This is a genomic window from Aromatoleum toluclasticum ATCC 700605, assembly GCF_000378245.1.
GTDB classification, from domain to species: domain Bacteria; phylum Pseudomonadota; class Gammaproteobacteria; order Burkholderiales; family Rhodocyclaceae; genus Aromatoleum; species Aromatoleum toluclasticum.
Map to the genome: position 1 here is coordinate 1 of NZ_KB899502.1, position 57,671 is coordinate 57,671.

Consider the following 57,671-nt stretch of genomic DNA (forward strand, 5'->3'; position numbering starts at 1 on the left):
CCCGGACCTCTTCAACAACGACTGCTCGGTGATGCCGGTGATCGCCTACCTCTCCGACCACCGCGCCGAGACGCTCGACCGCGTGGTGGCGGCGGCGGCGGGCTTCGCCCAGGCGCACAGTTCGCCCGAACGCCAGTTCCTGCTCGCGGCGGGCAGCGCCGGCATCGAGGCGGCGACCAACATCGTCGTGAAGGAAGCCAACCGCACGATGCTCTTCTACGTGTATGCGGCGGTGATCGTGCTGTGCTTCATCACCTTCCGCAACTGGCGCGCGGTGGTGGTGGCGGTGGTGCCGCTCGCGGTGACCTCGATCCTGTGCGAGGCGCTGATGGTGGTGCTGGGGATCGGCGTGAAGGTGGGCACCTTGCCGGTGATCGCGCTGGGGGTGGGGATCGGCGTCGACTACGCGCTGTACCTGCTCTCCATCCAGCTTGCGCAACAGCGGGCCGATGCGACCCTTGCCGAGGCGCACCGCTGTGCACTGCAATTCACGGGCAAGGTGGTGGCGCTGGTAGGCGTGACGCTCGCGGCGGGGGTGGTGACGTGGATCTGGTCGCCGATCAAGTTCCAGGCCGACATGGGGATCCTCCTGACCTTCATGTTCGTGTGGAACATGGTCGGGGCGCTGATCCTGATCCCGGCCCTGTCGCACTTTCTCCTGAAGGACACGGTTCGCGCCCAGCGCTTCGGCACGGTACCGGAACTGAGTCTGGCCGCATGAGCAGGAACGAATCGATGACCATTCAGGCGCGAGCAATAAGCATGCTGAACTTTCCGACCGTCACGCAGCTCTGGCCGGGCGTGCTGACGGCGATCACGATCGCGCTGGCGGCGAGCTTCGTATCGGAACACCAGGGCGGACCGCAGCTGCTCTACGCGCTGTTCTTCGGCATGGCGTTCAACTTCGCCGCGGAAGGCGAGAAGATCCGCCGCGGCATCGAGTTCGCCTCACGCCAGGTGCTGCGCTTCGGCGTCGCGCTGCTCGGGGCGCGCATCACCGCGGAGCAGTTGGCGGGCCTCGGAGCGCAGTCGATCGCGATGGTCGCGGGCGGCGTGGTCGCGACGATTCTGTTCGGCGCGCTCATCGGCCGCCTGCTTGGCCGCCCCGGCACGGAGGGGGTGCTCACCGGCGGCGCGGTGGCGATCTGCGGGGCGTCGGCCGCGCTGGCGATCTCGGCGGTGCTGCCGAAGAACGAAGCGAACCAGCGCTTCACGCTCTTCACGGTGGTGGGGGTGACGGCGCTGTCGACGGTGGCGATGATCGTCTATCCGGCGGTCGTGAAGGCCTTCGGGCTGGATGCCAACGCGGCGGCGGTCTTCATCGGCGGCACGATCCACGACGTCGCGCAGGTCGTCGCGGCGGGCTACATCATCTCGCCCGAGGTCGGCGACGGCGCGGTCTTCGTCAAGCTCTTCCGCGTGGCGATGCTGCTGCCGGTGGTGGCGGTGGTGTCGGTGCTCTTTCGCGACGGCACGGCGACCGGCAAGAAGCCGCCGGTGCTGCCCGGCTTCCTCGTCGGCTTCGCGGTGCTGGTCGTCGTGAACAGCCTCGGCTTCATCCCCAAGCCGGTGACCGACGCGGCGTCCCATCTGTCGCGCTGGTGCCTGGTGGTGGCGATCGCGGCGCTGGGGGTGAAGACCTCCTTCCAGCAGCTCGCTGCGCTGGGCTGGCGCCCGGTCGTGATGCTCACGGCGAACACGGTCTTCCTGGCCGCGCTGATCCTGGGCGGGCTGCTGTTGATGCGGTGATCTTGATGTGGCCTGTAGGGGATTGGAAAGGGAATTCACGCAAACGACAACGTCGAAGCCGCCGAAGCGCGCGCCCGTGGCTATTACACCACGGGCCCCTTCTTCGCCATGAACTACCTGATCACCGTGACCTGTGCGAGTGGGGCACGGATTTCACGCAAAGGGTCTGGTGGAAGCAGACGCTCGAGTCTGGCAGTGACCTGGCTTCCGGTGAATGCGATAACGGCGAGAAGATGAAGATTGTCCAGAGACCTTCTGGTCCGTCGTCGACATCGTCCGCGCGGTGATCCCCTGCAGGAACGGGCCGTTCATCATGCAATCGAGCCACGGTAGCGGTCGGCTTGCTGGCAGTAGCGGCGGCGGATGTCTCGCTCATGGACTGTCCGCCAACCCGCGCGGTTATGTGCTCAAGGGCGTCGCCGAAAACGCCCGCTTCGACGCCGGCCTGACGGTACAAGTGACCTGAGGGCCGTACGCTACGCCGGCGATCTGCCGGATCATCGAGCGGTTTGTCCATAAGATGAATCAAAAATGTTGCTTTTGATGGGGCGGGCCAATAACATCTATTGGCACAAAAATAATTCGCAAAAATATTTTGACCCCACAGAGGTGACTGTTCGTCATGGACATCCCATTGCTGTTGCTTTCGTCGTTCATCATTGCCGTAACAGGTTTGTTCTTTTTCATCTGGTCCTTGCGCAAGGGCCTTCTCGACCCGGATGCGGCCGGCGCCAAGGTCATCTTTTCACTCGGTGAGATCGGCCGGATCGAGGAGCCGGCCGCGACGGGCGCGGGGCAACGCGAGTTGCAGCGGGCGATGACGGCTTCGCACGGCGAACCGGACGCCACTGAGCTGCAGGCGCGCCTGGCGGCGGATGCTTCGTCGGCACGCCCGGCCTTCGTGCTGCTGGGTTTCGCGGTCTTCTGGCTGCTGGTCGCTTCGCTTGCGGGCCTCACGAGCTCCATCAAGCTCCATGAGCCCGACTGGCTGACGCAATATGCCTGGCTGAGCTTTGGGCGTATCCGCACGATCCATCTGAACGCGGTCGCCTACGGATGGGCACCGATGGCAGCGCTCGGCGTCGCCTTGTGGATGCTGCCGCGGCTGCTGAAGACGACTCTGGAAGGCGCGCGCTTCGCGGTATGGGGTGCCATTCTGTGGAACATCGGCCTCGCGATCGGCGTCGGCTGCATCGCGGTGGGCATCAACGACGGCATGGAGTGGCTGGAAATCCCGGGGCAGGTCGGCGTGCTGTTCGCCGTGGGCGGCGCGATGATCGGCCTGCCGCTGGTCTTCACGCTGCGTCGGCGCAAGGTCGAGCACCTTTACGTGTCCGTCTGGTACATGGGCGCGGCGCTCTTCTGGTTCCCCGTCCTCTACATCGTCGCGAAACTGCCCAACCTGCATTTCGGCGTCGAACAGGCGACGATGAACTGGTGGTTCGGCCACAACGTGCTGGGGCTCTTCTACACGCCGCTGTCGCTCGCCGCCGTCTATTACTTCCTGCCCAAGGTCATCGGCCGGCCGATCCAGTCCTACAACCTGTCGCTGATCGGTTTCTGGTGCCTCGCGTTCTTCTACGGGCAGGTCGGCGGTCATCATCTGGTCGGCGGCCCTGTGCCGGAATGGTTGGTCACGCTGTCGATCGTGCAGAGCATCATGATGATCGTGCCCGTCGTCGCGTTCTCGTTGAATCAGCACCTGACGATGCGGGGGCATTTCGCCGCCCTGAAGCATTCGCCGACGCTGCGCTTCGTCGTGCTGGGCGGGATGATGTACACGCTGAGCTCGATCCAGGGCTCGTTCGAAGCGCTGCGCAGCGTCAACACGATCACCCACTTCACGCATTTCACCGTCGCGCACGCTCATCTCGGCCTGTACGGCTTCGTCACGCTGGTGATGTTCGGCGCGATCTACTTCGCGATGCCGCGCATCGTGTCGCGCGAATGGCCTTATCCGAAGCTCATCGCCGCGCACTTCTGGCTGGTTGCGATCGGCTTTGCGATCTACTTCGTGTCACTGACGACGGCCGGACTGTTGCAGGGCTACGCGATGGTCGATGCGAGCAAGCCCTTCATGGAGTCGGTGCGCGTCACGCTTCCCTGGCTGGAGGGGCGCTCGATCGGAGGCGCGTTGATGACGCTCGGTCATCTCGTGTTCGCCACCCACTTCGTGCTGATGGCGCTGGCCCGTGGGCCCAAGCGCAGCGGCGCCGCCATTCTCCGTCCTCTTGCCCGGACCGCCTGAACCATGGAAAACGAGATCAAACTGATTTCCGGCGCGATGGTGACGCTCGCCATCGCCACCGCCTCGCTGGTCGTGCTGCCCTACCTGCAGCTTCGCCATGAACCGCCCACGCCGGGCCTCAAGCCCTATACCGAAGTGCAGTTGCGCGGACGGCAGGAGTACATCCGCCAGGGCTGCGTCTACTGTCATTCGCAGCAGCCGCGCGATCCCTCGCAGGCGCCCGATGACAAGCGTGGCTGGGGCCGGCCTTCGGTCGCGGGCGACTACTACTACGACCGCCCGCATCTGCTCGGCACAATGCGCACCGGGCCGGACCTGCTCAACATTGGGGCGCGCCAGCCGAGCGCGGACTGGCAGCTCGGCCACCTCTACCAGCCGCGCGCCTACACGCCGGGCAGCATCATGCCGGCCTATCCCTTCCTGTTCGAGGTCAAGAAGGAGGCCGCGCCGGGCGACAAGGTCGTCGCACTGCCGCCGCAATTCGCCCCGGCCGGCGGGGTCGTCGTCGCCACGCAGGAGGCGCAGGACCTTGTGGCCTATCTCCTCTCGCTCGACCGGACCTTCCCCGCGCTGGCGCCGCTCGCCGACGCGAGCCCGGCCTCCAAATGATCCGCAGGCACGTACCCGATATGCAAGCCCAGACCCGCAACGACGATCCCCAGCGGCGCGAAAACCTCGATCCGCATGAATCTCTCAACCCCGTCCCGCGCCTGATGCTGGGCCTGATCGGCCTGCTGCTGGTGTGGGCCGTCTACTACATCTACACAGCGCATCCCAATACGCGTCCTGCCCTTGGAGACCGCCGCAACGTGGAGGTCCTCGCAGCCGTGCCCAGCAAGGCCGTCGACGGCGCGCAGATCTTCGGCGCCAATTGCGCGGCTTGCCATCAAGCGGCAGGCACGGGCATTCCTCAGGTCTTTCCGCCGCTGGCGGGTTCCGCCTGGGTCAATGGCGGCGATCAAGTCCTGATCCAGATCCTGCTGCACGGCATCAACGGCAGCATCGAAGTCGCCGGCAACACCTACAACGGCGTGATGCCCGCGTTCGGCGACAAGCTCGGCGACGCGGAGATCGCGGCGGTCGCGAGCTACATCCGAAGCCAGTGGAGCAATCAGGGGGCGCCGGTGACGCCCGAATCGGTCGCGGAGCAGCGCAAGCGAACTGCCGACCGCAGCGCCCCGTGGAACGGTGGCGCCGAACTCGCGACGCTGAAATAGGCCCCGCCGCCAGAAGCCATGCGTACTGCCGTCACCTGCGCGCTGATCATGCTGCTGGGCCTCGCAGCGTTCTCGGAGGTCAGCGCCGGCTTCCGGGTCGTCACGAGCGAGGCCGCACGCCGCCTCGACGTGCGCGAACATGCACCGGAAATACCCGATGCGATGCTTGTTGGCGCCGGCGCGCCCGCCTACTCGCTACGCGGCGATCTGGCGCGGGACGGACGCATCGCGCTCGTGGACTTCATCTACACCCGCTGCGAATCGGTGTGCAGTGTGCTCGGCACGGAATTCCAGCAACTGCAGCAGGAGATCCGGAAGCAGGGGCTGCAGGACCGCGTACGCCTTATCAGCATCAGCTTCGATCCCGCGGACGACGGTGACACATTGGCGCGCTACGCAGACCGCATGCACGCGGATGGCTCCGTCTGGCGCTTCGCGAGCGTCGCCGACTCCCAGGCCCTACGCCCGCTTCTCGACGCCTTCGGCATCGTCGTCGTGCCCGACGGCATCGGCGGTTTCGTGCATAACGCCGCGATCCACACCGTCGGACCAGGCGGCCGACTGACCCGCATCGACGACCTCGGCGAGGCCCGTATCGCGTTGCGTTCCGCGCTGGCCCGAGCAGAGGTCGCGTCACGATGAGCCCGCGCCGCTTTGCCCTCCTTGGCGCGGCGCTCGTGGCGATTGGCACTGCGCCGTCGCTGCGCACCTGGCTCGAGGCCGACATGGCGCGTCACATGCTCGCGCAGTTTCCGCTGCTGATCCTCGCTGGCGCCGCATTCGCTTCAGCGTTGCCGTCACGCACACGCGGCGCTGTCGCGGCCTTCAACGCGCACGGCCTTGCGGGCCTGCTGTTCTGCCTGCTGGTCTCGGCCTTCTGGATGATCCCGCGCGCGCTCGATCAGGCCTTGCTGTCGTTCCCGGTGGAGCTCGCGAAGATCGCGACGCTGCTCGCGGCCGGTGGCGCGCTGCAACTGTCGTGGCGCCCAGCCGGGCTCGTCGTCCAGACCTTCTTCATCGGAAACTGGGCCTGGATGACGGCCGTCGTCGGACTCCTCTACCAGGACGTGAGCACTCGCCTGTGCAACGGCTATCTGCTCGATCAACAGGTCGTCGCCGGACAGGGACTCGTCGCCCTGGCGATCGTCCTGCCGACGGCATTGATCGCGCTTCTCGCAAAGCGGGGAGTGCTCGCAGGCGACGCGTCCGAAACGACTCAGGGCCGCCCAACGGGAAGCACTGCGCAGTAGAGGAATTCAGTCGCCAGGATTGTTGATCGCTTCGCCCACCGCCCGCGCGAACTCTTCGGCAAGCGTGCAAATTGCGGCACGATCACTTCTTCATAGTCCGCATTGACGATGATGTTCCCGCGCCCGCTGGCCATCATCCGGGACGATGACGGTGCCCCTGGGGTCGGTATGCCCCTTGTCCGGAAGGCACCGCGAACGACCCTTCGGGAGGTGCTGGCGTGGCGGGCAATGTGCAGGGTGACAATCAGTTCGATGTGATCGTGGTCGGGTCCGGTGCGGGGGCGCTCACCTCCGCGGTGGTGGCGGCGGACAACGGTTTGGCGGTGCTGGTCGTGGAGAAGAGCGACAAGTATGGCGGGACGTCGTCGATTTCCGGCGGCGGAATCTGGATTCCGAACAATCATCACTTTGCGGCCAAGGGTGGCAAGGACAGTTACGAGAAGGCGCTGCAGTACTTGAAGGCGGCGACCGGCGGGGTGGTGCCGGAGACGCGGCTGCGGGCCTATCTCGACAACGCGCCGAAGATGATCAGGCACCTCGAGGCGAAGAGCCGCGTGCGCTATGCGGTGGCGGAGAAGTATCCGGACTACTACCAGCATCTGCCGGGCTCCCTGCAGGGGGGGCGGACGCTGGATCCGGAGCTGTTCGATACGAGCGTGCTGGCCGAGGAGCTGCCCAATCTGCGTCAGGGCGCGCCGTCGAACTTGTTGATGGGGCGGATCGCATGGACGGCGCGGCAGGCGCACAAGGCGATGGCGCGCGAGTTCGGCTGGCGCTTCATGGTGCTGGGCCTGATGCTGCGCTTCAAGCTCGATCTGGCGTGGCGCCGCAAATCGAAGTTCGATCGTCGTGCGGCACTCGGTACGGCGCTGATCGCGTCGCTGCGGCGCTCGCTGCAGGACCGCGAGGTGCCGTTGTGGCTGAAGACCGATTTCCGCGAACTGATGACCGAAGGCGGGCAGGTGTGCGGCGTGCGCGTGGTGCGCGAGGGGCACGAGATGCAGATTCGTGCGCGGCGCGGCGTGATCTTCGCGTCCGGCGGCTTCGAGCAGAACCAGGCCCTGCGCGATCGCTACCTGCCGAAGCCGACCACGGCCGGCTGGAGCGCGACGCCGCCGGGGAACAACACGGGGGCGGCGCTGGAGGCGGGCATCGCGGCCGGTGCGGCCACGGCGCTGCTGGACAAGGTCTGGTGGGCGCCGACGATCCGGGTGCCGAAGGAGGAGAAGCCGCGCGGGGTGTTCGCCGAACGGGCGTTTCCGGGGGCCATCGTCGTGAACGGGCAGGGCCGACGCTTCGTCAATGAGGCGGCGCCGTACCTCGAATTCGTCGACGCGATGTACCAGGACCAGCAGAAGAGCGGGGACAAGTCGATTCCGGCCTGGGCGATCTTCGATGCGAATTTCCGCTTCAATTATGCAATGGGGCCCTTGATGCCGTCGCAGATCATGCCCGATAGCCGCTTGCGGAAGGAGTGGTTGGGGACGGTGTATTGGAAGGGCGAGACGCTCGCGGATCTCGCGCGCCAGATCGGCGTCGACATTGGCGGGCTCGAGGCCACGGTGCGCAAGGTGAATGAGTATGCGAAGACCGGCGTGGACGTGGAGTTCGGACGTGGCGGCAACGCGTTTGATCGGTATTACGGCGACAGCAACGTCAAGCCCAACCCCTGCCTCGCGCCGGTCGCGAAGGGGCCGTTCTATGCGATGCGGCTCGATGCGGGCGACATCGGCACGAAGGGTGGGCTGCTGACCAACGAGCATGCGCAGGTGCTACGTGAGGACGGTTCGCCGATCCCCGGCTTGTACGCGATCGGCAACTGCTCGGCCGCCGTGATGGGGACGGGCTATCCGGGTGCCGGTGCGACGCTCGGACCGGCGATGACCTTCGGCTACGTGGCGGCGAATCACCTCGCTGCCGCGCAGTGAGGTTGCAGCGATGATGGCAATCCGCGCAACGACGATTCCGGAAACGCTGTTCGAGGCCGCCCGGCGGCATGGCGGGCGCACGGCGATCGAGGACGGGGACGTCCGCATCGACTATGCCGAGCTGCCGACGCGGGCGCTGGCGGTGACGCGCGCGCTGATGGCGCACGGTGTCGCGGCGGGCGACCGTGTCGCGATCTGGGCGCCGAACCGCTACGAGTGGGTGCTCGCGGCGCTCGGCGTGCAGTGCGCCGGCGCCGTGATGGTGCCGATCAACACGCGCATGAAGGGCGCCGAGGCGGCGGACGTGATCGGGCGCAGCGGTGCGCGGGTGGTGTTCGTGGTCGGCGACTTCCTGGGTGTGGACTACCCGGCGATGCTTGAGCCGCTGCGCCCGGCAACGCTCGAACAGATCGTGGTGCTGTCGGGCGAGCGGGCGCTGCGGGCGGGCGAGTTGGGTTGGGACGCCTTCCTCGATTGCGGCGGCAGCGTCGCAGAGGTCGAGGCGCGAGCCCGCGCCGAAGCTGTGGGACCGGACGACCTGTCGGACCTGATGTTCACGTCCGGTACCACCGGCAAGCCCAAGGGCGTGATGAGCGCGCACGGCGCATGTGTCCGCGCGTTCAGCGAGTATGCGCGCGTGATCGGGTTGAAAGTGGGCGACCGCTACCTGATCGTGAATCCCTTCTTCCATGCCTTCGGCTACAAGGCGGGATGGCTGACCTGCCTGATCGCGGGCGCGACGATCCTGCCGCATCCGGTGTTCGACGCGGAGGCGGTGTTCCGGCGCATCGAGGCCGATCGCATCACGGTGCTGCCCGGACCGCCGACGCTGTACCTGTCGATGCTCGCCCACCCGCGGCTGGCCGAGACCGATCTCTCGAGCCTGCGCATCGCGGTCACCGGCGCGGCGACGATCCCCCCGGTGCTGATACAGCGCATGCGCTGCGAGCTGGGCTTCTCCGTCGTCACGACCGCCTACGGCCTGACCGAATGCGGCGGGCTCGCGACGATCTGTGATCCTTCGGACGACGCCGAGACGGTGGCCGGAACGAGCGGTCGCGCGATTCCCGGCACCGAGGTCCGCATCGTCGATGCCGATAACCGGCCGCTGCCCGCGGGCGAGGCGGGGGAAATCTGCCTGCACGGCTTCCACGTCATGAAGGGCTATTTCGGCGACGCGCAGGCCACGGCCGAGGCCATCGACCGCGAGGGCTGGCTGCACACCGGCGACGTCGGCACGCTGGATGCGCGTGGTTACCTGCGCATCACCGACCGTCTCAAGGACATGTTCATCGTCGGCGGCTTCAACTGCTATCCGGCCGAGATCGAGGCCGCGCTGACCGAGCATCCTGCGATCGCCCAGGTCGCAGTGATCGGATTGCCCGACGAGCGTATGGGTGAGGTCGGCTGCGCCTGCGTCGTGCTGCGTCCGGGTCATCAGCTCGACGAACCGACGCTGATCGCATGGTCGCGCGAGCGCATGGCCAACTACAAGGTGCCGCGCTTCGTGCGCTTCCTGCCCGCGCTGCCGGTGAATGCGTCGAACAAGGTGATGAAGAACGAGCTAAGGGCGCTCGCGGCCGTTTGAGGGCGGCGTGTTGTCGCGGGACGTGAATCCCGCGAGCGTTCCGCCGGTGACCGGGCTACGCAACACGGTCGCCGGGTTCAGCGGACGCCCCTACCGGTGACCCAGCCTGCCTTGTGCTTAGCGCCCCTCGAAGCGAGGAGGCCGCTTTTCGATGAAGGCCTGCATGCCTTCCTTCTGGTCGCGTGACGCGAACAGTACCGCGTTGGCGCGGCGCTCCAACGCGAGCGCGGTCTCCAGGGGCGCGTCCATGCCCAGCAGGATGCATTCCTTGATCTGTTCGGCGGCGAGTGGCGGCATTGCAGCAACGGCGCGAGCGAGGTCGAGCGCCGTGCCGATGACCTGATCGTCGGGCACGAGGTCGCTGACGAGGCCCGCCGTCCAGGCTTCGTGTGCGGTGATCGGCTTCCCGGTGAGCGCCATGCGCATCGCCTTGACCTTGCCAACCGCCCGCACGAGGCGCTGCGTGCCGCCAATGCCCGGCATGATGCCGATGCGGATCTCGGGCTGGCAGAAGCGCGCGCCTTCGCCGGCGACGATGATGTCGGCGAGCATCGCCAACTCGCAACCGCCGCCATAGGCATAGCCGCACACCGCGGCGATGACCGGCTTGGGGCAGTGCTGGATCGGCCCCCACACGCGCTCGGTGTGGCGCTTCGTGATCTCGATCGGCCCGACGCCGGCCATGCTCGTGATGTCGCCGCCTGCCGCGAAGACCTTGTCGCCGCCCGTAAGGATGATGCAGCGCACCGTGTCGTCCGCGCCGAGATCGGTGAAGTGCTGAGCGAGCAGGGCCTGCAATTCGAGGCTCAGGGCATTGGCTGCCTGCGGACGATTCAGGCGCAGCACGGCGATGCCGTTTCCGGGGCGGTCGAGCAGGACGGGCGGGGCGCTTTCGTCGGGCATGCAGTTCTCGGCGGTTTCGTTGTGGGCTCTCCTCCGCGCGCGCGGCGTGGGGAAAGGGGGATTGCGTCCGATTATTCGGCCCGCCCCCATCACGCTCATCGTCCGTTCAGACGACGTAGGTCTTTCCACAGCTTGCTTAAATTGCGACCAAGGCAGCAATCAGGAGATCGCAGTGGCAATCGGGACGGGCCTGGATTTCGAGGGCAAGGTGGTTCTGGTGACGGGCGGCGCGAAAGGCGTGGGCCTCGGCATCGCGCGCAGCTTCCTCGCCGCCGGCGCGCGCGTCATCGTGTGCGGGCGCAACGAGCCGGAGGCGCTTCCTGCGGCCGGAACGGGGCAGGCGGAGTTCATCGCCGCCGACGTGCGCGATTACGAGTCGCTGCAGGCCCTGTTTGCGGCGATCCGCGAGCGCCACGGTCGGCTCGACGTGCTGGTGAACAATGCGGGCGGCGCACCCTTCGCCCTGGCAGACAAGGCATCGCCGCGCTTCCACGAAGGGATCATCCGGCTGAACCTGATCGCCCCGCTCAACGTCGCGCAGTTGGCGAACGCGATGATGCAGGAGCAGGACGGCGGCGTGATCGTATTCATCGGCAGCATCAGCGCGCTGCGCGCCTCGCCGGGTACGGCCGCGTACGGAGCCGCCAAGGCCGCCGTGCTGTCGCTCGCCCAGTCGCTCGCTGTGGAGTGGGCGCCGAAGGTGCGCGTTGTCGCGATCAGTCCAGGTCTCGTGCAGACCGAGCAATCACATCTGCATTACGGCGACGACGCCGGCATCGCGGCGGTCGGTGCAACGATCCCGGCGGGACGCCTCGCCACGCCCGAGGACATCGGCAACGCCTGCGTGTTCATCGCCTCTCCGCTGGCAGTGTATGCCAGCGGCTGCAACCTCCTGCTCAACGGCGGCGGTGAGCGGCCGGCCTTCCTGGCCGCTGGTGCCGCACACGATTGAGCTCATGCGAACAACCCAAACGATGCGGGAGACGAAATTGGCTGAACAGGACTGGATGACCGAAGTGCGGGCGATGGTGGGACGCGAGTACGGCCGCGTCTACGCCTGGGACGAAGTCAATGCGCCGATGATCCGCCAATGGTGCGAGATCATGGGCGTCGAGAACCCGCTCTACACCGATGCGACCTATGCTGCGACCACCGAATTCGGTGCCATCGTCGCGCCGCCGGCGATGCTGCAGGCGTGGTGCCTGGAAGGGCTGCATCCGAACAATTACCCGCCCGGCTCGACGACGGAGAACCCCTACGAGGTCCTGCGCCTGATGGAAGGGCAGGGCTACCAGTCGGTCGTCGCGGTGAATTCGGATCTCACCTTCGAGCGCTACGTGAAGGTCGGCGAGAAGCTGTACTACACGACCCGGCTGGATGCGGTGGGCGAGCAGAAGACGACCGCGCTCGGCACTGGCTATTTCGTCACGCTGATCATGAGCTTCTTCAGCGAGAAGCCGAACGGTGGCGAGGGAGGACAAGACGACAAGGTCGGCGAGCTCCTGTTCCGCGTCTTCAAGTTCCGCCCGGCGAATGCGCAGCCGGCGGCCGAGGCGCCCAAGGGCGATGCCGCGCCGGCAGTGCCCAAGATCAAGCGCCCGAAGCCGGGTATCAGCGATGACACGCGCTTCTTCTGGGAGGGAGCCGCCGCGGGCAAGCTCCTGATCCAGCGCTGCAAGTGCTGCGGCACGCTGCGCCACCCGCCCGGCCCCGTGTGCACCAAGTGCCACTCCTTCGAGTGGGACACCGTCGAATCCGGCGGCACGGGAAGCATCTATTCCTTCGTCGTCATGCATTACCCCGAGGTGCCGCCGTTCGACTACCCGAATCCGGTGGGCCTGATCGAGCTTGACGAGGGCGTGCGCCTGATCGCCGGTCTGGTCGGAGTGAAGCGCAACGAGATCACGATCGGGCAGCGGGTGCAGGTCGAATTCCAGGCCTTCGACGACGGCGAACTGACGCTGCCGCTCTTCCGCCCCGTGGCACCGTAAGGGAGGGGACATGGATTTCGAATTCAGCGACGACCAGCGCGCCATCGCCGAAATGGCCGGGAGCCTGTTCGCCGACCATTGCACGGACGAGCGTCTGCGCACCTTCGACGCCGCCGGCAAGCCCTTCATGGAGGACTTGTGGGCCAAGTGTGTCGAGACGGGCCTGCATGCACTCGCGCTACCGGAGGAAGCGGGCGGCAGCGCGCTGGGCATGACCGAGTTGATGCTGGTGCTGGAGGCGCAGGGCCGGGCCTTGGGCCACGTGCCGCTGTGGCGCCATCAGCTCGCGGCGGCGGCACTCGCCCGATTCGGCGGCGACGCCTGCGCGGAGGTCGTGAAGGCCGCTGCCGAGAGCAGGATGCTGGTGACGTTGTCGCTCGACGACGGTGTCCGCTCCCAAGGGGCAACCCTGCGGGCGCGCGAGGCGAACGGCGGCTGGCGGCTCGATGGCCGGGTCGATGCGCTGCCGCTCGGGGCGGAGTGCTGCCGCGGCCTCCTCGTCGCGCAGTGTGCCGACGGTCCGCGCCTCGCGCTCGTCGACTTGCGAGCCGAGGGCATCGCGAAGACGTCGGGCGTGTTCACCCACGGCGAAGCGGTCGCCGACCTGCGCTTCGAAAACGTCGCCATTCCCGCCGGGGCCCTGCTTCCGGCGGCTGCGCTGGAATGGCTCGAACCGCGCGCGATTGCGGCACTCGCGGCCCTGCAACTGGGCGTGAGCAGCGAGCAGATCCGCCGGACGGTCGCCTACGTTTCGGAGCGACAACAATTCGACCGCGCCATCGGCAGCTTCCAGGCCGTGCAGATGAGCATGGCCGACGCGCACATCGCTGTCGAAGCGCTGCGCTCGGCCCTGTGGCAGCTCTGCTATCGCCTCGACGCCGGCCTGCCGGCAACGCCCGAGGCGCTGGCGACGAAGTATCTCGCCTGCGAAGCCGGCCACATCGTCGGCCACAAGGCGCAGCACGTGCATGGCGGCATCGGCGTCGATCTGACCTACCCGATCCACCGCTACCTCTACTGGAGCCGTGCGCTGGGCATCACGCTCGGCGGCGCGGCCGCGAACCTCGCGCGCCTCGGAGACTGGCTCGCAACCAACGACACGCTGGGATGGAAATATGACCTCGAAGAACACCAGACGCTTTGACGAAGTGCGCGCCGGCGAGGCCCTGCCGGAACTGGCGATCCCGATCACCGTGCCGCTGATCGCCGGCGGCGCGATCGCCACGCGTGACTACTTCCCCGGCCACCACGACGCGGAAGCCGCGCGCAAGCTCGGTTCGCCGCACATCTTCATGAACATCCTGACGACCAGCGGCCTCGTGCAGCGCTATGTCGAGGAGTGGGCCGGCCCCGGCGCGCGCTTCGGGGCGCTGAAGATCAAGCTCGGCGCGCCGAACTACCCCGGCGACACGATGACCTTCACGGGCGAAGTGAGCGGCTGCAACGCCGACAAGCGCAGCGTGGAGGTGACGCTCAAGGGCAAGAACTCGATGGGGAACCACGTGACCGGCACGGTCGCGGTGGTGCTGCCCTGAACCGCGGAGCACGGCACACATGACGAACCCATCTCTTTCCGGACGCGCCGCCATCGTCGGCCTGGGCGCGACCGAATTCTCGAAGAACTCCGGCCGCACCGAACTGCGGCTGGCCATGGAAGCGACGCTCGATGCCTTGAAGGATGCGGGCATCGATCCCTCCGAAGTCGAAGGCTTCAGCTCGTACTCGGTCGACAAGGTGCCCGAGTACGAGATCGCGCGCCTGCTGGGCTGCAAGAACGTCAAATTCTTCTCGCAGATTCCGCATGGCGGCGGCGCCGCGTGTGCGCCGGTGATGCACGCGGCGATGGCGGTCGCGACCGGCGTCGCGAAGGTCGTGGTCGTGTATCGCGCGATGAACGAACGCTCCTGGTACCGCTTCGGCACCGGCAGTTACGGCTTCGCGTCGACGCCGATTTTCGAGAACGTGAATTACGGTTGGTATATGCCGCACGGTTTCCACACGCCGGCGGCCTGGGTGGCGATGTTTGCGCAGCGTTACATGCACACCTACGGCGCGACGTCCGAGGACTTCGGCCGCATTGCGGTCGCGGTGCGCGATTTTGCCGCGACGAACCCCGCCGCCTTCTTCTACGGCAAGCCGATCACGCTTGAAGAGCACCAGGCGTCGCGCTGGATCGCCGAGCCGCTGCACCTGCTCGATTGCTGCCAGGAGTCCGACGGCGCGGTCGCGATGGTGATCACCTCGGCTGAGCGCGCCCGCGATCTCAAGCAGAAGCCCGTAGTCATCAAGGGCGGCGCCCAAGGCATCACCGAGGGCCAGCAGATCATGACCTCCTACTTCCGTGACGACATCACCGGCCTGCCGGAGATGGGCGTGGTCGCGAAGGAGCTGTACGCCCAGTCCGGCCTCGGTCCCGACGCGATCCAGACCGCGGTGATCTACGATCACTTCACTCCCTTCGTCCTTCCCCAGCTGGAGGAATTCGGCTTCGCCAAGCGCGGCGAGGCGAAGGAGTTCATCCGCGCCGGCCATCACGCGCGGGGCGGCAAGCTGCCGATCAATACCCACGGCGGCCAGCTCGGTGAGGCCTACATCCACGGCATGAACGGGGTGGCCGAGGCCGTGCGCCAAGTGCGCGGCACGGCGGTGAACCAGGTGGCCGGGGTCGAGAACGTGCTCGTCACCGCGGGTACGGGCGTGCCGACCAGCGGCCTGATCCTGGGCACAGTCTGAGAAGACGACGGAGACCATCATGTTTGTCGACCTGACGCCCGAACAGCACGCGCTGCGCCGCAGGGTGCGCGACTATTTCCAGGACCTGATGACGCCGGAACTGCGCGCGCGCCTGCGCGGCAAGGAAGGCGGCGACGAGTACCGCAGCGTGATCCGCAAGATGGGCCGCGACGGCTGGCTCGCGGTCGGCTGGCCGAAGGAGCATGGCGGCCAGGGCTATGCGGCGACCGAGCAGCTGATCTTCTTCGAGGAGGCCAACATCGCCGGCGCGCCGCTGCCCTTCGTGACGATCAGCACCGTCGGGCCCGCGTTGATGGCGCACGGCAGCGCGGCGCAGAAGGCGAAGTTCCTGCCGGGCATCGCGGCGGGCGAGATCCTGTTCGCGATCGGCTATTCCGAGCCGGGAGCGGGCAGCGATCTCGCAGCGCTGAAGACCACGGCGCGCCCCGACGGCGACCATTTCGTCGTCAATGGCAACAAGCTGTGGACCTCGGGTGCGGAAGCGGCGGACTTCATCTGGCTCGCCGCGCGCACGGATCCTGAGCGCCCGCGCCACAAGGGCGTGTCGATCCTGATTCTCGACACCAAGCTGCCGGGCTTCTCGCACACCGTAATCCCGACTTGCAGCAACCCGACCGCGGCCACCTATTACGACAACGTGCGCGTGCCGGCCGACATGCTGGTGGGCGAGCTGCATGGTGGCTGGAAGCTGATCACCGCGCAGCTCAACCACGAACGCCTGGGTCTCGGCTCCTGGTCGGACAAGATCGCGGGCCTGTTCCGCCGCGTCTACCTGTGGGCCAGGAGTCCCGACGAGCAGGGGCGGTGCGCCACCGACCAGCCGTGGGTGAGGTCACTCCTCGCCGAGTGCTATGCGCGGCTCGAAGCGATGCGCCTGATCAATTTCCGCATCGCCGCGGATCTGGAGCACGATCGGATGGACGTCGCCCTCGCGTCGACGACCAAGGTCTATGGTTCGGAATCGGCGATCGAGATCCTGCGCAAGCTATGCGAGATCGTCGGGGCGAGCGGTCTGGTGCGCGCAGGTTCCGCTGCGGCCGCGCTGCTCGGCGAACTCGAATACGAAGTGCGCGCCTCGGTTACATTGACCTTCGGCGGCGGCACGAATGAAATCCAGCGGGAGCTGATCGCGCAGTTCGGTCTGGGCATGCCCAGGACGGTGCGCTGACGCCACCGTGGCGTGACGCAAGACAGGGACAGCGAATGACTACGATCGACGATTTCCGCAGGGAAACCCAGGCCTGGCTGGAAGCCAATTGCCCCCCATCGATGCGCACGCCGATGCCCGATGGCGAGCTGGTGTGGGGGGGCAGGACGGTCGAATTCAAGACCGAGGATCAGCGCCTGTGGTTCGAGCACATGCGCGACAAGGGCTGGTTCTGCCCCGACTGGCCGGCCGAGTACGGTGGCGGGGGGCTGAGCCCGGAGCAGAACGCGGTGCTCGAATCCGAGATGCGCCGCCTGCACTGTCGTCCGCCGCAGATCAACCTCGGTATCTGGATGCTGGGCCCGGTGGTGCTGGAATTCGGCAGCGAGGAGCAGAAGCGCGAGCTGATAACGCCAATGGCGCGCGGCGAAATCCGCTGGTGCCAGGGCTTCTCCGAACCCAACGCCGGCTCCGATCTGGCCAGTCTGAAGACTTCGGCAGTCGACGCGGGCGACCACTTCCTCGTCAACGGCACCAAGATCTGGACGTCCTACGGCGACAAGTCGGACTGGATGTACATGCTGGTGCGCACGGACGCGAACGTGCCGAAGCAGCAGGGCATCAGCCTGCTGGTGGTTGACATGAAATCGCCCGGCATCGAGGCGCGGCCGATCGATCTCATCAGCGGCAGGTCGTCCTTCTGCCAGGTCTTCTTCGACAACGTGAAGGTGCCCAAACGCCAGCTCGTCGGGCCGTTGAACGGCGGCTGGACGCTGGCGAAGGCGCTGCTGCAGCACGAGCGTCGCGCGATGTCGAAATTCGGCGAGTTCAGCCTGCCGAACCATGTCGACCTGCTGTCGGTCGCCGCGCGCTACCTGCCGCCCGCCGATGCCGCGAGCACGGCCGATGTCGCGCTGCGCACCCGCGCGCTGGCGATGGCGATGGACGAGCACGCGTACACGCTCACCGCTCAGCGCATGGGCGAGGAGGCGCGGGCGCGCCAGGACGTGTCGGGCCTGATGGCGATCATGAAGCTCGTCCATTCCGAGCAGGAGAAGGACAAGCTCGAAGTGCTGCTGGACGTGATGGGCCATCGCGCCCTGGGCTGGGAGGACGAGGCCTTCGACAGCAGCGAACTCGCGCTCACCCGCGCCTGGCTCGGCAGCTTCGCGCAGACCATCGCCGGCGGCTCGTCCGAAGTGCAACTGAACGTCATCGCTAAGCGGGTGCTGGGTCTGCCCGAAGGCAAACAGGGTAAGTGAGGAGTCGGTTGCCATGAGTCTGGTGTATTCCGAAGAGCAGCGCCTGCTGGCCGATACCGCCGCCGAGTTCCTGCAGGCGCGCAGCCCGGTCGTTGCCCAGCGGCGGCTGCGCGATGAAGGTGCCGCCGCGGGTTTCGACGACGCGCTGTGGAAAGAAATGGTCGGGATGGGATGGAGCGCGATTCCCTTCCCGGAGAACCTGGGCGGACTCGCCTTCGGCTGCATGGGGCTGGGCGCGGTGTTCGAGGCGGTCGGCCGCAATCTCGCCGCCACGCCCCTGCTGTCGAGCATCGTGCTCGGGGGCACGCTGATCGAATTGGCCGGCTCCGAGGCCCAGCAGGCCGAATGGATGCCCTTGCTGATCTCCGGCGACAAGCGCATCGCGCTGGCGCTTGACGAGCACCCGCGCCACGATCCGGTCACCACCGCGCTGCGCGCCGAGCGCCGCGACACGGGCTATGTGCTGCAGGGCGAGAAGGTGTTCGTGGCCGACGGGAAGGGGGCGGATGCCTTCGTCGTCGTCGCGCGTACGAGCGGCGCGCCGGGCGAGCACGAGGGGCTGAGCCTCTTCGTTGTGCCGGCCGCGACGCCCGGCCTGAACGTGTCGGCGATGGGAATGATCGATTCGCGCAACCACGCGCGCCTGCGCCTGAATGACGTGCACGTCGACGCGGGCGCCTTGCTGGGGGCGGAAGGGCAGGCGTGGGCCGCGCTGGAAGCGGCGCTCGACCGCGGCCGCGTGTGCCTCGCCGCGGAGCTCCTGGGGATGACCCAAAGCCTCTTCGACACCACCGTCGAGTATCTCAAGACGCGCGTGCAGTTCGACGTACCGATCGGCTCCTTCCAGGCGCTGCAGCACCGCGCGGCCTGGTGCTACGCACACCTGCATCTCGCGCGCAGCGCGGTGATGGCGGGGCTTGCCGCGATGGACGACCCGACGCTCGACGCCGCCGGTCGCGCCCGCCTCGCGAGCCTCGCGAAGTGGAAGGCCGGCGATGTCGCTCACCGCATCAGCCGCGAGGCGGTGCAGATGCACGGCGGCATGGGCGTCACGGACGAACTCGACGTGGGCCTCTTCCTCAAGCGCATCCGCGTCGCGCAGGCTTTGCTGGGCGACGGCGATTTCCACGTGCAGCGTTACAGCGACGTGACACCGGTGGAGGCATGAAGTGATGACGAAACCCGGCGCGGCGCTGTTAGGCGGCAAGGTCGCTGTCATAACCGGCGCCGGCCAGGGCATTGGCCGTGGCGTCGCGCTCCGTTTGGCGGCGGAGGGCGCCCACGTCGTGGTTTCCGACATCAATTCGCATGCCGCAGCCGAAACCGTGTCGCTGATCCGGACTCAAGGCGGTGATGCAGCCGCGATCGGATGCGATATCGCCGACAGTGCGAGCCTCGAAGCGTTGGTGCACACTGTCGTCGGCCGCTTCGGGAGCCTCGACATCCTCGTCAACAACGCTTACCTCGGCAATCTTCCGGGCCCGCTCGAAGCCAAGCCCGTGGCCGATTTTGCGCGGGCCCTGCAGGGCAGTTTGTACGCGCCGCTGGTCGCGATGCAGTGCGCCTTCCCGCACATGAAGGCCCGGCGGTATGGGCGCATTATCAATATGTGCTCGCTCAACGGCGTCAATGCTCACCCGTACACTGCCGACTACAACGTGAGCAAGGAGGCGCTGCGATGTCTGACCCGAAGTGCCGCGCGCGAGTGGGCAGCACACGGCATCACGGTGAATGCGATCTGCCCCGCAGCCCGCACGCCGGCCTATGAGCGTTTTGCCGCCGCGTCACCGGAGAACGCCGCGCTGTTGTTGAAACAGAACCCGATGGGGCGCATGGGCGAAGCCGAGCAGGACATCGGCAGTGTCGTCGCATTCCTCTGCGGGGACGGGGGAGGCTACATGACCGGCAACACGCTGTTTGTCGACGGCGGCTCCCACATCAACGGGGTTTCCTGGCTGCCGTCGGTGGCCTGACGAAACGCGACTGGGCAATATCGGTAGTAGAACGCGGCCATCCTTGCTTGAACCCGGCGGTTCAGCGGCCTGCGCTCAGGCGGTAGGCGAAGCTACGGGTTGGACGGGCAGGTCACGATCGCTTCGAGCGCGCCGTCGACGAGCGCGGCCAGGAGCATCGAGGTCAGCGCGACAGCCGGCATGACAGGTGACGCATTTCAGCGTGCAGGGCAGGCAACCATCCGAAGCCGTCTGCTGCTGACTCGGTGTTGTCCGACCCCTGCGGCTCCTACCGGACCCGGACGGCGGGGCGAAAAGCGTCTATCGCGGATGCGCGATTCTGCGTTTGACCAGAACGGCTACTCCGCTTTGTAGAACCCGCTCTCCCTTAGCCGCCCCTCAAGGGTTGCCAAACAGTCAACCTCGCTTTCGCCGAACCGAACAGCGCAGTATCGTTGAAGCGCCAGGCGCTTCACGTCGGGCATGTCTGTGTCGTGGTGCATCACTCGAAATGGCTCAACAGGGAGCGAGAAAACCAAAGCCAAGGCCGGCTGTCTCTTGATGAACGGCACAGGCACAGTAGTAAGCTCATGGTCCGACAGTACAGGCTCCATGTCGATCCCGACGAACAGTGTGAAAACCAGCAGGAGGCCGGCGCCAATCGCCAGTTTCGGCTTATTTCGGAACATCAAGGCCATACCGATCGCGTAAGTCGCGGGCGATTTTCAAACCGTGCGCTCCTGGACAGGCCCGCCCTTGATCGTTCGCCGAAGCAAACTCGCGATGGCCGCCAAGCATCGCAATTTTGAAGTATTCAACGAGCGTCTTCACCAGGACATCGACGGCATTAAGTTGTGGCGTTGTCGGTGTGTCCCAACTCGTTGAAACAGTATCCTTGGCTTGGCCAAGTATTTCGGCGACCCCAGCCTTTGCACCCCGCTTGAAGCTGTCACTCAATGAGGGGCCATGCGCGACCGCTTCACCAGGTAGGGAAAAATCTGATAAAAACACGATGCCGATTTTCCCGGTATTGGCCGCTTTCAAATGCGCACCCTTTTCCCGTATATCCAGTGCCTCGTAAATCGTGCCCTTGCAATCTATCGCGTAGTGGTAGCTGATGTGTCCGAAGCTCGCAATGTCCGTATCTTCCGCCTTGCGAATCAACTCGGCACCATCGGCCGAACACGAATAGCTGTTTCCGGCGTGGTGAATCACGATAGCGCTGTAGTCCCAATCCGGACCATCGGAGCGTGCGGATGGCTTGGCCTTCCACTCGGAGCGGGTCATCAACGGAATGCCGGCCTTGCGGATCGCGACAATGATCGCTTGGCGCGTCGCTGCCTTGTGGTCGACCTTGACCGTGACAGTTTTGACCGCTTCGGCACGTTTTGCTTCGATAGTGGCCCAGGTATCAAAGGAGCCTGTTTTCAGATCGTCGGTGCGGACATCACTCATGCCAAATCCCCACGCTGGATGGTGTTACCGCTCGGCGAGCGGAAATAAAAGTGCACCGATACATCCTCTGGCTGATCGGAATCGATGATTTCGGTAAGGCCGTTGCCATCGGTCACGCCCTCGGTCCGCGTGCCATCCTGGCGGGTCACGACATACGGGCTATGCTGCGCCGGTTGTCCGGTTTCGGCATCGAGCGCCTGAAATCGGATTTCGTGACGAAGCGTATCGTCTTTAAGCTGATCGCGGGCCGCTGCCGGCTGCGCGAACGAATTGCCGGAAGACGAGTAGCCGACGGCGCTTTCGTTGTCGACATAGGTCAGTATCTGGCTGGAAATCAGCGTCGCTCCGCAGGCCGTTTTGTCGCCATGTCGAGCCACCGGCTGACCATCGATGATCGCCGTCAAATCCCCTGTGACGATGGTAGTCACGGAACCGTGCCCTTTCTGGGGACACGTTACCTTGTCGCCGATTCGGGCAACCGCCTTCCCGCCGACATCGGTGAATGGGGAACCGGTGATTACCACACCGCCATGCGATGTTCGATCACCCACAACAATTACCGGTCTTGACATAGGGTTACCCGGAAACCCAAAGGGCATATTTTACACCGGCGTTGCCCACCTTGGGTGGTCGCCCTTCCGGACCAGCAGGGCGGGCCGAAAACGGTCTATCGCGGATGCTTCTTAAGTGGAAAGAAGTCGCGAATATCCGCAAACCGACAATAAGTACCCAGAATGCGTGTGGAGCGTGCGGTATTGTCGCGGGGGTATCCCATTCAGATCAAGCGCGACTCTTTAAGTGCTTCGCGAAGTCCACGGTCTCCCGCGCGACGCGGACGCGATCCTGCGGTGTCCGCATCAGCGTGTCGGTGACATGCACGGGCAGCGCGATGCGCTCTTGCAAATGCGCGTCGCGGACGTCGAGGACGAAGCCGTCGAGCAAGTCGCCGTAATAGCGCACGATCTGCTCGGCGCCCACCGGCACACCGAGTTCAGCCATGATCTTCGCGGTCGGCCCCTTGACCGCTGTGCCGCCCACCAGCGGCGAGACGGCGACGATGGGCACGCCGGTCGCACGCAGCGCGTCGCGCAGGCCCGGCACGGCGAGAATGGGGGCGATGCTCAGGTAAGGATTGGACGGGCAGATCACGATCGCCTCGAGCGCGTCGTCGGTCAGCGCGGCCAGGACGGCGGGGGAGGGGCGCACGTCGTTCCCCTGCGCGAACTCGATCGAGCGGGTCACCGGCCGGCACTGGTGGCGGACGAAATAGTCCTGGAAGTCGAAGATCCCCTCGTCGGTGTGGACGTGCGTGCGCAGTGGCTGGTCGGACATCGGCACGATGTCGGCTTCGATGCCGAGGCGGCGCGCAAAGTCGGCGGTGATCGCGGAAAGCGTCTCGCCGGCCGCGAGCCGGCGCGTGCGCTCTACGTGGGTCGCGAGATCGCCGTCGCCGAGGCGGAACCAAGTTTCGCCGCCGAGACTGGCCAGTGCATCCATGAAGGTCCACGTCTCGTCGCGCCGTCCCCAGCCGGTCTCGGGGTTTGCCACGCCGCCGAGCGTGTAGAGGGCAGTGTCTACGTCCGGAGAGACGTGCAACCCGAGATGGGTGAAATCGTCGCCGGTGTTCACGACCACAGTCAGCCGCGCGTCGTCGAGCGCGTGCATCAGGCCGTCGGCGAGCTTCGCACCCCCGACGCCGCCGCTCAGGGCGAGGATATGAGCTCCGGTCATTGGAACAGATCCCCTTCGAGCGGACGCAGCAACGCCTTGCAATCGACTTCCGGAGCGGCGGGCAGGAAACCGCTTGCCAGCACCACCGGCATGCCTTCGTCGCCTTCGCCCATCACGATAGCGGCGCCGGCGGCGATTGCGTCGGCGAAGGCCGTCTGGGTGATCTGCAGGGTGCGTCCGTGGCGATCGGTCTCGCCGCGCCGATCGATCAGCGCCGGGATGCCAGCCGAGCCGAGGGCCACATTCACGACGCCGTTGCGCCACGGGCGGCCGAAGCTGTCGCTGATGATCACGCCGACCGACGTGTCGGTGCGCGCGCGAAGGGCTTCGCGCAACGCCGCCGCCGACGCATCCGGGGCGAGCGGCAACAGCAAGGCCCGCTCGCGGCCGCCTTTGCCCGGGACGTTGGAGAGGTCGATGCCGGCATTGGCCATTACGTAGCCCAGGCGGTGGCGCACGATCAGCACGCCGGGCACCGCGCGCAGCACGTCGGTCGATTCGGCCAGCGTGAGTTCGACCAGACGGGGATCCTTGCCGGTGATGCGCGCAAGTTCGAGGGCATGATCGGACGGCCTGACCTCGTCGAGCCACGCGAAGCGGCCTTCGGCCTTGGAGACGATCTTCTGCGCGACGACGACGATGGTGTCGGGAGCGAGTTCGATCGCACTCGCATCGAGCGCGCGCATGACGAGTTCGTCCAGCGCATCGCCCGGCCGCACTTCCGGGATGCCGGGGAGCGCCTCGAAGCAAAGCCGCCGGCGCGCGGCAGGCACTGCGGTACCGTCGATGGGCATGGGGTCCGTCTCCGTGGGCGGGACAAGGCGCATCGCCCCGTCCCTGGCGCGCTCAGGCGGACAGCCCGGCGAGCATGCCCGACTTGATCGCGCCCTCGATGTAGCCGAGCTGCGCGCCGTCGCCGACCGAGCTCACCGGTACACCGGCCGCTTCGAGCGATCGCGCAAGGCTGTCGTCCGGACGCGCGCCTATGGCCAGCACCACCGACTCGGCAGCGAGTTCGCAGCGCTTGCCCTCGGCATCGGTGTAGATCAGCTTCTTCTTCTCGATCGCATCCACCTTCGCCTTCGTGTGCAGCGCGACGCCGTGTTGGCGCAGCGTGTCGAGCACGCGCCAGCGCCGTACGATGGAAAGTTCGCGGCCGAGGCTCGGGCCTTCCTCCAGCACCACGACCTCGCGCCCGCGGTCGACCAGGAATTCGGCGAGTTCGACGCCGACGAGGCCCCCGCCGACGATCGCCACCTTCTTGCCGAGCGGCATCCACACCCGCGACAGGTTCTGGATCGCATCGGTGCTGTCGGTGACTCCAACCAGGCTGCCGGCCTTCATCAGCGCGCGCTGGGCGAGGGAGAGCTTGCGCTTGGCGATCTCCTCGGCGCGATCGCCCGTCATCAGTCGCCGCAGCTCGTCGCCCGACCACACGTGGTCGAGGTCAGCGCCCGGAATCGGCGGCGCATTGCGCTCGGCGCCGCTTGCGACGACAACCGCCGTGGCCTTCAAATCGCGGATCAGCTCGGGCGTGGCAGCCGTGTCGAGGCGTACGTCGATGTCGAGCTTGCGCATCTGCGTGACGAGATAGTCGAGCAGCGCGCCGTTTTCGGCATAGGCGAGCGCGGCGAAGAACAGTGTGCCGCCCAGTCGCCCGCTGCGCTCCAGCAGCGTCACCCTGTGCCCGCGCAGCGCCGCGGTGCGCGCGGCTTCCATGCCCGCCGGGCCGCCGCCGACCACGACGACGTGGCCCGGCTTGGTCGCCGGCACGAGCCGCATCTCGGCCTCGTGGCCCGTCATCGGATTGACGGCGCACTTGACCCGCTCGTTGATGAAGATCTGGCTGACGCAGGCGTAACAGTAGATGCACGGACGGATGTCCTCGGGCCGGCCCTCGGCGAGTTTTTTCGGGAGATCCGGATCCGCGAGCAGCTTGCGTCCGATCGCGACGAAGTCGCACTGGCCCGCTGCGACGGCGTTGTCCGCGACCTCCGGTTCCAGCCGGCCGACCGCGATCACGGGGATCTTCAGCCTTTCCTTGATCTCGGCCGCCCACTGCAGGAAACCGGCCTTCTGCTGCACGAGCGGGGCCTCGGTGAAGGCCACGCCGGTGCTGGTGTTGGCATAAGCGGACACGCTCACGGCATCGCAGCCGGCGTCCTCGGCCATCTTCGCGAAGAGCCTGGCCTCGTCGAGCGTGATGCCGCCTTCCATGCGCAGTTCATAGGCGTCCAGGCGCAGCCACACCGGGTAGTCGTCCCCGACGCGGGCGCGCACCGCAGCGATCACCTCCCGCAGGAAGCGGCCGCGATTTTCGAGGGAACCGCCATACTCGTCGTCGCGCTTGTTGAAGTAGCCCGACAGGAAACCGGCGATGATGTAAGTGTGAGCAGCATGGATCTCGACTCCGTCGAATCCCGCGCGACGTGCGCGGTCGGCGGCCGCGGCGAACCATTCGATCATCTGCTCGATGTCGGCCTTGTCCATGACGCGGATCTTCACACCGGCTTTCTCGCGGCCCTTCGACGAACTGATGAACGCGCCCAGCTCCTCTTGCGTCAGCGCAGCGAACATGTCGGTCTTCAGCGGCGGAGGCATCGACGGCACCCACAGCTCGCGGCCCTCGACAAGGTCGCGCACCGACGTCTTGCCGGCGTGCTGGAGCTGGATCGCGATCTTCGCGCCATGCTTGTGCACCCGCTCCACGATTCCCATCAGCCCCGGGATGAATTTGTCGTCGGAGAGGCCGACCTGGTAGGGCTCGGCCGTGCCGTGCGGATAGGCAATGGCTCCCACCCCCATGGTGATCAGACCCACGCCGCCCGCGGCCCGCGCCTCGTAATAGGCCTGTATGCGCTCGCCGCACGTTCCGTCGGATTCCGCGAAGTTGGACCCCATCGGCGCCATCACGATGCGGTTGCGTAGTTCCAGGCGGCCGATGCGGCCGGGCTGCAAGAGATTGTCGAAAGCTTCCATGACTCGGCTTACCCCTTGGTCAGAAAATCGATGCAGCTGCGGTTGAAGAGTTCGCGATGTTCGACCTGCACCCAGTGGCCGCAGCGGTTGAGCAGGATCATGCGCGCATTGGGGGCGTTCTCTATCAGCTTGAGGGCGCCCGTGTGCGGGTTGAACTTGTCGTCGGTGCCCCAGAAGCCGAAGATCGGCACGGCGATCTCATGCAGGCGCTCCGTCATGTTCGGCACCACCATCGTGGAGAACAGGTTGGCCGGCTGCAAGGGCGCGATCGCCGCGCGCTCGCTGATGATGGCGTCGTCGAGCAGGGCCGGGTCGAACACCTGCAGGCTCATCACGTGGCGCATCTCGGCCGGCCCCATCGGCCCTTTGGAGAAGGTCTCGACCATGCGCACGATGCCTTCCATGCGGAAGTAGGTCTCGCGCTCCTCGACGCCACCGGGCGCCATCAGGATCAAGCGCTCGACCGTCTCGGGATGCGCCAGCGCCTGGCCCAGCGCGATGGCGCCGCCGAGCGAATTGCCGAGCAGGGTGCAGCGTTCGATGCCGATCGCCTTCAGGAAGCCGTGCAGCGCCGTGACGAAGAAGTCGAGGTTGTACTGCACGTCGGAGGGCTTGTCCGAGCGGCCGAAGCCCGGCAGGTCGAGCACGATGTTGCGGAAACCCGCCTCGGCGAAGGCCGGGTAATTACCCTTGAAGTTGCTGTAGCCGCTCGCTCCCGGGCCGCTCCCGTGCAGCCACACCACCGCCGGCCCCTGGCCGACGTCGAGATAGTGCAGGCGCAGGCCTGTGTCGAGCTCGACGAACTGCTCGAGAGGGATGGGCAGATCGGGGGAATTCATCGGGAGGTCTCCTCGGGGAAGGGTAGCGACGGCGCGTCCATGCGCTCTCGACGGCGCGAAGGAAGGCTGCCGTCCTCATTCGGGACCTATTCTCCCGCTGGGCAGCAGGGGAGCATCGTCCGTTCAGACGAATCGTGCCGCGATACCGGCGGCGGCGCGTAGTCTCAACGGACGATGAGGCGCGCGGAGGGGCTTCGGACAATGCGGGCAATTTCTCGCAGGCCTGTCGCGTGGCGTCGGGCATTTCGGGAAGAAACCGTCCGCTGTTATCGTCCGACCTGCAGACAGGCCGGCGATGCCGGAATGGACAGCCTGGGGAAGCTTGCATGGACGAACACGACATCACGCCGGCACGGCGCAATTTCCTGAAAGCCAGTGCCGCGCTGGGTACAGCCGTAGCCGCGGGACTTGGCCCCGGCGTAGCCGCTGCCGCGCGGCCGCAATCCGCACTGCCGCTGCCGGAATATGAGCGATGGGATGCGATCGAGATCGCGCGAAGGATCCGAGGCGGCGATGTCAAACCGGGCGAGGTGCTCGAAGCAGCGATCGCCCGCGCCGAAGCCTACTCGGTCATCAATGCCGTCACGTCGCCGCATTTCGACCTCGCCCGGGAGCAGGCGCGGGGGCTGGATTCCGCAGGCAGGGCCGAACGCGAGGCGAGGCCGCCGCTTTCCGGCGTGCCCTTCGCGTTAAAGGATCTTTCCGTCGCTCTGAAGGGGACGGTCACCACCAACGGCTGCGCCTTCTTCAAGGAGGCGGTGGCGGACCTGGACTCCACCGTCGTCGCGCGCTACAAGGCGGCGGGGCTCAACATCTTCGCGAAGCTCGCGTCGCCCGAATTCGGGCAGACCGGGACCACGGAATCGCGCCTCTTCGGGCTCACGCGCAATCCGTGGAACCTGGAGCGCAGTTCGGGCGGTTCGTCCGGCGGCGCTTCGGCGGCAGTCTCGGCAGGTGTCTTGCCCGTGGCGCACGCGAGCGACGGGGGCGGCTCGATCCGGATTCCCGCATCGCATTGCGGCCTGTTCGGCCTCAAGCCCAGCCGCGGACTGATTCCGATGGGCCCGGCGGCGCTCGAAGGATGGATGGGACTGTCGGTGCACAACGTCATCAGCCGCAGCGTGCGCGACACCGCGTGGCTGATGCAGCTCAGCCAGGGGCCCGAAGCGGGGACGCGTGCGGCACCCGCGACCGCCGATCTGGTGAAGGCGCTGGGCCGCTTCCCCAAGGGGCTGAAGATCGGGCTCTTCGACACCAATCTCTTTGGCATGGGCGTTCACCCCGAATGCCTGGAGGCCGTGCACAAGGCCGCGACATTGTGTGCAGGTCTCGGCCATCACGTCGAACCGATCTCGCTGCAACAACTGCCTTTCCTCGAAATGTTCGGCGGCATGGGGGTGATGACCGGTACCGGCATGTTGTACACGGTGCGGGCGCGCGAGAAGCTCCTCGGGCGGCCGGCGCGCGAGGATGAATTCGAGCCGATCAACTGGCTCACGCTGCAGAAGGCACAGAAATACACCGCCGAGCAGCTTTATGCGGCGCGATCGGTCTTCGATCAGGGCGGGCGGATCTTCGACGAGGTGCTCACGCGCTACGACCTGATCCTGTCGCCGACTACCGCCGCGCTGCCGCCCAAGCTCGGCGAGCTGTCGCTGGACCAGCCCTTCGACGACTTCGCGAAGCGGGCCGTGCTCGCCTCGCCCTTCACCGCAATGTTCAACATGAGCGGACATCCGGCAATGTCGGTTCCGCTGCACTGGAGCGCGGAAGGCCTGCCGATCGGCGTGCAGTTCGCGGCCCCGTATGGCGGCGAGGCGCGGCTCATTGCCCTCGCGGCACAGCTCGAAAAGGCCGCGCCGTGGGCTGACCGCCGTCCGCCCGCGCTGGCGTGAGGGGGCCCGAATGAATGCCGCTCCCTCGAACGGCGTTGCCGTCGTCACGGGCGCCAGTCGCGGCGTCGGGCGCGGCATTGCCGAGGCGCTTGGCGGCGCGGGCATGACCGTCTACGTCACCGGACGCAGCGAACGCGAAGGTGAATGCCGGGTGGGCGATGCCGTGCTCGGCGGCACCATCCACGACAGCGCCGCGGCGGTCACCGCGGCGGGCGGCCACGGTATCGCGGTGAATTGCGATCATGGTGACGATGACCTGGTCGAAGCCTTGTTCGGGCGCGTCGCGCGCGAACAGGGGCGGCTCGATATCCTCGTCAACAACGCCATCTGCATCGACGACAGCCTCATCGAGCCCGGCCCGTTCTGGGAGAAGCCGCGCAGCCAGGCCGCGATCCTGGACGTGGGCCTGCGCTCCAGCTACATCGCCACGCATTGCGCGGCGCCGTTGCTGCTGCAAAGCGGACACGCGCTGGTCGCCTTCACCTCGTCCTACGGCGCCGGCTGCTACATGCACGGGCCGGCCTACGGTGCACAGAAGGCCGGCTGCGACAAGATGGCGTACGACATGGCGGTCGACTTCGAGGGCACCGGCGTCGCGGCCGTTTCGCTGTGGCTGGGCATGCAGCGCACCGAGCGCACGGCGTTCGCGGCCCGCCGCCGTCCCGATGCGTACGGCGGCATCGGCACGCGCAGCGAAAGCCCGCAGTTCTCGGGGCGCGTGATCGAAGCCCTGTGGCGCGACCCGGAACGGGCGAGCCTGTCCGGGCAGACCCTGATCGTCGCCGAACTCGCGCTGCGCTACGGCCTCCGCGACGAAGACGGACGCCAGCCACCGTCCTGGCGCGCGACCCTGGGCGCCCCGCGCGACTTCCACCCGGCGCGCGTGGCGTGAGAGCCCCGGGGTGCGTCGGCCGCGTCATCCCCGCGCTGTGGCCCTCTCCCGAACTCGCGGCACTCTCCGCTACTTCATCGCCTGCGACCTCAAAGATGTCGGGACTAACGCAAGAACGAGACGCAGCGAAGGACCAGGCGAATCAGATCGGCCTGGCTGGCAATGTCCATCTTCGCGTAGATCTTCTTCGAATAATTGCGCGCGGCCGTTTCGGCAATCCCCATCTGCTGTGCCGCCTCGGTGATGGTGTTGCCGTAGGCAAGGAACAAAGCCAGCGCGGCCTCCTGCCGTGTCAGGCCGAACAGTTGGCCAAGACGTGCGAGGGACTGGGTGTGAGTCGGACGTAGTGCCTCGAGATTGGCGGTCAGATCTGAAACGTAGATGACGGCGCAGGGCGCTTGCCCGCTCCGATAGTAGTGCTGCACTGGAGTTGGATAAACGAGCATGCCGATCAGCCGATGCTGAAGTCCGCCCAGGCGCACCAACTCCCCACTCACTCCAGTGTCGGCTCGCGACCTCGCCGCAATTACCTTGGTGACTGCTTCGTTCAGCAACAGTTGAGCCGATCGATCGGCGAGCGCGAGGTGCTTGTTGGAGAGCCTTATATCGGGGCTTCTCTCGATGACGGAGGATGCGACGCGGTTGATGTGAATCACTTCCGCGTTCTCATTGAGCAGGATGCAGCCCAGGGCGAAGTGGTCGACGATGCTTTCGTAGATGGCCTTTTCCGCCTCCTGTCGCTTCAGCTGGGCATAGAGTCCGAGCGCTCGTGCCAAGTGTGGCTGCAACGCCCGGATCAAGGCGAGATCGGCGGGGGTGAATGATGGGTCCGGACGAGCAAAATTCCTGATCACATCCACCCAGCACCGCAGGCCCCCTGGTTCGGCAATGCAGATCCGCAAGGTCCGGGCAATCTGCAGGTGCTCGAACAAGGTCCGCTTCCTGGCGTCGGCCTCAGAGGACTCCATGAGGCCAAGCTGGCCAGGCTCCATGCTGCAGGGTCGAAACGGGTCGTCCTTCATGAATTCGGCTCGATAGGTACTTTCGACCGCAAGCCAGTCGACCTCGTCCCCTGGCTCTCCGGCGCCGACAAATACATCGTTGCCACTCTCGTGATCGTGATGCAGGGTGATGAAGGCGTTGCGCGCATCCAGTGCGACCCGCAAACCCTCCGCAAAACCCTGCCAAGGCACTTCGGCGGAAACGCCTTCATAGATCAGGCCGAGCAGGTCGGAAAAAGTGTCATTCATTCCCGTTTCCTTGAAGATTCGGTCGGTCTGCTCGATCGCGTCGCCATCGGCGTGCTCATTATCGGGCGAGGGCCAGGAAGTATCTTTTTTTCTCGTCATCGAAGATTGCCGTTAGTCCCAGATGGTACTTGTTGGGCCGGCTGTGCGTTGGCTAGCATCAACCCATTCGAATCGGGGAAATAAAGCCACGTGTGTTGAATTGTTGCGGCATTGCTCGTGGCAAGTGATCGGCGCAGCGCTGGATTTCAAATGTCCGTAATTGACTCCTGGACGAAAAGGGTCCGTGTGCCTCTTGAGTCTGCACTCAATGGAGAAGGCTTCAAATCTGCGTAAAAGTGCTTTCTGACAGCAGGTCCGGATAACGAAAAACCCTCATCGTCTCTTGCATCAAGTGAGTGCCATAGAATGATCATAAGCCCTGGAAGTTCCAGTTCGAGAGATGCCTGGATCCTCGTCGTTGGGCTCGGCGTCGTGATGAGTGTGCTCTTTGGTTTCACGCTCAACGCATTCAGCGTCTTCACACTGCCGATCATCGACATATTTCAGTCCAGTCATGAACAGGCGGCGCGCGTCGTTACGGTCTTCGTGGTTTCGATGACCTTGGCCATGCCTGCTGCGGGCTGGCTGCTGGATCACGTCGCACCGAGACCCGTGATGGCAACAGGTGGTCTGCTCACCGGCCTTGCGTATCTGGCGGCCGCGCATAGCGGGGATCTTGATTCATTCACGTTCGCCGTGGCGCTCTGTGGTCTCGGGGTAGGGGCTTCGACCTATGTGCCTGCCTTTGTGCTCCTCTCGAATTGGTTTCCGGTGAGTCGGCAGGGCCTTGCATTCGGCATTCTGCTCTCCATCGTGGCTGCCGGCGGTACCTTTTTGCCGATGGGGCTCAACCGCATGGTCGAAGCGGTTGGTTTGCTCGCGACTATGGAGAAGGGTGCATTTGTCATTCTCCTGATCTGTTTTCCTCTATTGCTCTGGCTGGTGCGGATGCCCGCGCAATCACAGGCGACGCTCGATCGCGGGACCCATTCAGCTGTCGATCGTCGCGTGTGCGAGGTCTTGCGCATGCCGCAATACTGGCTCTGGATTGCAGTGGTCCTGCTGGTCACGTTGAGCGGCCTCAGCGTTCTGATGGGTCTGGTGCCGTATCTGGTATCGATCGGCTATTCGGCCGCTCAGGGTGCGGCGGCCTATGGCGCGATCGCCGCCGCGACGATCGCCGGCAGCCTGTCTTTCGGTGCGATCAGCACACGCAAGGGCCCCGGGCGGACGCTTGGGATCGGCATTCTCATCGGCAGCCTCGGACTCGCCTGCCTCTTGCTGGCCTCGGATCAGACATTCGGGTTCGCCGCGGTGGTGGTATTCGTTCTCGCCTGGGGAACGACATTCAACCTGGTCAATCAGCTTTCGCCGCCCTTGCTGGTGGAGTTCGCCGGCCAACGCGGCTTCGGAAGCCTGCTGGGACTCGGCAATCTGGTCTCCGGACTTGGCGCCGCGCTCGGTCCCATGCTCTTCGGTTATCTGGTCGATCGCACGGGGACCTATTTCCTGCCGGTGGCGCTGAGCGCCGTGCTGATGGCGTTCGCCTTGCTCCCCCTGGTGATGTTGCGCAGTGCCCAGCGGCAGACGCCGCCTGCGGTCGCGCTGGAAGGCCGGGAGCATTGAGTCCCGATCGCCTCTGCTCACACATACAAAACTTTCATCCTCGTCGGTCGTGTCGAAGCACCCTTTTCATCAGGGGCATCGGTGCGCGCTTCAGTGCAGCGTCGAGTAGCAGAAGTATAAATGACATAAAGATAGTCATGTGCTGGTGGACCGGGTAATCGGTAGAGGGAAAGAAGTTGAAAAATCCAAAGGAGAAAGACATGGTGACTAATAAGACGCTGCTATTGCTGTCAGCTACGGTTGGACTCGTTTGCGCGAGTAGCAGCGCGCTATCGAAGGTGAGTGCCGAAGAGGCCTCAAAGCTGGGGAAAAATCTGACCTGCATGGGCGGCGAAATGGCCGCGAATGCCGCTAACACGATTCCGGCGTTCTCCGGGAAATGGCTAGGCGCTCCACCCCACGTCAAATACGAAAATCACATCGGCCAGCATCCCGTCGATCCCTATCCCGAAGACAAGCCAATTTTCGAGATCACCTCGAAGAACTTCGAGAAGTACGCCGATCACCTGACCGAAGGGCAGCGGGAGATGTTTCGCCGCTACGCCTCGTTCAGGATTCCGGTGTACCCGGGGCGGCGGGACTTCAGATTCGACGACAAGTTCTGTGAAGTGGCTCGCAAGAACGCGCTTCAGGCGGAGCTGATCGACGGCGGTCCTGGATTCACCGGACACCAGGGCACGCCACCCTTCCCAATCCCGAAGCAGGCCATGGAATTGCTCGTGAACATGACCTTCCCGGTGTTCGCTTTCACCGAGGACACCCTGCGCGACATTGCCAACGTGAATCCGGTGGGCGAAATCTTCTGGGGCCAGCAGCGCAACCTCAACCTCAATGTCGTCACCCAACCTGACGAGGTCGGCAAGCCCATGGGGAAGATCATGGCGTACGCGATGACGCATACGATGCTTCCCATACGCGATAGGGGAGCGGTGTCATCGGCCGTGGAGCCGGTGAACCTTGCCAAGGACAAACGCCTGGCCTGGAACTATGACCCGGGTACCCGCCGCGTAAGGCAGCTGCCCATATATGGGTATGACACTCCTCTGGCCGGAACCTCTGGTCTGATGACAATCGATCAGGACCGGCTGATGAACGGTGATCCTGGCCGCTACGACTGGAAGATGCTCGGCAAGCGTGAAATCTACATCCCAGCCAACACTTATCGACTCCATGGAAAAAACGTGAAGTATGCCGATCTGTTGCATCGGAATCACGCGAATCCAGACTATCTGCGCTATGAACTGCGTCGGGTCTGGGTGCTCGAGGGGACGCTGAAGGAAGGCTACCGTCATGTCTTCGGTAGGCGCGTCCTGTTTATCGATGAGGATAACTGGCAGGCATCGGTATCCGATTACTACGACAGCCGCGGATCGCTCTGGCAGCACGCGTTCATCGCGCACTATTACGCCTTCGACCTCAAAGGCTGGCAAGCCGGCAACAGCTTCTACCATGATCTCAGTAGTGGGGGATACATCGCCTACAACCTTTTCCAGGAGCGTCCGCTCGGCCCTGTCCTGAATGCCGGAAAGATGAGCCCGACGATGTTCGGTCCGGAAGCCTTGCGTCAGATCGGTCAATGAACAGGAGACTGAGATGACCAAGCTGACTTTCAAGCTGTCTCCGGTGGCGACCGCAGTCCTCGGCGCCATTCTGGCATCGCCTGCTTTGGGCGGAGAAAGCGTCGTCTATGACAACGGCGTCAAATTGGATTGGAAGGGAACCGTAACCTACACGCTCGCGACCCGGCTTCGCTCCCCCGAGTCGGTTCTGCTGGACGTGGATGGCAACAACAACTTCGATAAAGGAGCTCTCACCTCGAATCGTCTGGGCCTGCTGTTCGAAGGCAAACTGTCCAAGGACAGGAGCGGCTTCGTCCTGTCCGGCAGCACCTTCTATGACGATGTGTACCATCGCGGTACCGACAACGATCAAGCCTTTTTGCACACACCGGATGCACCGGGCTCCTTCAGTTCGGACGCGCGCCGCTACCACGGCGGCTACAGCCGTATCCTGGACGCCTATGGATACACCAGCTTCGGCATGGGTGATGGCGATGCGACGCTCCGCGTGGGCCGGCACGTCGTGTCCTGGGGCGAGTCACTGTTCTTCCCCGCGATCTCGCTCGCGCAGGGACCGGTTGACGGCACGAAGAGCGATATTCCCGGAACTGAAACCAAGGATCTGTTGCTGCCTGAGGACCAGGTTTCGCTGATCTACCGGCCGACGCCGGAATGGACGCTGATGACCCACGTACAATACGGGTGGCACCCGACCTTGAGCGCCGCGCCCGGGTCCTTTCTCAATACCAGCGATTCGTCAGGTCCCGGAAACGCCTGCCTCGGCCCCTTCATCCCCAATGGGCGTGGAGCATACACATGCTCGTTCGGTGCCAAGCAAAGTGATGACAAGCCGAACGATACAGGGCAATGGGGTATCGGCACGCGCTATCGCGTCAGCGAAGAGACTGAGCTGGGTCTGTATTACCTGAACTACCACGACCGCATCGCGCTGCCCGAGATCGACGTCTTTGCGGCGAGTGGTGCGCTCGGCGGCGGTGCGTATCGGAACCGCTACTTTGACAACGTGAAGCTGATCGGCGCCTCCTTCAGCACCACCTTGGGTCTGGCGACGCTCGCCGGGGAGGTGGCGTACAAAAGGGGGGCGCCGGAATTGGTCGATACCGTAATCGATCCCGGATCGGGCGTGACTTTGCCGACGCCGACTCGTGCGAACGTTCTGCAGACTAGCGTCAATTCCTTCATCAACCTTGGTCGCTCGAGTTTCGCCGACGGGGCTTTGCTGCTCGCCGAGATCTCCTACATCGACGTCCTAAGCGTAAAGAAAATCAAGGCGAAAGGGGTCGAGTCCTTGGGGGCGATGGCGGATTATTTCCCCGCCTCGAACAAACTGAGCATGTCCGGCCACGGACTGGGCATCTCCACCTCCCTCATTCTGAACTATGACGGGGTCTTTAGCGGCTGGGATCTGGAGATTCCGATCAGCTACTCCCACCAGTTGAGCGGACGCACGCTGATGGGGCCGGTGGGCGGGGAGGGCGATCGCCGCATGAGTGTCGGGGCGGCGCTGACCTACAACCAGAACCTCAGCTTCGAGCTCACTTATCTCGATTTCCTCGGCAAGGCCAGCACCGACATGAAGACGGAGCGACTGCTGACCGACCGCGATCAATTGTCCTTGGTCGTGAAGTACAACTTCTGACAGGCGTCGGATCGAGCCCTTTGGCTCTTTCCCTGCAAGTCGTTCATGACGGATCACTCCTTCCTGGCCTGAGTGTTCGGAGGGGGTGTGCCCGCCATGACGCCAGAACCTGTCCCGAATAAGCCTCTTGAACTGGAGTGGCGATGACGCAAGGGCAAGCTGAAGCCTTAAATAAACAACAACCGCATGCCGACCTGTACGAAACAGGCTCGGTTCCTGTCGAGCGTAGCGTCTGGACGCTCGATCACACACCTCCCTCCCACCCGCCACTCATTGGCGATCTGGAGGCAGACATCGTGGTGGTCGGTGCGGGCGTGGTGGGGGCGTCGTTAAGTCTGCACCTGGCCGAGCGCGGGATTGACACCGTGCTCATTGACGCCGCCCAGCCGGCTGATGCCGCCTCGGGGCGCAACGCTGGCCATGTGCAGCCCTATCTCCTGTCGCTGGAGCCGCTCGATGCCTTGCCCGGCAAGGGGCGTCCATTTCTGGACTGTCTGATCGAGCACCGCAACATCGTGTTTGAGCTCTGTGAGCGCCATGGGATCGATGCCGACCAGGTGCAGTCCGGGCTGCTGGAGGTCGCGCGCCAGAAGAGCGCAGCGCTCGAGAGCAAGGCGAAGAAATGGGCCGGGCTGGGTCTCGACGTCGAGATTCTTGGTTCCGACCGGCTGCGTCCGCTGGTCGGAACCGATCGCTATTCGTACGGCACGCTCTGGCGGAATGGGGGGAGCGTGAATCCCTTCCTGCTTACAAACGGCATGGTCCGTGCCGCGGCCGGAATCGGCGCCCGGGTGTATGGCAACTCGCCGGCACGGGCCTGCGAGCGTCAGGGTGGGCGCTGGAAGCTGAGTACAGCGTCGGGCAGCGTATTGGCAGACCGCGTGGTGCTATGCACTAATGGCCATGTCGGTACGAATTTCTATGCGAATCTTGAGCGCACCCAGTTCCCGTTGCTCGCCTGCGGCCTGGCCACGCGTCCGCTGCCGAAGAGCTTCCTCGACGTCGTCAATCCAATGCGGACGGCATTGAGCCAGCATCCCGCGGGCCTCTACCCAATGGTTGTCGATCGTAAGGGGCGTCTCATCACCGCCACGATCCCCGGCGTCGGACGGGCCCATCGCGGCGACCTTCATTTCCAGTATTTCCTTCGCCACCTGCGTCGCGTCTATCCCGAGGCCAGGGATGTGCGCATCGAGCTTGAGACCTACTGGACCGGCATGACGCACAACTCGTCGGCGATCTACGATAAGGCCTATCCCAAGCTCTACCGTGTGGATGATGGCGTGTTCGGGCTGATGAACTTCGGCTCCTGGGGTAACCACCTCGGGCCGATGATGGGCATGGATGTCGCCCGCGTCCTTGCAGCCGATCAGCCCGACTCCGCAGTGCTGGGATGCGAACGCCCGCAACAGGTGCGCTTTGCCGGGCTGTTCAGTACCAAGCTCCGGCGTTTCCTGATTCCGTCAGCGAGGCTGGCAGACCGATTCGATCTTGTTTGACTCATGAATAGACGTTCCTTAGCGAGGAGTGACGATGTCCGTGCAACGCATCAATCCCGAAAGTCTGCTCAAGTTTGATCAACTTGCCCAGGCCGTCGTGACCCAGGCGCCGAAAATGGCGTTCATCGCTGGCCAGTCGGCGATGAACAAGAATTTCGAGCTTGTCGGTGGTGACGACTGTTTTACCCAATCCGTCCAGGCCCTCCGCAATCTCCGAACCGCCGTCGAAGCGGCTGGCTCATCGGTTGATCGTGTGGTCAGCAGCACTGTTTACCTGAAGAGTCTGACCCCGGCCGTGGGCGAGCAATTCATACGGGCGCTCGGCGTCGTGGTCGATGGGGTGTCGTTTCCGCCCCATGCGTTTTCGATGGTTGGCGTGCAGTCTCTTGCCAGTCCGGACATTTTGGTGGAGATCTCGGCGATTGCCGTGATTGATGCCTGACGTGTCGCGGCGCGCCTGCCATCAGGCGCACCGCGACATCCCGTCGGGCACCGTCCGTTTTGACGATGCGGACGGACGGGGCGGGCTTCAAGAATGGCATGGTATCCATTCTTCGAGGTTCACTCCGTGAGACAAGTCCCTTCCTACGTGCCCGGCCATCAGCTGCTCGCCGGCAAGTCCGTCCTCATCACTGCCGCAGCCGGGGCCGGAATCGGCTTTGCCGCCGCACGGAAGTCCGCGGAAGAGGGTTGCCGTGCACTCATGATCTCGGATATCCACCCACGGCGACTTGAAGAGGCGGTGGCGCGGCTGAAGGCCGAAACCGGCCTCAAGGACGTGTGGGGGCAGCTGTGCAACGTCACGAACGAGGAAGAAGTGCAGGCCCTCGTGGCGGCGGCCGAAGAGCGGCTCGGTGGCGTCGATGTGCTGATCAACAACGCCGGCCTGGGCGGCGAGAAGCGCGTCAGCGAGATGAACGACGAGGAATGGACGCGCGTCCTCGACATCACGCTCACGGGCACCTTCCGCATGACCCGCGCGATGCTGCCGCACATGGAGCGGCGCGGCCGCGGCGCGATCGTCAATAATGCCTCCGTGTTGGGCTGGCGCGCGCAGAAGGGTCAGGCGCATTACGCCGCGGCAAAAGCCGGCGTCATGGCGCTCACCCGCTGCTCTGCGCTGGAAGCGGCCGAAAACGGCGTGCGCATCAACGCCGTTTCGCCCTCGATCGCGCTTCACGATTTCCTGAAGAAGGCCTCGAGCGAGGAATTGCTCGCGCAGCTCGCAAGCCGCGAGGCCTTTGGTCGCGCCGCGGAGGTGTGGGAAGTCGCCAATGTGATGGTCTTCCTCGCTAGCGATTACGCGTCCTACATGACGGGCGAAGTGCTCTCAGTAAGCTCGCAGCACGCGTGAGGGCGCTGTCATGACCTTTGTGATTTCCCGCGCCGACGAGCTCGTCGGCGCCGAAGGGCGCGATCTCGGCGCCACCGACTGGGTGGAGCTTACGCAGGAGCGCGTGAACCGCTTTGCCGACGCAACCGACGACCACCAGTGGATCCACGTCGATCCCGTGCGAGCCCGGGAGGGCCCTTTCGGCGCGTGCATCGCGCACGGCTACCTGACGCTCGCGCTCGCGAACCTGTTCCTGCCGCAACTCATACGCGCCGATCGGCTGAAGATGGGTGTCAACGTCGGTTGCGAGCGCGTGCGCTTCCCCGCCCCCGTCAAGGTGGGATCGCGCATTCGCGGCCGCGGCGAGATCGTGAAGGTCGAGCCCATCCGGGACGCGGTGCAGTCGACCGTGCGCGTGACGATCGAGATCGAGGGCAGCGAGCGTCCTGCTTGCGTCGTCGACACGATTAGCCGCTACACCTTCGAGGACTGAAGGTCCTTCGCCTAACGCAGCAAGGCCGGCGTCCATGTCGGCCACACATTCCAGTCGAAACAAGGGAGTATCCGACATGAGCGAAGCTGTCATCGTATCCACGGCGCGCACTGCGCTGACCAAATCCTTCCGCGGTTCCTTCAACGACACGGAGGCGCCGGTGTTGGGCGGCCACGTCGTGCGCGCCGTGGTCGAGCGCGCAGGCATCGAGCCCGAAGCGGTCGAGGACGTGATCATGGGCGCGGCCGTGCAGCAGGGCACCCAGGCCTACAACATCGGCCGCCTGTGCGCCTACACCGGTGGGCTGCCCGACAGCGTGCCGGGCATGGCGCTCGATCGCATGTGCGCCTCCGGCCTCATGACGATCGGCATCGCGGCCAAGAACATCCTCGCCGGCGAGATGAAGATCGCCGTGGCGGGCGGCGTCGAGTCGCTGTCGCTGACGCAGACCAAGCACAAGAACACCTACCGCGCGCAGTCCGAGGCCGTGAAGGCCATCGTGCCGGCCGCCTACATCCCGATGCTGGAGACCGCGGAGATCGTGTCCGGCCGCTACGGCATCAGCCGCGCCGAGCAGGACGCGTTCTCGCTGCAGAGCCAGCAGCGCACCGCGGCGGCGCAGGCGGCGGGCCGTTTCGACGACGAGATCGTGCCGCTGGCGGCGAAGAAGCTGCTGTTCGACAAGGAAGGCAAACCCGTCGGCCATGAGGATGTCATCGCCAACCGCGACGAATGCAACCGCGCCTCGACGACCCTGGAAGACCTCGCAAAGCTCCAGCCCGTGTTCAAGGACGGCCAGTGGGTCAAGCAGGGCGAGTACATCACCGCCGGCAATGCGTCGCAGCTGTCCGATGGCGCCTCCGCTGCGCTCATAATGAGTCGCGCCGAAGCCGAGCGCCGGGGCATTGCCCCGCTGGGCGCCTACCGCGGTATCGCGGTCGCGGGCTGCGCGCCGGAGGAGATGGGCATCGGGCCCGTGTTCGCGATCCCGAAGCTGCTCGATCGTTTCGGTCTCAAGGTGAGCGACATCGGCCTGTGGGAGATCAACGAGGCCTTCGCCTGCCAGGTGCTCTACAGCCGTGACAAGCTGGGTATTCCCAACGATCGCCTGAACGTGAATGGGGGCGCGATCGCCATCGGCCACCCCTTCGGGATGTCCGGCGCCCGGATGGTCGGCCACGCGTTGCTGGAGGGCCGTCGCCGAGGGGTGAAGTACGTCGTCGTGTCGATGTGCATCGGCGGCGGGATGGGTGCGGCGGGCTTGTTCGAGGTGTGCTGAGAGCAGGCGGCGCGGGCAGGGCGCGCGCCCTTACCCGGGCTCAAGGGACGACGGCCGCTCGGCCGCCGTGTGCCCGCGTCCGCCCGTCCCGCCTTGATCTCCGCCATTGCTCAGCTATTACTTTCTGCATAGTCACCCCCGGTTAGTCCCTATGGACGATGTGAGGTCTGGTCAACACGAAAAAAATGGCAACAGATGCACCGGAGTCGCGACACCACGACCGCCCGCATCCACACAAGTGTTTAACCGGAACACAGAATAAAGACGCCGAACAGGCAGGAGACATCGATGATGAAGAACCGTATCTGGATACCGGTCATTGCGGCAGTGGCGCTCGCAGTGACCGCTGGACCAGCGGTAGCCAAGGTCAGCGACGCGGAGGCCGCGAAGCTGGGCAAGGAGCTGACCTGCGTCGGCGCCGAGGCGGCCGGCAACAAGGACGGCACTATCCCGGCCTTTTCTGGAAAATGGCTGGGCACTCCGCCGGGAGTGAAATATACGCCCCACGTCGGGCAGCATCCGGTGGATCCGTATCCGGAAGATAAGCCGCTGTTCGAGATCACTGCGGCAAACATGAGCAAATACGCCGACAATCTCAGCGACGGCCAGAAGGCGATGTTCAAGAAGTATCCCGAAACCTTCCGAATTCCTGTCTATCAGAGTCGGCGCGACTTCAGGTATCCGGATGCCATTTGCGAGCTCGCCAGGAAGAACGCGCTTAGCGCCGAACTGATCGACGATGGTCTCGGCTATACGGGCCACAAAGGACCCGTGGGCTTCCCGATTCCGAAGTCGCCGATGGAAGTTCTCGCCAACATGAACTTCCCGTACCGGGCCTTCACGGAGCACGTCGTGCGGGACATCGCGGACGTGGGGTCGGATGGCAGCATCACCTGGGGTCGGCAGCTCAACAAGAATCTGAACGTCGTTACGCAAACCAGCGAGTTGGGTAAGCCGATGGAAGGGCTGATGGCCTACTCGCTGTCGGGGACCCTGTTGCCCGAGCGCGACCGTGGCAGCTTCACGGCATCGCAGGAGCCCGTCAACTTTGCCCGAGCGAAACGCCTTGCCTGGACCTACGACCCGGGTACGCGGCGAGTGCGCCAGCTGCCGACCTATGGGTTCGATACGCCGATGGGCGGCACGAGCGGCAAGATGACCATCGATCAGGATCGTCTGATGAACGGTGATCCGAGCCGTTACGAGTGGAAGCTGCTCGGCAAGAAGGAGTTGTACATTCCGGCGAACGCATACCGTCTGCACTCCAACAAGGTGAAGTACGCGGATCTCCTGCAGAAAGGACACGAGAACCCGGCCTATCTTCGATACGAACTCCGCCGCGTGTGGGTGCTGGAAGGTTCGCTGAAGGAAGGCTACCGTCATCTGTTCGGCAAGCGCGTGCTGTTCATCGACGAGGACAACTGGCAGGCCTCGATGGGGGACTATTACGATCAACGCGGAAAGCTTTGGCAGCACGGCTTCATCAACCACTTCTATGCGTTCGACCTGAATGCCTGGCAGGCCGGCACCGCCTTCTTTCACGACCTCGATTCGGGCGGCTACGTCGCCTTCAACCTGATTCAGGAGCGCGAAAAGTCCTGGGTCCTCAACGGCGGCGACCTCTCGCCCGACATGTACACCCCCGCTGCGCTGCGTGCGCTGGGCCAGTGATTCACTCGACTTTCCGGGGAGTAGACATGATGAAACTGCACAACAAAATGAAGCCGATCGCGCTCGCAGTGGTCGGCATGGGCATCGCGATTCCGGCGTCGGCCTTCGACACGATAGAGTTCGAAAACGGGGCGACCTTCGAATCGCGCGTGACCACGACCTATACGTTGTCCACCCGCCTCGAAGACCGCGATTCCGTGCTGACGAAGAATGCCGCGGGTAATGACGGCGACAATAACTTCGACAAAGGGGCATTGACATCGAATCGCGTGAGCGCTTTGCTGGACACTCACTTCAAGAAGGGGAATTCCGGCTTCGTTCTGTCTGCCAGCACGTTCTACGACGACGTCTATCACAATTCCAACGACAACGACGGCTCCTCGTTTCCGAACAAGATCGGCGGAGATGCCGATCAGTTCAGCAGCGACACCCGGCGCTACCACGGCGGTTACAGTCGCTTGCTCGACGTCTACGGCTACACCACGTTCGACATTGGCGAGCAGGGGCGTGCGACCGTCCGTCTCGGCAAACACGTCGTGTCATGGGGCGAGACCCTTTTCATTCCGGGTATTTCGGGTGCTCAAGGGCCGGCGGATGGCACCAAGGCTGGCATCCCGGGCACGGAGGTCAAGGATCAGTTGCTGCCCGAGGACCAGATCTCCGCGCTTTACGAGGTCAATGACAAGCTGTCGCTGATGGCCCACGTCCAGTACAACTGGCACAAGACGCTGATCAACGCGCCGGGCTCATTCCTGAGCACTTCGGATATCGTCGGGCCGGGCGCAGTTTGCCTGACCCCCGGGCCAGGGCCGTGTCGGATGCCCAGGGGAGCCGACGAGAAGCCGGGCAAAACCGGGCAATGGGGTGTTGGCGGCAAGTACCGCGTGACCGACGAAACCGAGGTAGGTCTGATCTACCTGCGATACCACGATCGTGCACCGATGGTCGATGTCGATTCGCTCCTTTCGGATGGCGACGGTTTCGGTTTCAACCATCGCTACTTCGAAGACATTAAACTGCTTGGAGCCACCTTCAGCACGACCTTCGGTATCGCCACCCTGGGCGGTGAAATTTCCTATCGGAAAGATGCACCTGCCCTCGTAAATGCGCGGCTGGGCTCAAGCGTGATACCGACCGCCACCACTGCCGACGTGCTGCAGACCAACCTCAATACCTTCATCAACCTTGGTCGGACCTTCCTCGCGCCCCAGGCCAACTTCCTGGCGGAAGTGGCCTATACCGAGGTGCGTAATCCGGATGCCCGTCGGGTGCCGGGCGCGACCGGTGATGTCTCGCGGACTTTTGCGCCGGGCTTCGGGGTCGTTCCGGTGCCCACGCCCGTGTCGGATTCGCTGAGCTTCGGCAGCTATGGTCTCGCCTTTGCATCGACGCTCAGTCTGAGCTATCCGGGCATCCTCGAGAATTGGGAGCTCGGTGTGCCGATCAGCTACTCGCGCCAGCTGAAGGGCCGCACCCTGCAGGGCAACCTCGGTATGGGGGAGGGCGACCACCGTATGAGTGTCGGCGCGACGATGACCTATCGCCGCAACCTGCAAATCGGCCTGACCTATCTGGGCTACTTCGGCGAAGCCAGTCTCGACCCGGTCAAGAACCGCCAATTGACCGACCGGGACCAGCTCTCGCTGGTCGTCAAGTATTCGTTCTGAGAACGCTTTCCTGGAGACGCGAAACCGGGCCAAAAGCCCGGTTTTTTTTTCGACCGCTGTCGCGTGCTTTGAATGGCATCCCGATCCGTGCGCGCGCTAGAACCGGTCGTCGTTTCCCGCTCGTTGCCGTGAGCGGTCTCCGCCTCGAACGCGCGATCTCAGCGCACGGCGGCCGTCTCGTACTCGGCGCGCAGTCGTGCGACCAGTTCGGCGACGCTGGGGATGTCGTGGATCGTGCCGATCCCCTGACCCGCGGACCATACGTCCTTCCATGCTTTCGGTTTGTGCTCGATTCCGGCGAACAGGTCGTCCTTGCCGCCGTTCTCGCTCGGGACAAGGGCGGCGGGGTCGATGCCGGCGGCGATCACGCTGTTCCTCAGGTAGTTGGCGGAGATGCCGCTGAAGGCCGGGGTGTAGAGGATGTCCGCGGCGGTATCGCGCACGATCATCGCCTTGTGGCCGGCATCTGCGGCGGCCTCGCGCGTCGCGATGAAGCGGGTGCCCATGTAGCCGAGGTCGGCGCCGAGGACTTCCGCCGCCCGCAGGCTGCGGCCGGAAGAAATGGCGCCGGCGAGCACCAGTGGGCCGTCCCAGAATTCGCGTACCTCGGAGACGAAGGCGAAAGGCGACAGGGTACCGCCGTGGCCGCCCGCGCCGGTGCAGACGAGGATCAGCGCGTCGACGCCGCATTCGATGGCCTTGCGCGCATGGGCGACGCTGATCACGTCGTGCAGCACGATGCCGCCGTAGCCGTGCACCTTCTCGACGACGAGGTCCGGCCGGCCGACGGAGGTGATGACGATCGGAACCTCGTGCTCGACGACGCGGCCGAGGTCTTCCTCCTGCCGCGGGTTGGACTTGTGGAGGATCAGGTTCGCGCCGAACGGGGCAGCAAGCTTGTCGGGATGAGCGACGTTCCAGGCCTCGAGCTCCGAGCGGATGCGTTCGAGCCAGTCGTCCAGTGCTGCGGAGGGACGGGCATTCAGCGTCGGGAAGGTGCCGACCACGCCCGCCTTGCATTGTGCGATGACGAGTTCCGGGCCGCTGGCGAGGAACATCGGGGAGCAGATGAGGGGCAGGGACAGGCGCCCTGCAAGGATCTCGGGAATCGGCATGACGTCTCGGGGGAGGATGAAAAGAGCAAGGCGGGGTCGCTTCGCGCCCCCGCCCCTGTGTTAACGCGACAACTCAGTGCCGTTCGATGAACGGATGTGTGTGAGTGCCGCTTCAGTAGTTCAGCGCGGACCCGGCGACCTCGCGCGCCCAGGGATAGTTCGCCTTGCCGGCCGCCGAGCGCTTCACCTCCGGAACGAGGACGATGTCCTTGGGGATCTTGTAGTTGGCCATGTGCTGCTGGCACAGCGCCCGCAGCTGCTGCGGATCGAGGCATAGCCCGGGGCGGGGCGCGACGACGGCGACGACCTTCTGTCCCCAGCGCGGGTCGGGCAGGCCAACGACGATCGCATCGAAGACGTCCGGGCTCATGCGCAGGACTTCCTCGACCTCTTCAGGGAAGACTTTTTCGCCGCCGGTATTGATGCAGTTGGAGCCGCGCCCGTAGATGATGATCGCGCCGTCATCCGCGAGTTTGGCGGCGTCGCCCGTGAGGACGTAGCGCTTGCCGTCCAGCGTGACGAAGGTTTGCGCGGTCTTCTCCGGATCGCCGTAGTAGCCGAGCGGCAGGTAGCCGCTGCGCGCGAGGATGCCTTGTTCTCCCGGTGCGGCGAGGCGATTGCCGTCGACGATCACCGCCAGGTCGGGGCGGGCCGCGATCCGGATCATGCCGCCGTCCGCGGGTTTGCTCCCGAGTCCGAGCTGTCCGCCTTCCGAAGACCCCATTCCGTCGCTGAAGAAGACGTTTTGGGGCAGATAGGCCTTGAGTGCTTCCTTGAGGTGATTCGAGAGTACCGCGCCGCCGTTGCCGAAGATGAAAAGTGTCGAGAGATCCCAGTGCGTCGGATTTGCGTTGAGCGCGTCGAGCAGGGGTACGGCCATCGCGTCGCCGACGATGGTGAGGCCATTGACGCGTTCGCGCACGATGAGGTCGAGAATGTGTTCGGCATTGAAGTGACGCTGTTCGTTGAGCACCACGGTGTGGCCCGCGAACAAGGACACCATCGTCGCCCAATGGGCCGCGCCGTGCATGAGGGGCGCCACGGGCATGAAGCGCAGCGGCGCGCACTTGCGAATGCGGTCGGCGAGCTGCTCGGGGGTGGCGATCGGCCCCTCGGCCGGCACGTATGACGCGCCGCCGCCCAGGCTGCCGAAGAAGAGATCCTTGTGCGGCCACATCACGCCCTTCGGTTTGCCCGTGGTGCCGCCGGTGTAGAGCAGGGAGATGTCGTCGTCGCGGCACTGCACTGCGGCGAGAACCGCCGGGTCGGCGCTCAGCGTGTCGTCGTAGCGGGTCGCGCCGGCCAGCGCGGGTGTGCCCGCGCCGGTGCGCACCTTCACACGCAGGCCGGGTGCGGCGTCGAGGGCCTCGGCGACGGCGGGCTCGAGTTCGGCGCTGTAGAAAAGCGCCTTCAGCCCGGCGTTGTCGTAGAGGTAGCGCAGCTCATCGGCGACGTAGCGGTAGTTGATGTTGGCGGGGATGGCGCGCACGCGGCAGGCGGCGAGGAAGGCTTCGAGGTATTCGGCCGAGTTGTACATCTGCAGGCCGACCACGTCGCCCGCGCCGATTCCCTGCCCGTGCAGCCAGGCGGCCAGACGCTCGATGCGCGCGGCCATCTGCCCATAGGTATGGCGGCTGGCGCCGATCACGAGCGCATCGCGCTCCGGTACGGTCTCGGCGGCGATCGCGAAGAGATCGGCGAGGCTGAAGGTGCGAGAGGTCATGGTGTCTCCGGTGTAATCGTTGTTGCGGCCGGTCAGGCGATCGCGCCGTCGGCCTTGAGTTGCGCGATGGCCTCGTCGCCCCAGCAGAGCTCGCGCAGGATTTCTTCGTTGTGTTCGCCGACGGCCGGGGGTGTGCGGTCGAGGCTGAAGCGGTAGTTGCTCATCTTCACGGGGAAGGCGAAGTAGGGCGCGCTGTCGCCGTGGGGGAGCGGCGTGTCGACCGTCATTTCTCGTGCTGTGGTGTGCGGATGCGCCAGCACCTCGTCGATGCGCAGCACCGGGCTGACGCAGGCATCCACGCCGTCGAAGGCCGCCATCCAGTCGGCCAGCGTGCGCGCCTTGATGATCGCGGCGACCTGCGCCTTGACCGCGGGGCCGGCCTTGCCCGATGCCCAGCCGCTCTTGGCGAGTTCGGGGCAGCCTGCGGTCTGGCAGAAGTTCTGCCAGAACTTCGGCTCCAGCGCGCCGACCGCGAGATGCCGGCCATCCGCCGTCTCATAGGTGCCGTAGCAGGGCAGTCCGCCGCTCAGCGTGTCGTGCCCGGCGGGGATGGGCTGCTTCCAGGTGTGCAGGCCGGCGAGCGGCTGCACGTTGAGGGCCATCGCACAATCAGTCATCGAAACGTCAATGAAGCGACCTTCGCCGCTGCGCTGCGCGTCGAACAGCGCGGCGAGGATGGCCATCGCCGCCGAGACGGCGCCGCCGGCGAGGTCGGCGATCGGGAAGTTTCCCGGATGCGGGCTGCCCGCGGCGGGGGCGCTTTGCTCGAGGATGCCGGCGTAGCTCTGGTAGTTGATGTCGTGGCCGCCCAGCGCGGCGAGCGGGCCGTCCTGCCCGTAGCCGCTGATCGAGCAGTACACGAGCCGGGGGTGGGCGGCCTTCAGCTCGTCATAGCCGAGGCCGAGGCGTGCCATCACGCCGGGGCGGAAGCCTTCGACGAGGATGTCGGCGTCCCGCACCAGCGCGAGGATCACGTCGCGCGCACCGGGCGCCCGCAGGTCGATGGCCAGCGAGCGCTTGTTGCGATTCACGGCCATGAAGAAATGCGAGATCGCGGTGCCTTCGGGGCCACGTGCGGCCTCGCCCGATCCCGGCGGTTCGATCTTGATCACTTCCGCGCCGAGGTCCGCGAGTTGCAGCGTGCACATCGGGCCGGGCAGGAGCTGGGTGAAATCGAGGACCTTGATGCCGCTGAGGGGTTTTGTCGTCATGGAGTTCCTCCCTCAGGTCCGGTCGAGGTCGCGGAACGGCACGTTGCGGTCCGTGCGCAGCTCGCCCGGCAGGCCGAGCACCCGCTCGGCGATGACGTTGCGCAGCACCTCGTCGGTGCCGCCGGCGATCCGCGCACCGGGCGAGCCGAGCCACAGGCGCTGCAGGTAGGGCCAGTCGCCGCCCAGTGCGTCGGCCCCGAGCAGCCCCTCGGTGCCGGCGAGTTCCATCGCGAAGGACGAGATGTCCTGCATCGCCTTTGCGGCGACGAGCTTGGTGACCGACATCTCGGGGCCGGGCGTCTTGCCTTTCGACAAGGCGGTCAGGCCGCGCGAAATGATCAGCGCCACGCCTTGCTGGTCGAGATAGGCGTCGGCGATGCGCGCGCGCACCCGCGCGTCTTCGATCGCCGGGCGCTCGTCCCAGGTGCAGGTCCGCGCAAGGTCGATCAGGTGCACGTGCAGGTCGGTCGGCAGGTTGCCGCCGACGGACAGGCGTTCCTGCATCAGGGTGCTGAGCATCACCTTCCAGCCGCCGCCCTCGGGGCCGAGGCGGTATTGATCCGGAATCCGCACGTCGGTGAAGAACACCTCGTTGAAATCCGAGTCGCCGGACATCTGGTGGATCGGGCGGATCTCGACGCCGGGCGCCTTGAGGTCGACGATGAACATCGTCAGCCCTTCCTGCTTCGGCTTGTCCCGGTCTGTGCGGGCGAGCAGGATGCCGTAATCACCGAAGTGCGCCGACGAAGTCCACACCTTCTGGCCATTCACGACCCATGCGTCGCCGTCGCGCACCGCCCGCGTGCGCACTGCGCCGGTGTCGGAACCGGCACCCGGCTCGGAAAAGAGCTGGCACCAGATCTCCTCGCCGGCCAGCCCAGGGCGCAGGAAGCGCGCCTTGAGTTCCGGCGCGGCCCAGCGCAGCACGGTGGGCAGGCCCATGCCGATGCTGACCTCGAAGATCATCTGCGGGACGAGATACGCGGCCTCTTCCTGCTGGTAGATCACCTGCTGCATCGCGGTGCCGCCCAGCCCGCCGGCTTCGCGCGGCCAGGTGATCGCGGCGTAGCCGGCGGCGGCCTTCTTCGCCTGCCAGGCCTTGGCGCGGGCGAGTTTCGCGGCCTCGTCGAGCCCTTCGCCGAACACTTCGTCCGCGCGCGTGCGCCGTTGTCCGTTGGCGGCCAGCCAGGCGCGCACCGCTTCGCGGAACGCGGCTTCTTCGGGAGTATCTTTGAAGTCCATGAGGGGTGCTCCGCTTACGCGGCCTCCTTGATCAGTTCATCGGCGAGGCGGGCGCGCCAGGCGTGTTCGCTGCCGATCACCTGCGCGAGGTGACGGGCGCGGCGGTAGTAGAGGTGGCAATCCATCTCCCACGTGAAGCCGATGCCGCCATGCAGTTCGATGCCCTCTTCCGCGGCGAACAGGAAGGCGCGCGTCGCGGCCACGCGGGCGGCCGCGGCGGCCCGCGGCAGCTCCGGGGCGTCGGAGGCGAGCGCCCAGGCGCCGTAGTAAGCGTGCGCGCGGGCGAGCTCGATGCGCGTGTAGATGTCGGCCATCTTGTGCTTGAGCGCCTGGAAGCTGCCGATCTGGCGGCCGAAGGCCTTGCGCTCGAGCGAGTAGTCGCGCGCGAGCTCGAGGATGCGTGCGGCCCCCCCGACCTGCTCGAACGCCAGCAGGACGGCTGCCCCGTCGCGCACGCGGCGCGCGACGGCTGCGCCATCGGCGGCCGCCAGGCGCTCGGCCGGCGTGGCGGTGAACTCGATCTGCGCCAGCGGGCGCGTGGGGTCGACCGTCGGCAGCGCGGTGCGCTTCACACCGGGGCCGTTGAGGTCGACCAGGATCAGATCGGCGCCGACCTGAAGGACCGCGAGCTGCGCGATGGCGCCGTCGAGCAGCACCGGGCTGGTGCCGTCGAGGCATTGGCCGTCGAAGGCGAGCGGCTGCGGCGTGCGATAGCGTTCGCTGCCCCCGAGGGCCGCGGTGGCGATCACCTCGCCCTGCGCGATGCCGGGCAGCCAGCGCTGTTTTTGCGCGTCGCTGCCGGCGCGCAGCAAGGCTTCGGCGGCGAGGTAGATGCTCGACGACAGCGGCACGGCGGCGAGGTGGCGGCCGGCTTCCTCGGCCACCAGGCACAGTTCCAGATAGCCGAGCCCGGCGCCGCCGTAGGCCTCGGGGAGCGCCGCGGTGGCCGCGCCCATCTCGTTGAGGTTGTGCCAGACCTTCGCGCAATGGGTTGCGCGACCTTCCAGCACCTCGCGCACCGCCTGCGAGGTGCTGTTCTCGGCGAGCATGCTGCGGACCGCGTCCTGCAGAAGGCGCTGGTCGTCGGAAAAATCGAAATTCACGGTGTGCTCCTGACTAGGGGGGCGTGCGTGGCGGCGACCGTCAGCGCGCGGCCGCGGGCGGGGTTACGCGCTTCGGGCCGTAGAAGGTCCGGCCTTCCGCGGCCATGTCGCGCAGCAGCTTCGGGGCGGCGTACTGGTCGCCATAGCGCGCCGCGAGGCGGTCGCATTCGGCAACGACCTGCGCGATACCGACGGTGTCCATCATCGAGAACGGGCCGCCGAGGTAGGCCGGGAAGCCGACGCCGAGGATTGCGCCGACGTCGCCGTCGGCCGGGTCGATCACGATGCCCTCGGCCATCGCCCTGGCGGCGTCGACCAGTTGCGCATACAGCATGCGCGCCTTGACCTCCTCGACGGTCGGCTGCTCGGCCAGCGGCGGGAAGAGCTCGGCGAGACCGGGCCACAGCTGTTTGCTGCCATCCGCGGCATAGTCGAAGAAGCCCTTGCCGTTCTTGCGCCCGTGCCGGCCGAGTTCGCCGACCAGCTTCTCGACGAGGCGGAAGGTGGGCGTTTCCCTGAAGGCTGCGCCTTCGTCCTTCTTGCGTTGCTGGCTGGCGTGATAGGCGGTGTCGAGCCCGATCTCGTCGGACACCGTGAGCGGCCCCACCGGGATGCCGGCCATCTTCGCGGCGTTCTCGATCAGCGCCGGATTCACCCCTTCGGTGACCATCGCGAGGCTCTCGTTGACGTAGGCGCCGATGAAGCGGCTGGTGAAGAAGCCCGGTCCGTCATTCACGACGATGGGGGTCTTCTTCATCGCCTGCACGAGGTCCAGCGCACGCGCCAGCGTCGCGGGCGAGCTCTTGCGCCCGCGGATGATCTCCACGAGCGGCATGCGCTCGACCGGCGAGAAGAAGTGCATGCCGATGAAGTTCTGCGGCCGTTCGCCCGCGTCGGCCAGCTCGGTGATCGGCAGGCCCGAAGTGTTCGACGCGATCACCGCATCCTTCGGCAGCACAGCCTCCAGCCTGCGTGTCACGTCGGCCTTGATCGCGCGGTCCTCGAACACCGCCTCGACGACCAGCTCGACACCGGCGAGGCCGGCATAGTCGGTGGTCGGATGGATGCGCGCGAGGATCGCGTCGGCCTTTTCCTGCGTCATGCGGCCCTTCGCGATGTCCTTTTCGAGGCGCTTCACCGAGTAGGCCTTGCCCTTGTCGGCACCCGCCTGATCGCGGTCGATGAGCACGGTTTCGATGCCGAGCTTCGCGCAGTGGTAGGCGATACCCGCCCCCATGAGGCCCGCTCCGACCACCCCGATCTTGCGGAAGGTGGTCTTCGGGATGCCTTCCGGGCGGTGCATCAGCTTGTCCGCCTTGCCCTTGTTGATGAACAGTGTGCGGATCATGTTGCGCGACACCGGGTCGAGCTGCAGCTGCGTGAAATACTTGGCCTCGACCTCCAGCGCCTTGTCCATCGGCAGCTGCGGCCCTTCGTACAGGCAGGACAAGATGGCCTTCGGCGCGGGCAGGTTGTGGAAGGTCTTTGCCTGCAGCATCGCGTTGCTGACGACCAGCAGCTGCGCGACCGCGGGAGACATCGGACCCGCGCCGCCCGGCACCTTGAAGCCCTTCTTGTCCCACGGCTGCACCGCGTCGCCTTCTTCGACGAGCCAGCGGCGTGCTTCGGCCAGCAACTGGTCGGCCGGCACGATCTTGTGGATCAGGCCCATCTTGAGCGCCTTCTCCGCGCTCAGCGCCTGACCTTCCACGAGAACCGGCATAGCGGCCTGGATGCCGATGAGGCGCGACACGCGCTGGGTGCCGCCGCCGCCGGGCAGCAGTCCGACCTGGACCTCGGGCAGGCCGAGCTGGATGCCCCGGGTGTCGGCCGCGACGCGATAGTGGCAGGCGAGCGCGATCTCCGTGCCACCGCCCAGCGCCGTGCCGTTGATCGCGCAGGCCACCGGCTTGCCGCAGGTTTCCATGCGGCGCAGCAGCTTCGACAGCGAGGCGTTGCGTGCGAGCCGCTCGGCAACCGGCGTGTCCTGCGCTTCGAGCGAGGCCTCGATCCCCTTCAGGTCCGCCCCGGCGGCGAACACCGACTTGCCCGACGTGAAGATCGCGCCCTTGATACTGTCGTCGCTGACGAGGCGCTCGACCGCGGCCTCCATCTCGTCCATGAACTTCATGTCCATGGTGTTCATGGTGCTGTCCGTGCGGTCGAAGAGGAGGGTGGCGATGCCTTCGGCGTCCACCGAGATATGGATGACTTCACTCATGACTGTTGTCGTTTCCCTGAAAATTTCCGGTGGCGCTCAGACGAGCTCGATGACGGTGGCCGTGCCCATGCCGGCCGCCTCGCACAGCGTGACGAGGCCGGTGCCGACCTGGCGGCGTTCCATTTCGTCGAGGAGGGTGCCCAGGATCATGGCGCCGGTCGCACCCAGCGGATGTCCCATGGCGATCGCGCCGCCATTGACGTTGATGCGCTCGTGCGGCACGTCGAGGCGCTCCATCAGGCACAGCACCACCGAGGAGAAGGCTTCGTTGAGTTCCCACAGACCGATGTCGGAGGCGTTCATGCCGGCCTTGCGCAGCGCTTTTTGCGCCGCGTAACTCGGGGCGTCGAGCATCAGCGTCGGCTCCGAGCCCACCGTGGCCACCGAGCGGATGCGCGCGCGCGGCTTGAGCCCGGTGCGTTCGCCGATCTCGCGGTTGCCGACCAGCACCGCCGCGGCGCCGTCGACGATGCCGGAGCTGTTGCCGGCGTGGTGCATGTGCCGGATCGCTTCGAGCTGCGGGTATTTCAGCAACGCCACGCCGTCGAAACCGTACTGCGTGCCCATCTCGAGGAAGGCGGGCTTCAGCGCCGCGAGCGATTCGAGCGTCGTGTCCGGGCGGATCGCCTCGTCCTGGGCCAGCACGGGCAGCCCGAGCACGTCCTTCACGGGCACCACCGAGCGCGCGAACCAGCCATTGGCCCACGCCCGGGCGGCGCGCCGCTGGCTTTCCACCGCATAGGCGTCGCACTGCTCGCGGGTGAAGCCGTGCAGGGTCGCGAGCAGGTCGGCGCTCACGCCCTGCATCGTGAAATGCATCTTGAATGCCACCTGCGGGTCGAGCGCCATCGCACCGCCGTCGCTGCCCATCGGCACGCGCGACATGCTCTCCACGCCGCCGCCGATAGCGAGATCGACCTGGCCGCTCGCGACCTTGGCCGCCGCGAAGTTCACCGCCTCCAGGCCGGACCCGCAGTAGCGGTTGACCTGCACCCCCGGCACGCTGTCATCGAAGCCGGCCACCAGCGCGGCGACGCGTGCGATGTTCCCGCCCTGTTCGCCGACCGGACACACGCAGCCGAGGAACACGTCCTCGACCAGGCTCGAATCGAGCTGGTTGCGGTCGCGCACCGCCTGCAGCATCTGCGCGGCCAGCTGCACTGGGGTGATCTCGGCAAGCGCCCCGTCGGCCTTGCCCTTGCCGCGCGGCGTGCGCACGTGGTCGTAGATGAAGACGTCCGTCATGACAGTCCCTTATTCGGTTCGTAAGTCGAAAACACTCGCCTGTCGCCACCTTGGACGCCGCCGCATGCTGCATGCGGGCGGGACCTGGGACAGGAGCTTCGAGGCAATCGTAGGGCAGGTGCCGGCGTGCGACGGAAATCTGAGCCTTAAGCCGAACAACGCTCCGCTATACTTCGTAAGTGACGGAAAAATAATGTGATTTGTGCGATGCGGAAAACCGAACAAAATCGGTGCCGCGCATTAGCGGGGAGACGGGGGTGATGGGCAAGGCGGCAGGGCGCGGGGCAGCACACGCGACAAGTGAAGGCACGAAACAGCGGGCGACCCCGTCGCAGGCGCGCGCGCGCTTCACGGTCGAGACCATTCTCGAAGCCGCGAGCGAGATCCTGCGCGTGGAGGGCGTCGATGCCGTGACCACGCGCAAGATCGCAGCGCGGGCGGGCGTGTCGGTCGGCGCCGTGTACCAGTACTTCCCCGACAAGGAAGCGATCCTCATCGAGATCAGCAAACGCATCATGGACGAGGAGTCGGAGGCGGCCTCGCCGGAACTCTTCCGGCTCCACCGCAAGTCCCTCGACGAGATGCTGCAGGCGCTGTTCCGCAACACGGTGCGCACCGAGACGCGGCTCTACTCGCTGGGGCGCGACTACTACCGCCGCTACGCGCGCCAGATGCAGTTCGGCCGCGCGCAAGGCCTCGGCCGCGGCTCACGCACCTCCGAACAACTCGTCGCGAACATGGAAATGCTGCTCAAGCAGCACGCCGACGTGGTTGGCGAACCCGACACCCAACTCGCGTCCTTCATGCTCGTGCGCGGCATGCGCACCCTCCTCGCAACCCTGGTCGAGGAGCGCCCGGAACTGCTGCAATCGCCGTCGCTGGTGCCGATGATGGTGCGCATCGCGCGGGCGATCAACGATTCGCGCGACGGGGGCGAGGAGGGCGCGGGGCAGGGCGGGCGCTGAGTTGAACACTCGCGATGTCCTCCTGGTCGCCGATCTGGCGTAGCAGCGTCCAATGACTGCTTCACTTGAAAACCTGAAAAATGGCCTATGTCAGCAACTCGGCCAGAGTCGCCGGCCACGGCAACAAGCCGCGGCGAGGCAACGGCAGCTTTCCGGTGCGAGTCCTGAATTAACACATTCGGACAAGACCGGCCGTTCATGATCCGCTCGGAATCTTCCTCACTCGACCCCTTGTCGATGACCGGTTTACGGCGGTGAACTTGAACCCCACTTTGGCGCTACCGGCCGAATGCACGCATTGGGGTGACGTCGCTGAAACCAGCCGCCCGAGTCCCTCCGTAGACGCTGGAAGTCTGCTTAGTGGCTCACCGCTGCGCGGGCAGAGCGGCTACAAGCAGTAATTCAGGACGATCGGCGCTGTTGCATCCCTTCACAATAACTGCTGCGGCACCCATTTATTCCCGCAGCCCTGCCTTTCGCAGACCGACCGCCAAGGTGGCGAGATTCTCCGGTCGGTGGATCGGTAGCCAGTCCGCTAGATTGGAGAGGCGTAACCCGGGGTCGAGCTGGCGCAGATGGTCCAGAGCACGCTGCGCTTCGGCCGTTCGCCCAGCGAGGGCATGGCTTGCCGCGAGGGTTGCTGCGACGAGCAGCAGGCTGGGCAATTCGCGCAATGCCTTCTCCGCCCACGAGGATGCAGTGTCGAAGCGCCCCATCAAGAGGTGCGCCGCCGCCATGCCCGCTTGCATTCTGTACAGCTCGGGGTCGAGCGGGCTTAGACGCATCGCGTGTGTCAGGTGCTCGACGGCTTCATCCGTCTCTCCGTGCCAGAGTCTGAGAAATGCGCCGAGGAACCACGCTGCCGCGAGGTTGGGATTGAGCACGAGCGCCTTGTCCAGCAAGGCGATGCCGCCTGGAAGGTCACCGGCAAGGTGGCCGAGCGCGTGCCCACATCGGGTGAGTGCAACCGCATCGTCCTTGCCCAATTCGACGGCCCGGCGAGCGAGTCGGACGCCCTCCGCCATCTCCCGCGGGCGATCGGTCATCCAGCCGTTGATCTTCCGCCAGCAGTGACACCACGCTGCCATCGCGTAGGCTGATGCGAAATCAGGATCGCAGTTGATGGCCCTGTGGAAGAGCGGCAGCGCCTGGTCGATGGCCTCCCGGGTTCCGCGATGCAGCCAGACCATTCCGCGCAGATAGTAGTCGTAGGCGTCGAGGCTTTCGGTCGGCTTGTGCCGCGCACGCTCGATTTCCGCGCGCTCGAGTTGCGGGGCGATCGCGCCGACCACGGTCTCGGTGACCTGGTCTTGCAGTTCGAAGATGTCTCCGAGCACCCCTTCGAAGCGCCCCGCCCAATGATGGGCGCCGGTCGTCGCATCGATCAACTGGCCGGTAATGCGCACCCGAATGTCGGCCTTGCGCCAGCTGCCTTCTAGCACGTAGCGCACGCCCAGCTCGCGGCCGACCTGTTTCACATCGACCGCACGGCCCTTGTAGGTGAAGCTCGAGTTGCGCGCGACGACGAACAACCAGCGATACTGCGACAAGGCCGCGATGATGTCCTCGACCACGCCGTCGGCTAGGTAGTCCTGCGCCGGATCTCCGCTCAGATTCACGAAGGGCAGCACCGCAATGGACGGTTTGGCCGGCAGGGCCGACGCAGACGCGAGCGCCGGAACTTCGACGGTTCCGGTGGGCTCGGCGTCAGGCGCGGCAGCAGCGGCCATTGACTCGGTTTCTCTAAGGTCGGCGACGAAGCGGAATCCCTTGCGGGCAACCGTGCGAATCACGCGCTGTTGCTGGCCGTCGTCACCGACGGCCTTGCGCACTGCGTTGATGTGGCTCGCCAGGGTCGATTCGGAAACGATTCGACCGCCCCACACGACGGCGATCAGGTCGTCCCGGCTGACGACGCGTTCGCGGTGCTCGGCCAGGTAGACCAGCAGGTCGAAGACTTTGGGCGCCGTCGCAACGATCCCGGACGCCCGGGATAGCTCCCTCCGGTCGAGGTCGAGCACGCAGTCGTCAAACACTAAAGGCATTCAGGGCTCCATCGCGGTCCTGGACAAGCATCCAAGCCAAATCCAAGGAAAACCCAAGGCGTCGACAAAGTCTTCGGCCGGGGCGCCGCGCACACTGCATCCATCGATCGCCGCACCGGAGTGATCGACATTCAACCGAGGAGCAGAGCATGAAAATCATTGTGATCGGCGGGACCGGCCTGATCGGTTCGAACATTGTAGACAGGCTGCGTCGCGATGGGCATGAGACGGTCGCGGCATCCCCCCGCGCTGGCGTCAATGCAATTACCGGGCAAGGACTGGCCGAAGCGCTTGCCGGCGCGCAGGTCGTGGTGGACGTGTGCAACTCGCCGTCGTTCGAAGACCGGGCCGTGCTGGAGTTCTTCGAGACGTCCACGCGGAATCTGCTTGCCGCGGAAGCCGCCGCGGGCGTCGAGCATCACGTCGCGCTGTCCATCGTCGGCACCGATCGCCTTCCGGAGAACGGTTACTTCCGCGCAAAAGTCGCGCAGGAAAACCTGATCAAGGCATCGAAGATTCCCTACACCATCCTGCGCGCGACGCAGTTCTTCGAGTTCATCGGGGGCATCATCGATGCGAGCGCCGACGGCGGCACGATCCGGCTGTCGCCCGCGCTGATCCAGCCCATCGCCGCGGACGACGTCTCGGCCGTGCTCGCCGATCTCGCGGTCGGGACGCCGATGAATGGCACCGTCGAGGTCGCCGGACCGGACCGCTTCCCGCTCGACGAACTGGCGCGCAAGTTCCTCGCCGCCCGCCAGGACCCGCGCGAGGTGATCGCCGACGTTCATGCGCGCTATTTCGGCAGCGAGCTGAATGACCGATCGCTGGTCGCCGGCGATAACCCGCACACCGGCCAGACACGGTTCCACAACTGGCTAAGCCGCTCGTCGGCGCAAGCATAAGAGGCGTGTTCATCATGACCCAACGCATCGACTACCAGAA

At 65.5% G+C, this 57,671-nt stretch carries 50 protein-coding genes (1 of these 50 running past the window's edge); 33 read left to right on the top strand and 17 right to left on the bottom strand.

Annotated features, from left to right (window positions below; all coding sequences use genetic code 11):
- The 9 genes from F464_RS29000 to F464_RS0118460 form a co-directional block, all read left to right on the top strand.
- On the top strand, positions 1–721 hold a 721-nt coding region (locus F464_RS29000; protein WP_040395513.1), incomplete at its 5' end, for an MMPL family transporter.
- A 41-nt stretch (positions 722–762) separates the two neighbouring features.
- Positions 763–1,749 (top strand): YeiH family protein, encoded by a 987-nt coding sequence (locus F464_RS0118425; RefSeq protein WP_018991319.1) that lies wholly within the window; start codon positions 763–765, stop codon positions 1,747–1,749.
- 622 nt (positions 1,750–2,371) lie between these two features.
- Positions 2,372–3,997: a cbb3-type cytochrome c oxidase subunit I gene (locus F464_RS0118430; RefSeq protein ID WP_018991320.1), complete on the top strand. Its 1,626-nt coding sequence runs from the start codon at positions 2,372–2,374 to the stop codon at positions 3,995–3,997.
- A gap of 3 nt (positions 3,998–4,000) precedes the next feature.
- Positions 4,001–4,606 (top strand): cbb3-type cytochrome c oxidase subunit II, encoded by a 606-nt coding sequence (locus F464_RS0118435; protein ID WP_018991321.1) that lies wholly within the window; start codon positions 4,001–4,003, stop codon positions 4,604–4,606.
- Positions 4,607–4,626: 20 nt separating this feature from the next.
- Positions 4,627–5,214 carry a c-type cytochrome gene (locus F464_RS0118440; protein WP_018991322.1) on the top strand — a complete coding sequence of 196 codons (588 nt, stop codon included), beginning with the start codon at positions 4,627–4,629 and terminating at the stop codon, positions 5,212–5,214.
- Positions 5,215–5,232: 18 nt separating this feature from the next.
- The gene (locus tag F464_RS0118445) at positions 5,233–5,856 is read left to right on the top strand and encodes an SCO family protein (protein ID WP_018991323.1); all 624 of its coding nucleotides are present in this window, start codon (positions 5,233–5,235) and stop codon (positions 5,854–5,856) included.
- The gene (locus tag F464_RS29005; protein WP_018991324.1) at positions 5,853–6,464 is read left to right on the top strand and encodes a hypothetical protein; all 612 of its coding nucleotides are present in this window, start codon (positions 5,853–5,855) and stop codon (positions 6,462–6,464) included. Before F464_RS0118445 ends, F464_RS29005 begins: the two co-directional genes overlap by 4 nt.
- 218 nt (positions 6,465–6,682) lie before the next feature.
- The gene (locus F464_RS0118455; RefSeq protein WP_018991325.1) at positions 6,683–8,392 is read left to right on the top strand and encodes an FAD-binding protein; all 1,710 of its coding nucleotides are present in this window, start codon (positions 6,683–6,685) and stop codon (positions 8,390–8,392) included.
- Positions 8,393–8,402: 10 nt separating this feature from the next.
- The gene (locus tag F464_RS0118460; protein WP_018991326.1) at positions 8,403–9,980 is read left to right on the top strand and encodes a FadD3 family acyl-CoA ligase; all 1,578 of its coding nucleotides are present in this window, start codon (positions 8,403–8,405) and stop codon (positions 9,978–9,980) included.
- 117 nt (positions 9,981–10,097) lie between these two features.
- On the opposite strand, the gene F464_RS0118465 is transcribed toward F464_RS0118460, so the two are convergent.
- A complete protein-coding gene (locus F464_RS0118465) occupies positions 10,098–10,883 on the bottom strand; it encodes an enoyl-CoA hydratase (protein WP_018991327.1) in 786 nt (261 codons plus the stop codon).
- A 172-nt stretch (positions 10,884–11,055) separates the two neighbouring features.
- On the opposite strand from F464_RS0118465, the gene F464_RS0118470 reads away from it, so the two are divergent.
- Genes F464_RS0118470 through F464_RS0118510 form a run of 9 tightly spaced genes read left to right on the top strand, consistent with a single transcriptional unit; the run spans position 11,056 to position 20,010 of the window.
- Positions 11,056–11,835 carry an SDR family oxidoreductase gene (locus tag F464_RS0118470; protein WP_018991328.1) on the top strand — a complete coding sequence of 260 codons (780 nt, stop codon included), beginning with the start codon at positions 11,056–11,058 and terminating at the stop codon, positions 11,833–11,835.
- A 37-nt stretch (positions 11,836–11,872) separates the two neighbouring features.
- A complete protein-coding gene (locus F464_RS0118475) occupies positions 11,873–12,874 on the top strand; it encodes a bifunctional MaoC family dehydratase N-terminal/OB-fold nucleic acid binding domain-containing protein (RefSeq protein WP_026296128.1) in 1,002 nt (333 codons plus the stop codon).
- 10 nt (positions 12,875–12,884) lie between these two features.
- Positions 12,885–14,018 (top strand): acyl-CoA dehydrogenase family protein, encoded by a 1,134-nt coding sequence (locus F464_RS0118480; RefSeq protein ID WP_018991330.1) that lies wholly within the window; start codon positions 12,885–12,887, stop codon positions 14,016–14,018.
- Positions 13,990–14,409, top strand: a complete 420-nt coding sequence (locus F464_RS0118485) for a MaoC family dehydratase (RefSeq protein ID WP_018991331.1) — start codon at positions 13,990–13,992, stop codon at positions 14,407–14,409. Before F464_RS0118480 ends, F464_RS0118485 begins: the two co-directional genes overlap by 29 nt.
- Positions 14,410–14,428: 19 nt before the next feature.
- Positions 14,429–15,607, top strand: coding sequence for a lipid-transfer protein (locus tag F464_RS0118490; protein ID WP_018991332.1), 1,179 nt, complete (start codon positions 14,429–14,431; stop codon positions 15,605–15,607).
- A 19-nt stretch (positions 15,608–15,626) separates the two neighbouring features.
- A complete protein-coding gene (locus tag F464_RS0118495) occupies positions 15,627–16,796 on the top strand; it encodes an acyl-CoA dehydrogenase family protein (RefSeq protein WP_018991333.1) in 1,170 nt (389 codons plus the stop codon).
- Between the two features lie 35 nt (positions 16,797–16,831).
- On the top strand, positions 16,832–18,037 hold the full coding sequence (locus tag F464_RS0118500) for an acyl-CoA dehydrogenase family protein (RefSeq protein WP_026296129.1): 1,206 nt from the start codon (positions 16,832–16,834) through the stop codon (positions 18,035–18,037).
- Between the two features lie 13 nt (positions 18,038–18,050).
- Positions 18,051–19,205: an acyl-CoA dehydrogenase family protein gene (locus F464_RS0118505; protein ID WP_018991335.1), complete on the top strand. Its 1,155-nt coding sequence runs from the start codon at positions 18,051–18,053 to the stop codon at positions 19,203–19,205.
- A gap of 4 nt (positions 19,206–19,209) precedes the next feature.
- Positions 19,210–20,010: an SDR family NAD(P)-dependent oxidoreductase gene (locus tag F464_RS0118510; RefSeq protein WP_018991336.1), complete on the top strand. Its 801-nt coding sequence runs from the start codon at positions 19,210–19,212 to the stop codon at positions 20,008–20,010.
- Positions 20,011–20,348: 338 nt separating this feature from the next.
- Here F464_RS0118510 and F464_RS0118520 read toward each other — a convergent pair whose 3' ends face one another.
- From F464_RS0118520 to F464_RS0118550, 7 genes are all read right to left on the bottom strand, one after another.
- Positions 20,349–20,687, bottom strand: coding sequence for a hypothetical protein (locus tag F464_RS0118520; protein WP_018991338.1), 339 nt, complete (start codon positions 20,685–20,687; stop codon positions 20,349–20,351).
- The gene (locus F464_RS0118525; protein ID WP_018991339.1) at positions 20,665–21,444 is read right to left on the bottom strand and encodes a peptidoglycan recognition protein family protein; all 780 of its coding nucleotides are present in this window, start codon (positions 21,442–21,444) and stop codon (positions 20,665–20,667) included. Before F464_RS0118525 ends, F464_RS0118520 begins: the two co-directional genes overlap by 23 nt.
- Entirely contained in the window at positions 21,441–22,043 is a 603-nt protein-coding gene (locus tag F464_RS30025; protein ID WP_332309978.1) for a PAAR domain-containing protein, read from the bottom strand. The genes F464_RS0118525 and F464_RS30025 overlap by 4 nt, the downstream gene beginning before the upstream one ends.
- 181 nt (positions 22,044–22,224) lie before the next feature.
- Positions 22,225–23,175 carry a 2-phospho-L-lactate transferase gene (cofD, locus tag F464_RS0118535; RefSeq protein WP_018991341.1) on the bottom strand — a complete coding sequence of 317 codons (951 nt, stop codon included), beginning with the start codon at positions 23,173–23,175 and terminating at the stop codon, positions 22,225–22,227.
- Positions 23,172–23,969 carry a coenzyme F420-0:L-glutamate ligase gene (gene cofE / locus F464_RS0118540; protein WP_018991342.1) on the bottom strand — a complete coding sequence of 266 codons (798 nt, stop codon included), beginning with the start codon at positions 23,967–23,969 and terminating at the stop codon, positions 23,172–23,174. Before cofE ends, cofD begins: the two co-directional genes overlap by 4 nt.
- Before the next feature lie 52 nt (positions 23,970–24,021).
- Positions 24,022–26,154, bottom strand: coding sequence for an oxidoreductase (locus F464_RS0118545; protein ID WP_018991343.1), 2,133 nt, complete (start codon positions 26,152–26,154; stop codon positions 24,022–24,024).
- A gap of 8 nt (positions 26,155–26,162) precedes the next feature.
- Positions 26,163–26,993, bottom strand: a complete 831-nt coding sequence (locus F464_RS0118550; RefSeq protein ID WP_018991344.1) for an alpha/beta fold hydrolase — start codon at positions 26,991–26,993, stop codon at positions 26,163–26,165.
- 326 nt (positions 26,994–27,319) lie between these two features.
- Here F464_RS0118550 and F464_RS0118555 point away from each other — a divergent pair, with 326 nt between their 5' ends.
- Positions 27,320–28,888, top strand: coding sequence for an amidase (locus F464_RS0118555; protein ID WP_018991345.1), 1,569 nt, complete (start codon positions 27,320–27,322; stop codon positions 28,886–28,888).
- A gap of 10 nt (positions 28,889–28,898) precedes the next feature.
- Positions 28,899–29,780 carry an SDR family NAD(P)-dependent oxidoreductase gene (locus F464_RS0118560; protein WP_018991346.1) on the top strand — a complete coding sequence of 294 codons (882 nt, stop codon included), beginning with the start codon at positions 28,899–28,901 and terminating at the stop codon, positions 29,778–29,780.
- Positions 29,781–29,884: 104 nt separating this feature from the next.
- Here F464_RS0118560 and F464_RS0118565 read toward each other — a convergent pair whose 3' ends face one another.
- Positions 29,885–31,129: a helix-turn-helix transcriptional regulator gene (locus tag F464_RS0118565; protein ID WP_018991347.1), complete on the bottom strand. Its 1,245-nt coding sequence runs from the start codon at positions 31,127–31,129 to the stop codon at positions 29,885–29,887.
- 375 nt (positions 31,130–31,504) lie between these two features.
- Here F464_RS0118565 and F464_RS0118570 point away from each other — a divergent pair, with 375 nt between their 5' ends.
- From F464_RS0118570 to F464_RS0118615, 10 genes are all read left to right on the top strand, one after another.
- Positions 31,505–32,695: an MFS transporter gene (locus F464_RS0118570; protein ID WP_018991348.1), complete on the top strand. Its 1,191-nt coding sequence runs from the start codon at positions 31,505–31,507 to the stop codon at positions 32,693–32,695.
- Positions 32,696–32,895: 200 nt separating this feature from the next.
- The gene (locus tag F464_RS0118575; protein WP_026296132.1) at positions 32,896–34,275 is read left to right on the top strand and encodes a DUF1329 domain-containing protein; all 1,380 of its coding nucleotides are present in this window, start codon (positions 32,896–32,898) and stop codon (positions 34,273–34,275) included.
- Positions 34,276–34,288: 13 nt separating this feature from the next.
- On the top strand, positions 34,289–35,914 hold the full coding sequence (locus tag F464_RS0118580; RefSeq protein ID WP_018991351.1) for a DUF1302 domain-containing protein: 1,626 nt from the start codon (positions 34,289–34,291) through the stop codon (positions 35,912–35,914).
- 143 nt (positions 35,915–36,057) lie between these two features.
- On the top strand, positions 36,058–37,413 hold the full coding sequence (locus tag F464_RS0118585; RefSeq protein WP_051092320.1) for an NAD(P)/FAD-dependent oxidoreductase: 1,356 nt from the start codon (positions 36,058–36,060) through the stop codon (positions 37,411–37,413).
- A gap of 34 nt (positions 37,414–37,447) precedes the next feature.
- Positions 37,448–37,855 (top strand): RidA family protein, encoded by a 408-nt coding sequence (locus tag F464_RS0118590; RefSeq protein ID WP_018991353.1) that lies wholly within the window; start codon positions 37,448–37,450, stop codon positions 37,853–37,855.
- Positions 37,856–37,981: 126 nt separating this feature from the next.
- A complete protein-coding gene (locus F464_RS0118595; protein ID WP_026296134.1) occupies positions 37,982–38,767 on the top strand; it encodes an SDR family oxidoreductase in 786 nt (261 codons plus the stop codon).
- A 10-nt stretch (positions 38,768–38,777) separates the two neighbouring features.
- Entirely contained in the window at positions 38,778–39,239 is a 462-nt protein-coding gene (locus tag F464_RS0118600; RefSeq protein WP_018991355.1) for a MaoC family dehydratase, read from the top strand.
- A gap of 76 nt (positions 39,240–39,315) precedes the next feature.
- On the top strand, positions 39,316–40,518 hold the full coding sequence (locus F464_RS0118605) for an acetyl-CoA C-acyltransferase (protein ID WP_018991356.1): 1,203 nt from the start codon (positions 39,316–39,318) through the stop codon (positions 40,516–40,518).
- A 288-nt stretch (positions 40,519–40,806) separates the two neighbouring features.
- Positions 40,807–42,189 carry a DUF1329 domain-containing protein gene (locus tag F464_RS0118610; RefSeq protein ID WP_018991357.1) on the top strand — a complete coding sequence of 461 codons (1,383 nt, stop codon included), beginning with the start codon at positions 40,807–40,809 and terminating at the stop codon, positions 42,187–42,189.
- A 26-nt stretch (positions 42,190–42,215) separates the two neighbouring features.
- The gene (locus F464_RS0118615) at positions 42,216–43,856 is read left to right on the top strand and encodes a DUF1302 domain-containing protein (protein ID WP_018991358.1); all 1,641 of its coding nucleotides are present in this window, start codon (positions 42,216–42,218) and stop codon (positions 43,854–43,856) included.
- 158 nt (positions 43,857–44,014) lie between these two features.
- On the opposite strand, the gene F464_RS0118620 is transcribed toward F464_RS0118615, so the two are convergent.
- The 7 genes from F464_RS0118620 to F464_RS0118650 form a co-directional block, all read right to left on the bottom strand.
- Complete coding sequence (locus F464_RS0118620) at positions 44,015–44,971, bottom strand: NAD(P)H-dependent flavin oxidoreductase (RefSeq protein ID WP_018991359.1); 957 nt, start codon at positions 44,969–44,971, stop codon at positions 44,015–44,017.
- Positions 44,972–45,083: 112 nt separating this feature from the next.
- Positions 45,084–46,694 (bottom strand): AMP-binding protein, encoded by a 1,611-nt coding sequence (locus F464_RS0118625; RefSeq protein ID WP_018991360.1) that lies wholly within the window; start codon positions 46,692–46,694, stop codon positions 45,084–45,086.
- 32 nt (positions 46,695–46,726) lie between these two features.
- Positions 46,727–47,905: a CaiB/BaiF CoA transferase family protein gene (locus tag F464_RS0118630; protein ID WP_018991361.1), complete on the bottom strand. Its 1,179-nt coding sequence runs from the start codon at positions 47,903–47,905 to the stop codon at positions 46,727–46,729.
- Between the two features lie 12 nt (positions 47,906–47,917).
- Positions 47,918–49,147 (bottom strand): acyl-CoA dehydrogenase family protein, encoded by a 1,230-nt coding sequence (locus F464_RS0118635; protein WP_018991362.1) that lies wholly within the window; start codon positions 49,145–49,147, stop codon positions 47,918–47,920.
- A gap of 14 nt (positions 49,148–49,161) precedes the next feature.
- Positions 49,162–50,250, bottom strand: coding sequence for an acyl-CoA dehydrogenase family protein (locus F464_RS0118640; protein ID WP_018991363.1), 1,089 nt, complete (start codon positions 50,248–50,250; stop codon positions 49,162–49,164).
- A 40-nt stretch (positions 50,251–50,290) separates the two neighbouring features.
- Complete coding sequence (locus F464_RS0118645; protein ID WP_018991364.1) at positions 50,291–52,471, bottom strand: 3-hydroxyacyl-CoA dehydrogenase NAD-binding domain-containing protein; 2,181 nt, start codon at positions 52,469–52,471, stop codon at positions 50,291–50,293.
- Between the two features lie 36 nt (positions 52,472–52,507).
- Entirely contained in the window at positions 52,508–53,716 is a 1,209-nt protein-coding gene (locus F464_RS0118650) for an acetyl-CoA C-acetyltransferase (RefSeq protein WP_018991365.1), read from the bottom strand.
- Positions 53,717–53,976: 260 nt separating this feature from the next.
- Between F464_RS0118650 and F464_RS0118655 the strand changes: the two genes are divergently transcribed.
- The gene (locus F464_RS0118655; protein WP_018991366.1) at positions 53,977–54,681 is read left to right on the top strand and encodes a TetR/AcrR family transcriptional regulator; all 705 of its coding nucleotides are present in this window, start codon (positions 53,977–53,979) and stop codon (positions 54,679–54,681) included.
- A gap of 455 nt (positions 54,682–55,136) precedes the next feature.
- Here F464_RS0118655 and F464_RS0118660 read toward each other — a convergent pair whose 3' ends face one another.
- Positions 55,137–56,702, bottom strand: coding sequence for a winged helix-turn-helix domain-containing tetratricopeptide repeat protein (locus F464_RS0118660; RefSeq protein WP_232428984.1), 1,566 nt, complete (start codon positions 56,700–56,702; stop codon positions 55,137–55,139).
- Positions 56,703–56,875: 173 nt separating this feature from the next.
- Between F464_RS0118660 and F464_RS0118665 the strand changes: the two genes are divergently transcribed.
- Positions 56,876–57,631, top strand: a complete 756-nt coding sequence (locus tag F464_RS0118665) for an SDR family oxidoreductase (protein ID WP_018991368.1) — start codon at positions 56,876–56,878, stop codon at positions 57,629–57,631.
- A gap of 14 nt (positions 57,632–57,645) precedes the next feature.
- On the top strand, positions 57,646–57,671 hold the start of the coding sequence (locus F464_RS0118670; RefSeq protein ID WP_026296136.1) for a carboxymuconolactone decarboxylase family protein. 454 nt of this gene lie beyond the right edge of the window; the window shows 26 of its 480 coding nt (coding positions 1–26); its start codon is at positions 57,646–57,648; its stop codon lies beyond the right edge, outside the window.

Coding starts and splice junctions, on each gene's coding strand:
- F464_RS0118615 (WP_018991358.1), top strand. CDS start 42,216: ATGATGAAACTGCACAACAAAATGAAGCCGATCGCGCTCGCAGTGGTC.
- F464_RS0118635 (WP_018991362.1), bottom strand. CDS start 49,147: ATGGACTTCAAAGATACTCCCGAAGAAGCCGCGTTCCGCGAAGCGGTG.
- F464_RS0118620 (WP_018991359.1), bottom strand. CDS start 44,971: ATGCCGATTCCCGAGATCCTTGCAGGGCGCCTGTCCCTGCCCCTCATC.
- F464_RS0118495 (WP_018991333.1), top strand. CDS start 15,627: ATGTTTGTCGACCTGACGCCCGAACAGCACGCGCTGCGCCGCAGGGTG.
- cofD (WP_018991341.1), bottom strand. CDS start 23,175: ATGACCGGAGCTCATATCCTCGCCCTGAGCGGCGGCGTCGGGGGTGCG.
- F464_RS0118520 (WP_018991338.1), bottom strand. CDS start 20,687: ATGGCCTTGATGTTCCGAAATAAGCCGAAACTGGCGATTGGCGCCGGC.
- F464_RS0118560 (WP_018991346.1), top strand. CDS start 28,899: ATGAATGCCGCTCCCTCGAACGGCGTTGCCGTCGTCACGGGCGCCAGT.
- F464_RS0118565 (WP_018991347.1), bottom strand. CDS start 31,129: ATGACGAGAAAAAAAGATACTTCCTGGCCCTCGCCCGATAATGAGCAC.
- F464_RS0118585 (WP_051092320.1), top strand. CDS start 36,058: ATGACGCAAGGGCAAGCTGAAGCCTTAAATAAACAACAACCGCATGCC.
- F464_RS0118590 (WP_018991353.1), top strand. CDS start 37,448: ATGTCCGTGCAACGCATCAATCCCGAAAGTCTGCTCAAGTTTGATCAA.
- F464_RS0118480 (WP_018991330.1), top strand. CDS start 12,885: ATGGATTTCGAATTCAGCGACGACCAGCGCGCCATCGCCGAAATGGCC.
- F464_RS29005 (WP_018991324.1), top strand. CDS start 5,853: ATGAGCCCGCGCCGCTTTGCCCTCCTTGGCGCGGCGCTCGTGGCGATT.
- F464_RS0118435 (WP_018991321.1), top strand. CDS start 4,001: ATGGAAAACGAGATCAAACTGATTTCCGGCGCGATGGTGACGCTCGCC.
- F464_RS0118465 (WP_018991327.1), bottom strand. CDS start 10,883: ATGCCCGACGAAAGCGCCCCGCCCGTCCTGCTCGACCGCCCCGGAAAC.
- F464_RS0118550 (WP_018991344.1), bottom strand. CDS start 26,993: ATGAATTCCCCCGATCTGCCCATCCCTCTCGAGCAGTTCGTCGAGCTC.
- F464_RS0118570 (WP_018991348.1), top strand. CDS start 31,505: ATGAGTGTGCTCTTTGGTTTCACGCTCAACGCATTCAGCGTCTTCACA.
- F464_RS0118525 (WP_018991339.1), bottom strand. CDS start 21,444: ATGAGTGATGTCCGCACCGACGATCTGAAAACAGGCTCCTTTGATACC.
- F464_RS0118580 (WP_018991351.1), top strand. CDS start 34,289: ATGACCAAGCTGACTTTCAAGCTGTCTCCGGTGGCGACCGCAGTCCTC.
- F464_RS0118510 (WP_018991336.1), top strand. CDS start 19,210: ATGACGAAACCCGGCGCGGCGCTGTTAGGCGGCAAGGTCGCTGTCATA.
- F464_RS0118445 (WP_018991323.1), top strand. CDS start 5,233: ATGCGTACTGCCGTCACCTGCGCGCTGATCATGCTGCTGGGCCTCGCA.
- F464_RS30025 (WP_332309978.1), bottom strand. CDS start 22,043: ATGCCCTTTGGGTTTCCGGGTAACCCTATGTCAAGACCGGTAATTGTT.
- F464_RS0118575 (WP_026296132.1), top strand. CDS start 32,896: ATGGTGACTAATAAGACGCTGCTATTGCTGTCAGCTACGGTTGGACTC.
- F464_RS0118425 (WP_018991319.1), top strand. CDS start 763: ATGCTGAACTTTCCGACCGTCACGCAGCTCTGGCCGGGCGTGCTGACG.
- F464_RS0118645 (WP_018991364.1), bottom strand. CDS start 52,471: ATGAGTGAAGTCATCCATATCTCGGTGGACGCCGAAGGCATCGCCACC.
- F464_RS0118555 (WP_018991345.1), top strand. CDS start 27,320: ATGGACGAACACGACATCACGCCGGCACGGCGCAATTTCCTGAAAGCC.
- cofE (WP_018991342.1), bottom strand. CDS start 23,969: ATGCCCATCGACGGTACCGCAGTGCCTGCCGCGCGCCGGCGGCTTTGC.
- F464_RS0118630 (WP_018991361.1), bottom strand. CDS start 47,905: ATGACGACAAAACCCCTCAGCGGCATCAAGGTCCTCGATTTCACCCAG.
- F464_RS0118600 (WP_018991355.1), top strand. CDS start 38,778: ATGACCTTTGTGATTTCCCGCGCCGACGAGCTCGTCGGCGCCGAAGGG.
- F464_RS0118650 (WP_018991365.1), bottom strand. CDS start 53,716: ATGACGGACGTCTTCATCTACGACCACGTGCGCACGCCGCGCGGCAAG.
- F464_RS0118500 (WP_026296129.1), top strand. CDS start 16,832: ATGACTACGATCGACGATTTCCGCAGGGAAACCCAGGCCTGGCTGGAA.
- F464_RS0118665 (WP_018991368.1), top strand. CDS start 56,876: ATGAAAATCATTGTGATCGGCGGGACCGGCCTGATCGGTTCGAACATT.
- F464_RS0118505 (WP_018991335.1), top strand. CDS start 18,051: ATGAGTCTGGTGTATTCCGAAGAGCAGCGCCTGCTGGCCGATACCGCC.
- F464_RS0118485 (WP_018991331.1), top strand. CDS start 13,990: ATGACCTCGAAGAACACCAGACGCTTTGACGAAGTGCGCGCCGGCGAG.
- F464_RS0118610 (WP_018991357.1), top strand. CDS start 40,807: ATGATGAAGAACCGTATCTGGATACCGGTCATTGCGGCAGTGGCGCTC.
- F464_RS0118655 (WP_018991366.1), top strand. CDS start 53,977: ATGGGCAAGGCGGCAGGGCGCGGGGCAGCACACGCGACAAGTGAAGGC.
- F464_RS0118440 (WP_018991322.1), top strand. CDS start 4,627: ATGCAAGCCCAGACCCGCAACGACGATCCCCAGCGGCGCGAAAACCTC.
- F464_RS0118460 (WP_018991326.1), top strand. CDS start 8,403: ATGATGGCAATCCGCGCAACGACGATTCCGGAAACGCTGTTCGAGGCC.
- F464_RS0118545 (WP_018991343.1), bottom strand. CDS start 26,154: ATGGAAGCTTTCGACAATCTCTTGCAGCCCGGCCGCATCGGCCGCCTG.
- F464_RS0118490 (WP_018991332.1), top strand. CDS start 14,429: ATGACGAACCCATCTCTTTCCGGACGCGCCGCCATCGTCGGCCTGGGC.
- F464_RS0118430 (WP_018991320.1), top strand. CDS start 2,372: ATGGACATCCCATTGCTGTTGCTTTCGTCGTTCATCATTGCCGTAACA.
- F464_RS0118625 (WP_018991360.1), bottom strand. CDS start 46,694: ATGACCTCTCGCACCTTCAGCCTCGCCGATCTCTTCGCGATCGCCGCC.
- F464_RS0118605 (WP_018991356.1), top strand. CDS start 39,316: ATGAGCGAAGCTGTCATCGTATCCACGGCGCGCACTGCGCTGACCAAA.